Origin of the sequence: Bacillus sp. MUM 13 (assembly GCF_001866725.1) — a bacterium.
GTDB lineage: Bacteria > Bacillota > Bacilli > Bacillales > DSM-1321 > Peribacillus.
Genome location: NZ_MLYQ01000033.1, coordinates 1 through 56,245 on the forward strand (window position 1 = coordinate 1; position 56,245 = coordinate 56,245).

The window sequence follows — 56,245 nt, forward strand, 5'->3', positions numbered from 1 at the left end:
TTGAACCTGTGCTTTTATTTTGCCCGGTGTTTTTCTTTGCCAGATTGTTCTGAAGTTTCCGCTCGCGGCAATCCCCTTTTAGCAGCTAACTCCTTTTGTGACGCTTCAATCATGCTGTTTAAAATAAGCAGCTGATAGGTGTTGCACACCAGAAGAGTTATCAGCATAAAATAAAGCCATCCCTGGTCATTCGTTTTAAGTACCGGCACCCATTCAATGATGGTAATGCCCGCCATAAAAAATAAAGCAGGTATGAATGCTGATTTATTGGTTTGCTTCATTTTCAAGTACGCCACGATGAATGCAATAACGACAATAAGAGAAACAAGTATTAAATCATGAAGCAAACTGCCTTTAGTTTCTGCATTAGAATGGCGAAGATAAATAAAATCGAAAAGGACAAACACCATCAAAACAACTTGTACTGAATTCCATAAAGACACGCTCTTAAACAGGCCAAGCCCAAATCTGTGAACAGTAAGATATGCAAAAAAGCCTGCCTGGCTGATTACACTGAAGATAAAGCCCACGCCAACAAGCCATATAAAACTTGTAAGGATTCCCTTTAAATCTGCAGAAGTAAAGAGATGTGCAAACTCACTCCAGCGTGCCAAATATCCCACAATCCCCCCGGTTAAACCGCCCAAAATTAATGTTGTTACAAATAAGCGAACTATATTCCTGCTGTTCATTATTTTCCCCCAACACTATTCTCTTTTTCCTTGATTGTACCAATCAGCATATCAAAATGCCACATTTTCTATGCGGCGAATAAATTTCCGGCACTGACCCATATTAAAAATATGATGTTAAGAAAGGGGCTCTGATATGAGATTTGGGGTTACTTTACTTCTTTTTTCCATGCTTTGCTTAGCTTGTGCCGGCTGCGGCCAAAGCGGTGCAGGTGCTGAAAAAATGGATTATGAAGCAACAAAAAAAATGGTTGTCGATATATTAAAGACCGATGAAGGAAAAAAGGCTATACAAGATGTTATGAATGATGATTCAGTGAAAAGCCAGCTGATTATGGATCAAAAAGTAGTGACAGATTCCATTGAGAAAACCGTTACTTCCGATAAAGGAAAACAATTCTGGGAAAAAGCTTTTAAAGATCCGAAATTTGCTGCCGCCTATGCTAAGGGATTGAAAACTGAACATGAGCGTTTACTGAAGGATATGACCAAAGATCCCCAATACCGCGGGATGATTATCGAAGTGATGAAGGATCCAGAATTACAAAAGGAATTTAATGATTTGTTAAAAACCAAAGAAATGCGGGAGTTTTCAAAGCAAACTCTCATTGAAACGATGGACAGCCCTCTTGTCAGGGCAAAGATACAAGACATTCTTTTAAATGCTGCCGCGCAAATCGAAAAGTCTCAAGCTGCATCAGGCAGTAAAGGCACAAGCGGGGACAAGCAAGCACAGCCTGGAGATAACAGCAAAAAACAATGAAAGAAAAGTGGGATGGCCAACGCGGCCATCCCACTTTTCACTTACCTCTTTATGGACAATCTAAAGACTTGGTTTCAAAGGCAGCTAAAGCCTTATATTCACGTTTAGGATTCCAGAACGCAATCTGATACTGCTTTTTAATTCTGCAGTTTATTGATCACTTTTTCGGCAATGTCGGTATAAATTCTGCCTAAACGATGTTCTGGAGCATATATGGACGGAGCAAAGTCTTTTTCGTTCCAGTCAGGCTGCTGCAGCGGCAGCTGTCCCAATACTTCTGTGCGAAGCTCTTCTGCCAGCTTTTCTCCTCCGCCTTGACCGAATACGTATTCCTTCTCGCCAGTCGTCTTGCTTTCAAAAAAGGACATATTTTCGATAACACCAATTACTTCATGTTCTGTTTTGATAGCCATGGCACCCGCTCTGGCTGCTACAAAGGCTGCTGTCGGATGCGGGGTAGTGACGATGATTTCCTTGCATGAAGGAAGCATGGTATGTACATCCAGCGCTACATCTCCAGTTCCAGGAGGCAAGTCAAGTACGAGGTAATCAAGGTCTCCCCATTCCACTTCATTGAAGAAGCTGTTAAGCATCTTTCCAAGCATTGGTCCTCTCCAGATAATTGGAGCATTGTCTTCCACAAAGAAGCCCATTGAAATGACTTTTACTCCAAAGCGCTCAACCGGAATGATTTTCTTGTCCCTTACAACAGGACGGGTAGAGATCCCCATCATATCCGGGACACTGAATCCATAGATATCAGCATCCACTAATCCAACTTTTTTGCCTAGGCGGGCTAAAGCAGTTGCAAAGTTAACTGAAATGGTAGATTTCCCCACTCCTCCCTTTCCGCTCGCAATGGCAATAAAGGCCGTTTTGCTGTTAGGGCTAAGTAACCCGGGAGCTTCTTCCGGTGTGTTCACGCGATGCTTTGCCAATTCTTCTTCTGGCAAGCCAGTAAAGCGGATTCCAACTGAATCAGCTCCATTGCTTTTAAGCAATTCCACAATTTTCGTCTGCAGCTGTAACTGTTCTCCAGTGCCTGTCTTAGCAATTGCAATTTTCACGCTTACATGATTTTTTTCTGCCTTGATCTTTACTTCTTGAATCCCGTTTGTTTCATTTAATGTTTTATGCAGAAAAGGGTCATTTAAGCCCTTAAGTAAGTCGAATACTTTTTCTTCAGTAATCAAAACAGACACCCACCTTTAGTGAATTCATTTTTCAAATAATAGTATACCACACACCTTAAATGTTTCTGAAACCTCAAACATTGGCAGGAGGCTAATTTAGTTGAAAGCCCCATTAAATCAACATGGTTATTAGAATGGAGAGCAGCCTGACATGGGCTAAGAACCTACCGAAAGCGAAAAGCTGACGCAGAAATCAGAGGCAATTTTTGCAGAACTAAAAAAGGCAGTGCTTTTTCCGATTTTCATGCCTGCACATGAAAGACGGTTATGCACTGCCTTTTTCACCTACTGCTGATCTTTTGACGGAACCTTGTCTTCCGTAAAATACCTCAGCACTCCCTTATAGATAGAAGCCGCAATTTTTTCCTGATAAGAATCTTTAATCAGGTTTCCACGCTCTTCAGGATTCGACAGAAACCCGATTTCAACTAGAGCTCCCGGTTTTTTTGCATTTCTCATCAGATAGATATTGTTGATGATTTTCGCACTTCTTGAGGTGTTCTCCAAATTTCTCTTTATCTCTGCCTGAATAAACTGGGCCACCCTCTCATTTTCCTCATAACGGGCGGTGTAAAAAGTTTGCGCCCCTTTCCACTTTGAGGACGGAAAAGCATTTAAATGGATGCTCAGGAAGAGATCTGCATTAGATTGATTAATCATCTTCACACGATTCCGAAGATCTTGCTGTTTCCTCATCCGAATGCCTTTGGTCTCCTTATCAGCCAGGTCTTTATCATTTTTTCTTGTCAGTACAACAAAAGCCCCTTGTTCCTGCAGAAAATCCCTCAGCTTTAAAGTGACAGCTAACGAGACTTCCTTTTCAACAATAGAACTAACATTTGCTCCGCCGTCCGGCCCTCCATGCCCCGCATCCAGCACAATTACTTTGCCTGTAAGCGGCAGGTTCCAAGACTTCCAGGAGTCATCATCCATAAATTTTATGCCAATCATTAAAAACAAGGCAATACAACCAACTGCAATCCCCGTATATATTAGCTTTCTTTTCATACAGTTCTCCTTCCGGCTAGTCCTCCATATTTAAAAATATGGGACAACATCGGAAAATAGAACTGCCTATATGCTTGCAGATATCTGCATGAATTAATGAAGACGCATTTTATATCTTTTTTCTCCTTTGCCAAAGCCGTCCTTCCACCACACCTCTACATAAGCTGTGCAGCGATAATAAAGATCTTCGCTGTACAAATCGATATCACCGACTTTCCCCCAATATAAAATGAAATTAAAAAGCGTATCAATCAGATGTTTTTCTTCCTGAGCACATCGCGACCGGGCCATTTCCTCCGACTCGCCGTAATAGCCAAACTTGCTGAAACGGGCACCAAGCAAAAAAGCCTCTATTGCAATATCGAAGCAGCCCTCTTCTAAAACATCCGAAAAATAAATGCCAATCGACTTATCCGAACCAAAATGCTCAAACACTCTCTTCTTCATATTTTCAATCGACAAATCCCGAAGCAGCCTTCTCTCATACTTAACCTGCTTCTCCCTCTGCCGTTCCTTTAAAGTTGTAATTACATTCATCCTAGCACCTCACTGATGGGGTCAGACCCCATTTCCCGGAGTATTTCCCGGTTTATTGTTAGTGTTTGCATGCTGAGTAGTGTAATTCTTTTTTTGATGATTTTGCGGATGGCAATTATTTATCAGGATGATTAGGCTATTTTGCTGGGATGCTTTATGTATGGAGCTGGAGTGCTGCGGTCACCCCGAATTCAGGTTTACTATAGAGAAACCTGTTTAATATACAGGACATAATATACAGATAAAAACAAAAAAGACCCCCAACCAAAATGGTTGAGAGCCTCCCGAGCGCCAAAAATTAACGCTTTGAGAACTGAGGTGCACGACGAGCGCCTTTAAGACCGTATTTTTTACGTTCTTTCATACGTGCGTCACGAGTTAATAGTCCTGCAGATTTCAATGAAGGACGGTATTCAGGATCAACTTGCAGCAATGCACGGGCGATGCCGTGACGGATTGCTCCAGCTTGTCCAGTGTATCCACCGCCATTAACATTTACAAGGATATCGTATGTGCCAGTAGTTTCAGTAGCAACTAGGGGCTGCTTCACTACTTCACGCAATGCTTCGAATGGGATATATTCATCAATTCCACGTCCGTTGATAACAACGCGACCTTCGCCTGGTACTAAACGTACACGAGCTACAGAGCTCTTACGGCGACCAGTACCATAATATTGAACTTGTGCCAAGATAGTAACCTCCTTATTAATTATCCGCGTAATTCATATACTTCAGGCTGTTGAGCTTCGTGCTTATGCTCGCTGCCAGCGTATACGTGCAATTTTTTAAAGATTTGACGACCAAGAGAGTTCTTTGGAAGCATGCCTTTGATAGCAAGCTCAAGCATTCTCTCAGGGTAGTTTGTTCTCATCTCAAGAGCAGTTCTTGTTTTAAGACCGCCTGGGTGCATAGTGTGACGGTAGTAGATTTTGTCAGTAAGTTTCTTACCAGTTAGTTCGATTTTTTCTGCATTGATCAAGATAACATGATCACCAGTGTCAACGTTCGGTGTAAATGTAGGTTTGTTTTTGCCGCGTAAGATGGCTGCTACTTCACTAGCAAGACGACCTAAAGTTTGACCTTCAGCATCGATTACATACCATTTACGATCAACTTCGCTAGCTTTCGCCATAAATGTTGTACGCATGATTACCCTCCTAAAAAATGTTCATCCATTTTGTTATATTTATTTTCAATCACAATAAACTTCCGGGGCTTATCGCGGGATTAAAATACATACCATATTATATTATATTCTCAAGATGACATTGTCAAGAGAATGTTACACCAGGTTTAGTTGTCATGAAGATTTTTTTTCACGATTATTCATAATGGACTTTCCACAGGTACAAACCATGGCCTGGAGCTGTTTTTCCCGCCAGAGCCCGATCCTTCCCCTCTAAAATCCGCGGAATATCCCCTGGTGCCAATTTCCCGCTGCCTGCTTCAAGGATAGTGCCAGACAGGATCCGGACCATATTATATAAAAATCCATTTCCTCTAAAAGAAAAAACTAAAGTGTCTACTTCATTTGCCAATTCAATTTCTTGAATGGTCCTCACTTTATCGGATACTTCCGTTTTTGCAGAACAAAAGCTAGTAAAGTCATGGGTCCCCTTTAAATATGCCATCGCTTCCTTCATGCGGGATTCATCCAGCGGGTAAGGATAATGATGGGCATAATTCCTTCTAAATGGGTCCCGCTGGGAGGAGCGGGATATCACGTACCTGTATTCTTTTCCCTTAGCATCAAACCTTGCATGAAAGTCAGCTGGTGCAGGCTGAAGCTGCAGGATGGCTATATCATCCGGCAATAAGGCATTCAGCGCCTTAATCCAATTGACTTCAGGGAACTCATAGGGAGAATCAAAATGCACAACCTGTCCGCGTGCATGGACTCCTGCATCGGTTCTCCCTGAGGCGGTAATTTTAACTTCCTGCCCTTTATGCATCTTTCTAAGAGCCTGCTCAATCTCACTCTGCACGGTCCTTTTAGAAGGCTGAACCTGATAGCCTGCAAAATAGGTTCCATCATAGGAAACAACAGCTTTATATCTCATATGAACCGTCCTTACGCCCAATATCGTAAATAAAATAAAATGATAGTCAGCACAAAAAGAGCAAGCAGCAGCAAAGAATCTATGGCCTGCCATTTCAGCTGGCGGTATTTCGTTCTGCCTTCACCGCCGCGATATCCCCTGGCTTCCATGGCAATGGCCAATTCCTCTGCCCTTTTAAACGAGCTGACGAATAACGGAACAAGCAAAGGGACAATTGCCTTGATCCGATTTTTAATAGGCCCGGATGAAAAATCGACGCCTCTTGCGGTCTGTGCTTTCATAATTTTATCTGTCTCTTCCATAAGAGTCGGAATAAATCTAAGAGAGATCGACATCATAAGAGCCAGTTCATGTACAGGGAGCTTCCATCTCTTTAAAGGATTCAGAAGCTCCTCCATTCCGTCGGTTATTGATATAGGTGTAGTAGTCAACGTTAATAGAGAAGTAACCAGAATCAAAAAGGTAAACCGGAGAGAGATAAATATCCCTTGTCTAAGGCCTTCTTCATGGATTTCAATCCAGCTGAATTTGTAAAGAATGGCTCCTTCCTTATTGAAAAAGATTTGAAGCAGGAAGGTAAATATGATCAGGAAAAAGATAGGCTTAAGTCCGTTATAAAGAAAACCGAATGGGATTTTTGAAAGGATGATTAAAGAAATAGTGAAAATCCCCACAACTGTGTACGCTTTCCAATTATCCGCAAGGAAGATGATGCATACAAAAAAGAAGACCAGAATTAACTTTGCCCTTGGATCCATTTTGTGAAGCAGGGAATTCATTGGAACATAACGCCCTAATATCATCTTATCAAGCATGATCTCCCCTCCGTTCCAAAACCTTTTTAACCTCACTGGCAAGGTCACCAATTGTTAAACAAGGCCTCTCAAAGGCTATCCCCAGCTTTTCCTGAAGCTTCAGCTGAAAACGGACTGTATCAGGCACATCAAGTCCCAGTTCCATCAATTGTTTCGGCTGCGAAAAAATTTCAAGCGGAGCCCCTTTTTGAAAGACTGTCCCCTGGTGCATGATAATGATTTCATCAGCATAACGTGCTGCGTCCTCCATACTATGGGTAACCAGGATGGTAGAAATGCCTCTTTCCTTATGAAGGCTATAAAACATATCCATAATTTCCTTGCGTCCTCTTGGATCTAATCCTGCTGTAGGTTCATCCAATACGATTACTTCCGGCTCCATGGCAAGGACACCGGCAATGGCTACTCTTCTCATTTGCCCTCCTGATAAATCAAAAGGAGATTTGTATAGAATTTCCTCGCCCATGCCCACCTGCTTAAGAGCTTTTCTGGCCAGGATTTTCGCTTTTTCCTCCGAAATCCCGAAATTCATGGGTCCAAAAATTAAATCCTTTTCTACGGTTTCTTCAAACAGCTGATGCTCAGGAAACTGGAAGACAATACCCACTTTCTGCCGTATCGGCCGAAGTTCCTTCTCTTTCCTGCCAGACTCTATGGTCCGCTCACCGATGGTAACCTTCCCTTTTGTGGGCTTAAGCAAGGCATTTAGGTGCTGTAAAAGTGTGGACTTTCCAGACCCTGTATGCCCAATAATAGCAACGTAAGATCCTGATTGAATGTCAATGTTGACATCATGCAGGGCACGATGCTCAAAGGGGGTCGAAACCTGGTAACGATATTCTACATCTTGAAGTGTGATTCGCATAAATCGTTCACCAGCTCTTCCTCTATCAGATGGCCACTTTCAACATCAATCCCCTGCTTGAGCAATGCTTTGCTCAGCTTTACAGTAAAAGGGATATCCAGCCCTAATTCCAATAGTTCATTTTCTAATTTAAAAATCTCAGCAGGGGTCCCTTCACGGTATACCTTTCCCTGGTTCATGACAATAATCCGGTCGGCTCGTGATGCTTCTTCCAGGTCATGTGTAATAGAAATAACAGTTAAGATATTTTCATCTTTCAATTGCCTGACCGTTTCCAGTACTTCTTCACGCCCGCGCGGGTCAAGCATGGACGTCGCTTCATCCAGAATAATGATATCCGGGCGAAGAGCCAGGACGCCTGCAATAGCCACACGCTGCTTTTGGCCTCCTGAGAGATGGTGCGGCTCTTGATCGAGAAATGTGTCCATTTTGACCTTTTTCAGGGCATTATGTACACGCTCAACCATAACCTTTTGCGGAACACCTGAATTTTCTAAACCAAAAGCCACATCATCTTGAACAGTGGTTCCTACAAATTGATTGTCGGGGTTTTGAAACACCATCCCTATCCTTTTGCGGGCATCCCAAACTGTTTCCTCTGTCAGGGGACTGCCATTAATGAGTATTTTCCCTGATTCTGCAAAATGAAGCCCGTTTAGCAATTTTGCCATTGTTGATTTTCCTGAACCATTATGGCCCACGATTGCCAGCCACTCACCTTTATATATATCAAAAGAAACACCATCTACGGCATTCCTCTCCTGATCTTCATATTTAAAAATAACATCCTCTAAAGAAACCAGCTTCTCTTTCATGTGGCCCTCCCTGTACTCAGCTATTTCTCTATCATATCTCAGCTCTGCTCACTTATAAAATGAATAACTTCTATTTTTGGATATAAAAAAACGCTGCACCCCTTCCGCCGAACATGATCGGCAAATTAAGAGCAGCTTACATGGTCCTGATTCGTTAACCAGGAATATCTTATTAACGCTTACTAAAAAAGCGGGAAGGGGTGCGAGAGCTAGACGTGAAGGCTCCCTGGTTTTGGGCTGCCAGCCATCGTATCACTCAAGCGTATTCTTGTATGGTTCAAAGGTAAAATAAAGATAGAGAAAAAGGGCAGAAGACAGGGTAATGTTCAACTGTCCCGCCCTTTTATCCCACCATTATTAAACTAGTTCGATAACCACGATTGGTGCAGCGTCACCGCGGCGTGGTCCCACTTTCATGATGCGTGTGTAACCGCCTTGACGTTCTTCGTAACGTGAAGCAATGTCACTGAACAATTTTTGAACGGCATCTTGACCTTTTTCAGCATCAGCCACTTCATTGCGCACGTAAGCAGAAGCTTGACGGCGTGCATGCAAGTCACCGCGTTTGCCAAGAGTGATCATTTTTTCAACAACAGAACGTAATTCTTTAGCACGTGCTTCTGTAGTTTCAATGCGCTCATGGATAATTAGATCAGTAGCTAAATCACGAAGTAATGCTTTACGTTGGGCGCTAGTGCGTCCTAACTTTCTGTAACCCATTGAGGATTCCCTCCTTTGTTGAAGTGTTATATTCTTTATTTAAGGTTCAAACCAAAATCCTAGCGTAGCTCTAGGCTATCTAGAAGTCAGTCATCTTTACGCAGACCAAGGCCTAATTCTTCAAGTTTCGCTTTCACTTCTTCAAGTGATTTGCGTCCCAAGTTACGCACTTTCATCATATCTTCTTCCGTTTTATGAGCAAGCTCTTGAACGGTGTTGATTCCGGCACGTTTCAGGCAGTTGTAAGAACGGACTGAAAGATCAAGCTCTTCGATGGTCATCTCCAAGACTTTTTCTTTTTGATCTTCTTCTTTTTCTACCATGATTTCAGCATTTTGTGCTTCATCCGTTAAACCAACAAAGATATTCAAATGCTCTGTTAAAATCTTGGCTCCTAGTGCTACAGCTTCTTGCGGAGCATTGCTTCCATCTGTCCATACATCAAGAGTTAACTTGTCGAAATTGGACAACTGGCCTACACGTGTATTTTCTACCTGGTAGGAAACACGAGAGACAGGAGTGTAGATAGAATCGATCGGAATCACGCCAATTGGCTGATCTTCTCTTTTATTCTGATCTGCAGGAGTATAGCCGCGGCCTCTGCGTGCTGTTAAACGCATGCGCATATGGCCATTTTTGCCGATGGTAGCAATGTACAATTCAGGATTTAGAATTTCAACATCGCTATCATGGGTAATATCGGCTGCTGTAATGACTCCATCTCCCTGCACATCAATTTCAAGCGTCTTTTCTTCATCGGAATAAATCTTAAGAGCTAGCTTTTTCACATTTAGAATGATAGAAGTTACATCTTCTACGACGCCTTCAATTGTTGAGAACTCATGCAGCACTCCATCAATTTGTATAGATGTGACAGCAGCACCTGGAAGTGAGGATAAAAGAATACGACGCAGGGAATTACCCAAGGTAGTACCATACCCACGCTCTAGTGGCTCTACGACGAACTTGCCATACTTGGCGTCATCGTTGATTTCAACCGTTTCGATTTTTGGTTTTTCTATTTCGATCATTCATTAAACCCTCCTTCAAAACGTCAAAACCCCGGCTAGTGAATAATCATTCACATATAACCGAAATTCCCCATGTATACGTTCCCGCTTGTGCGCAACAACTGAAATAATCCTTCTGTAAGAACGCAAACCTAGTATTATATCCCATTATAGACAGGGATACAAAATTCTATACAGAAAAATTAAACACGGCGACGTTTTGGCGGACGGCATCCGTTATGTGGAACTGGAGTTACATCTTTAATAGCAGTTACTTCAAGACCAGCAGCTTGAAGAGCACGGATAGCTGCTTCACGACCAGCACCAGGGCCTTTAACTGTTACTTCAAGAGTTTTCATACCATGTTCGATAGATGTTTTAGCAGCAGTTTCTGCAGCCATTTGTGCAGCGAATGGAGTAGATTTACGTGAACCTCTGAAACCTAAAGCTCCTGCACTTGACCAAGAAATAGCGTTACCATGAGCATCTGTGATCGTAACAATAGTGTTGTTAAATGTAGAACGAATGTGTGCAATACCAGTTTCTATATTCTTTTTCACACGACGTTTACGTGTATTAGTTTTACGTGCCATGAAAAGTAACCTCCTTTACTGATTATTTTTTCTTGTTAGCTACTGTACGACGAGGTCCTTTACGCGTACGAGCATTGTTTTTAGTATTTTGTCCACGAACAGGTAATCCACGACGGTGACGAAGACCGCGGAAGCTGCCGATTTCCATTAGACGTTTGATGTTAAGGGAGATTTCACGGCGAAGGTCGCCTTCTACCTTTAACTTGTCAATGATATCACGGATTTTATTTAATTCATCTTCTGTTAAGTCCCGTACACGTGTGTTTTCAGAAACACCAGCTTCAGCAAGAACTTTGATAGCTGTTTGTTTACCAATACCATAAATGTATGTTAAAGAAATGACAATACGTTTGTCACGGGGAATATCTACACCAGCAATACGTGCCATGCTTTAGTGCACCTCCTTCTAATTAGCCTTGTTTTTGTTTATGTTTAGGGTTTTCGCAAATAACCATAACTTTACCTTTTCTGCGGATAACTTTACACTTTTCGCAGATTGGCTTTACAGATGGTCTGACTTTCATTGCTATCTAACCTCCTTATACAGATCGGAGCGTAACCGATTTATTTAAATCGGTATGTGATTCTGCCGCGAGTTAGATCATACGGGGAAAGCTCAACTGTTACTTTATCACCAGGCAAAATGCGAATAAAGTGCATACGAATTTTACCGGATACATGAGCTAAAACAGTATGACCATTTTCTAATTCTACCTTAAACATTGCATTTGGCAAAGTTTCTAAGACCTTACCTTCTACTTCAATTACATCATCTTTCGCCATTAAATGATTCTCCCTTCTCTATGCGTGGACTCAAATCATCAGCATGCAGTGCAGCCACTTCAAAGTATAGTAAGAATATCAAACCCTTTGTCTGTGATTGCAATTGTATGCTCAAAATGAGAACACATCATTCCGTCAACCGTTACTACAGTCCAGTTATCCTCTAAAGTCTTCACATATCTGCTACCGGCATTCACCATTGGTTCAACAGCGAGCACCATACCAGGCATTAACCGAGGACCTTTTTCAGGTGGACCGAAATGAGGAATTGTTGGATCCTCATGTAAGTCTTGACCGATTCCGTGGCCTGCATACTCTCTCACAATTGAGAAATTATTAGCCTCGACATAGGTTTGAATAGCATGGGAGATGTTTGAAAGGCGCACGCCTGGCTTAGCTTCTTTCAACCCTCTATATAATGACTCTTCGGTAACTTCTAAGAGTCGCTGCATTTCTACATCAATTTTGCCGACCGGATATGTCCAAGCGGAGTCTCCATGATAGCCTTTATATTCAGCACCGATATCGATACTGATCAAATCGCCTTCATGCAAAACCCGATCCCCTGGAATACCATGGACAAGTTCATTGTTAACAGATGTGCAAATACTGCCGCGAAATCCATTATACCCTTTAAATGAAGGGAATGCACCATGTTTATCTATAAAGCTTTCAGCAATTCTATCCAGCTCTTTAGTCGTAATGCCTGGAGCAATATGTTTCTTTAGCTCTTGATGAGTTAAAGCGACAATTCTTCCGGCTTCACGCATGATGTTTATTTCGCGAGGAGTTTTACAAATGATCATTAACGCAATCCTTTGAGGAGCACATCAACGTCTTCAAAAACTTTGTTAATATCCTGCTGTCCGTTAATGTTGCGCACATACCCTTTAGATTCATAGAAATCAAGAAGCGGCTGTGTCTGCTTAAGATTTACATCCAAGCGATTCTGAACGGTTTCTTCATTATCGTCAGCACGCTGATAAAGTTCACCGCCGCAGCGATCGCATACTCCCTCTTTTGCAGGAGGATTGAAAACAAGATGATACGTAGCACCGCATGATTTACATATACGGCGGCCAGTTAATCTTTCCATGAGTATAGCTTTATCAACATCGATATTAATAACAAAATCAATTTTACGATTTAAATCTCCAAGAATGTTTTCAAGTGCATCTGCCTGGGCAACCGTACGAGGAAAGCCATCAAGCAAGAAGCCATGTTCACAATCTTGTTTGCCTAGCCGTTCACGAACAATGCCAATTGTAACTTCATCAGGTACAAGTTCGCCTTTATCCATGAATGATTTAGCCTGTAAGCCAAGCTCCGTGCTGTCTTTAATAGCTGCCCGGAACATATCTCCAGTTGAAATATGAGGGATGTTATACTTTTCTACGATTCTTTCCGCCTGGGTACCTTTACCAGCACCTGGCAGTCCCATCAACACAAGATTCACAATTAGTTCCCCCTCAAACTCCATAATGGGTTTAAGGGAACACAAACCTGTTCCCAAAACTCATTACTTTATAAAACCTTTATAGTGGCGCTTCACTAATTGCGCTTCAAGCTGTTTCATCGTATCAAGGGCAACCCCGACAACGATAAGCAGGCTTGTTCCGCCGATTTGGGCTGATTGCGGCAAATTAGCAAGCTGGATGAAGATGACCGGCAGTATGGCTACTATCGCTAAGAATATAGAGCCTACAAACGTCAAACGGTATAACACACGAGTCAAATAGTCTTGAGTGCTTTTACCAGGACGTATTCCCGGGACGTAACCGCCTTGTTTCTTTAAATTGTCCGCCATTTGTTCAGGATTGACCTGAATGAAAGCATAAAAATAAGAGAAGGCAATGATCAGGGCAACATAGACAATCATGCCGATCGGCTTGGTATAGTCAAATGTAGCTTCTATCCATTGTGTTACGTTATTAGAACCAAAGAACGAGGCAATCGTCCTAGGGGTGATGATAAACGCCATTGAAAAGATGACGGGAATAACTCCCGCAGCATTCACTTTCAAAGGCAAGTGAGTGGACTGGCCTCCCACCTGTGTGCGTCCGACTGCAGCACGTTTTGCATATTGGATCGGGATTTTACGAAGCGCCTGCTGAATGAAGATAACAGCAACCACAACGGCTAATATTGCAATAATGATAAGGGCAACAGTAACGATTTTCAAGAAAAGCTGATCTCCTGCATTTTCAAACTGCTGAGCATAGATCTGGTTAACCGTAGTAGGTATACCAGCGACAATCCCAGCAAAGATAATAATGGAGATACCATTGCCGACACCTTTAGCAGTAATAAGCTCGCCAAGCCATAATAGAAAAGCTGTACCGGCTGTCAGGACAGTTGCTATAAGCAAGTAAGTTCCTACACCAGGATTTTGAATCAGTTGACCGCCAGCTAGATTATTAAAGCCATATGACATACCAAAAGCTTGGATAAATCCAAGTATGATAGTGCCATAACGGGTAAACTGAGCTAACTTTCGGCGCCCTGCTTCTCCTTGCTTAGACCATTCAGTGAACTTAGGAACAACGTCCATCTGGAGCAGCTGAATGATGATTGAGGCAGTAATGTAAGGCATGATCCCCATAGCTAGTATGGAAAATTTCTTAAGAGCACCGCCGCCAAAGGTATTAAGAATACCAAAGACGCTTAGCTGATCCTGTGAAGCTAATAAGTCGGCATTCACATTCGGTACAGGTATAAATGTACCGATGCGATAGACGACTAGCATTAACAGGGTAAAGATAATTTTGTTTCTTATTTCACCCACGCGCATAAAATTGGAGATCGTACGAAACATTAGATCACCTCAGTTTGACCGCCGGCAGCTTCGATAGCTTCTTTAGCGGCAGAGGAGAATTTGTGAGCTTTAACAGTAAGCTTTTTCTCAACGTTTCCTTTTGCAAGAATCTTGATTCCTGCTTTTTCTTTGCTGACGATACCTGTCTCGATCAATAGAGCAGGTGTTACTTCAGTACCGTCTTCGAAGCGGTTAAGTACATCAAGATTAACGATCGCGTAATCTTTACGGTTGATGTTTGTAAATCCGCGTTTCGGTAAACGTCTGAATAATGGAGTTTGACCTCCTTCAAAACCTAGACGGACACCGCCGCCTGAACGAGCGTTTTGACCTTTATGACCTTTACCTGCTGTTTTACCGTTTCCAGACCCGATACCGCGTCCTTTACGTTTACGTTCTTTACGAGAACCTTCTGCAGCTTTTAACTCATGAAGTTTCATGTTGGCACCTCCTTGTTAAGAGAAAATATATTTTATTGTTCTTTTACAGTAACAAGATGAGCAACTTTGGTAATCATACCGCGAATCGCAGGGTTATCATCATGAACAACTGTTTGATGCATTTTGCGTAGACCCAGTGTGTTAACTGTAACGCGTTGGTCTTCAGGACGACCTATTAAGCTGCGAGTGAGGGTAATTTCTAATTTATTAGCCATTTGATTTCCCTCCTTATCCTAATAGTTCTTCTACTGATTTACCACGTAATTTTGCTACGTCTTCAGCACGTTTTAATTGCTTAATTCCTTCTAATGTTGCACGAACCATGTTAATTGGTGTGTTTGAACCCAAAGATTTAGAAAGGATATCACTGACTCCGCCTAATTCTAGTACCGCACGAACCGGACCGCCAGCAATAACTCCAGTACCTTCAGAAGCAGGTTTTAATAAGATATGGCCTGCACCAAAACGACCGTTCACAAGATGTGGAATTGTTGTACCAACCATAGGTACAGTAACAAGGTTTTTCTTAGCATCCTCAATAGCCTTACGGATTGCATCTGGAACCTCTTGAGCTTTTCCAGTACCAAATCCAACGTGGCCATTCTTATCGCCTACAACTACAAGTGCAGTGAAACGGAAACGACGTCCGCCTTTTACAACTTTAGCTACGCGATTAATAGTAACTACACGTTCTTCAAGCTCTAATTTATTAGGATCAATACGAAGCATCTGCTTTGTCCCTCCTTTGACTATTAAAATTGTAATCCATTTTCACGAGCAGCGTCAGCTAGTGCTTTTACACGTCCGTGGAAAAGGTATCCTCCGCGGTCAAATACCACAGCAGAAACTCCTTTTTCTACAGCGCGTTTCGCAATAAGTTCGCCAACTTTTTGAGCTGCTTCAGCATTTCCAGTTGCTTCAATGCCGATCTCTTTATCAAGAGTAGAAGCACTTGCAAGAGTTATGCCTTTTGCATCGTCAATTAATTGTGCGTAAATGTGTTTGTTAGAACGGTACACATTTAAACGAGGACGAGCTTCAGTTCCAGAAATCTTAGCACGGACACGTGCGTGTCTTTTCTGACGAACAGAATTTTTATCAAGCTTCGTAATCATTTACGTCACTCCTTTCGTTTACCTATGCGGCATTACTTACCAGTTTTTCCTTCTTTGCGGCGAACGAATTCACCTTCGTAACGGATACCTTTGCCTTTATAAGGCTCAGGAGGGCGTACATCGCGAATGTTAGCAGCAAGTGCTCCTACACGTTCTTTGTTAGCGCCTCTTACGATGATTTTTGTATTGGAAGGAACTTCAACTTCAAGTCCTGTTTCAGGTTCGATTTCTACCGGGTGAGAGTATCCTACGTTAAGGATAAGCTTAGTACCTTGCTTTTGTGCACGGTAACCAACACCGATAAGTTCAAGTGATTTTTCAAATCCCTTTGAAACACCCTCAACCATGTTTGAGATAACTGCGCGAGTGGTACCGTGTAAAGCACGGTGTTCCTTCGCGTCAGAAGGACGAGCTACAGTTAGAACGTTCTCCTCAACAGTGATTGAAAGATCAGGATTAAAAGATCTTGTTAATTCACCTTTAGGGCCTTTAACAGTTACAGCATTTTCGTTAAGTGTAACTGTTACGCCGTTAGGGATTTCAACAGGTTTTTTACCTATACGTGACATCTAGTGCACCTCCATTCTTGTGAAAATGTATTACCAAACGTATCCTAGAACTTCTCCGCCAACTTGTTTAGCGCGAGCTTCCTTGTCTGTTAAAACTCCTTGAGAAGTAGAAACAATTGCGATACCTAAACCATTAAGAACGCGTGGAACCTCACCAGTTTTTGCATAAACACGTAGACCAGGCTTGCTGATACGCTTTAATCCAGTGATTACACGCTCATTGTTAGCACCGTATTTCAAGAAGATACGGATAATACCTTGTTTATTGTCTTCGATAAATTCAACGTCACGTACGAAGCCTTCACGCTTTAAGATCTCAGCAATGTCTCTTTTGATCTTAGAAGCAGGAACCTCTAGTTTTTCGTGACGAACCATATTCGCATTACGGATGCGAGTAAGCATATCTGCAATAGGATCTGTCATGACCATTTTAATTTACCTCCTTCCCAAACTCGGGTTTTACCAGCTGGCTTTCTTAACACCAGGAATTTGTCCTTTATATGCAAGTTCGCGGAAACAAATACGACAAAGCTTAAATTTACGGTATACAGAATGTGGACGTCCGCAACGTTCGCAGCGTGTATATTCTTGCACTTTAAACTTTGATCCGCGCTTTTGCTTTAAGATCATAGATTTTTTAGCCACGTTTTCGCCTCCCTTTATTTAGAGATTACTTTTGGAACGGCATTCCGAATTGAGTAAGTAATTCGCGAGCTTCTTCGTCTGTGTTAGCAGTCGTTACGATAACGATATCCATACCACGGACTTTGCTCACTTTATCATAGTCAATTTCAGGGAAAATAAGTTGTTCTTTAATACCTAATGTGTAGTTACCGCGACCATCAAATGACTTCTTGGAAACACCGCGGAAGTCACGTACACGCGGTAAAGAAACAGATACTAGTTTATCAAAAAATTCATACATACGCTCGCCGCGCAATGTGATTTTCGCTCCGATAGGCATACCTTCACGCAAACGGAAACCAGCGATTGATTTCTTCGCTTTTGTAACTACAGGTTTTTGACCAGTGATCAATGTTAATTCTTCAACAGCATTATCTAAAGCTTTTGAATTAGAAACTGCATCACCGACACCCATGTTTACCACAATTTTATCAAGCTGTGGCACTTGCATTACTGACTTATAGTTAAACTTGCTCATAAGAGCTGGAGAAACTTCTTTTTGGAATTTTTCCTTTAGGCGGTTCATTATTTCGTGTACCTCCCTTCTTTAATGACTTATTTATCTAAAGATTCACCTGATTTTGTAGCTACGCGTACTTTTTTGCCGTCTACCATCTTGTAACCAACACGAGTCGGATTACCTGATTTCGGATCAAGCGGCATAACGTTGGATACGTGAATAGCAGCTTCTCGGCTGTTAATTCCGCCTTGCGGATTAACTTGAGATGGCTTTGAATGCTTTTTCACGATGTTAACTCCTTCTACAAGCACTCGATTTTTCTTAGGGAATGCTTCAAGGATAACACCTTGTTTACCTTTGTCCTTACCAGAGATGACCACGACTTTGTCACCTTTTTTAACATGCATTAGCTTCGCACCTCCTTGAAAGGCTTTTTACAAATATTTATCATTACAGAACTTCTGGAGCTAGAGAAACAATCTTCATGAAGCTGTTGTCGCGCAATTCACGAGCAACTGGTCCAAAGATACGTGTTCCACGCGGGCTCTTATCGTCACGGATAATTACACAAGCATTCTCATCGAAACGAATGTAAGAACCGTCAGGACGACGTACACCGCGTTTTGTACGGACAACAACTGCTTTAACTACGTCACCCTTTTTAACAACGCCACCTGGTGTTGCTTGTTTTACTGTACATACGATTATATCACCGATGTTAGCAGTTTTACGGCCAGAGCCACCAAGTACTTTAATTGTAAGAACCTCACGGGCACCAGAGTTGTCAGCGACTTTTAAACGTGATTCCTGTTGGATCATGTACGAAACCTCCCTTCGGATTTACTTAATCCGAACTGATTAAATAATAACAGCTTTTTCTACTACTTCTACAAGACGGAAGCGTTTTGTAGCTGAAAGTGGACGAGTTTCCATAATACGTACTACATCGCCAATTTTAGCTTCGTTTTGCTCGTCATGAGCTTTAAACTTTTTAGAATATTTCACGCGCTTACCGTATAAAGAATGCTTTTTATAGGTCTCTACAACAACGGTTACCGTCTTATCCATTTTGTCGGATACTACGCGTCCAGTGTAGACTTTGCGTTGGTTGCGTTCGCTCATTCTGCAAACCTCCATTCATTATCGATTGTTGACACCGATCTCTCTTTCACGAACAACTGTTTTCATACGAGCGATCGATTTGCGCACTTCACGGATGCGTGCTGTATTTTCAAGTTGTCCAGTAGCTAACTGGAAACGAAGATTAAATAATTCTTCTTTAAGAGATTTTACTTTTTGTTCAATTTCGGCAGTGGTAAGGTCTTTTATTTCATTAGCTTTCATTTGATTCACCACCAATTTCTTCTCTTTTTACAAACTTACATTTAATAGGAAGTTTGTGTGCTGCAAGGCGCAATGCTTCTCGTGCCACCTCTTCAGATACACCGGAGATTTCAAACATAACTTTTCCTGGTTTTACTACTGCTACCCAGCCTTCAGGAGCACCTTTACCAGAACCCATCCGTACTTCAAGAGGTTTTGCAGTGAACGGCTTGCTTGGGAAGATTTTAATCCAAACTTTACCGCCACGTTTCATGTAACGAGTCATTGCAATACGGGCAGCTTCGATTTGGCGGTTAGTGATCCATGATGCTTCAAGAGCCTGCAAACCGAATTCACCAAAATGAACTTCAGTGCCGCCTTTAGCATTACCTCTCATCTTACCGCGATGTTCGCGACGGTATTTAACGCGTTTAGGCAATAACATATTATTTTCCTCCTTCCTCGGATTTCTTCTTAGTAGGAAGAACTTCTCCACGATAGATCCATACTTTCACGCCAAGCTTACCATAAGTAGTATCAGCTTCAGCATGTGCATAGTCGATATCAGCGCGAAGTGTGTGAAGTGGAACAGTTCCTTCGCTATAATGTTCAGCACGAGCGATATCAGCGCCGCCTAAGCGTCCAGATACCATAGTTTTGATTCCTTGTGCGCCAGAACGCATAGTGCGTTGGATAGCCTGTTTTTGTGCACGACGGAAAGATACACGGTTTTCAAGCTGGCGAGCGATGTTTTCTGCAACTAATTTTGCATCAAGATCAGCTCTTTTGATTTCAATAATATTGATGTGTACACGCTTGCCAGTTAACTGGTTAAGTGCTTTACGAAGTGCTTCCACTTCAGTACCGCCTTTACCAATAACCATTCCTGGTTTAGCAGTGTGTACAGAAATGTTAATGCGGTTAGCCGCACGTTCGATTTCTACTTTAGATACAGAAGCATCACTTAAACGCTTCGTGATGTATTCACGAACTTTAAGGTCTTCATGCAAAAGTGCTGCGTAGTCTTTATCAGCGTACCATTTTGATTCCCAATCACGAATGATCCCGATACGCAAACCGACTGGATTTACCTTTTGACCCACAGGTTATCCCTCCTTCTTTTCTGATACAACGATTGTAATATGACTAGTACGTTTGTTGATCGCACTCGCACGTCCCATTGCGCGAGGACGGAAACGTTTTAAAGTTGGTCCTTCGTTAACGTATGCTTCTGAAACAACCAGGTTATTAATATCCATTTCGTAGTTGTGTTCTGCGTTTGCAACAGCAGACTTAAGAACTTTTTCTACGACTGGAGAAGCGCCTTTTGGAGTTAAGCGTAAAATCGCTACCGCTTCACCTACTTGTTTTCCTCGAATTAAATCTGCTACTAAACGGACTTTACGAGGAGCAATACGGACTGTTTTTGCAACAGCTTTTGCTTCCATGAGATGCCCTCCTCTCATTAACGTCTTGTTTTCTTATCGTCACTTGCGTGACCTTTGTAAGTACGTGTAGGCGCGAATTCGCCAAGCTTGTGGCCTACCATATCTTCAGTTACATAAACCGGCACGTGTTTGCGGCCATCATAAACAGCGATTGTGTGGCCGATGAATTGCGGGAAGATTGTTGAACGACGAGACCAAGTTTTTACTACCTGTTTCTTGTCAGCTTCATTTAACTTTTCAACCTTAACGATTAAATGCTCATCAACAAAAGGCCCTTTTTTAGTGCTGCGTCCCATATGTGTACCTCCCTTCGTGATTGTTCTACGGTTCTATATATGAACCGTAGTGCAACCCCGTTATTTTTTGCGACGACGAACGATAAATTTATCGGACTTGTTTTTCTTCTTACGAGTTTTATATCCAAGAGTCGGTTTGCCCCATGGAGACATTGGAGACTTACGTCCGATTGGAGAACGACCTTCACCACCACCGTGAGGGTGATCATTAGGGTTCATTACAGATCCGCGGACTGTCGGGCGCTTGCCTAACCAGCGAGAACGTCCTGCTTTACCAATGTTGATTAGTTCATGCTGCTCGTTGCCGACTTGGCCGATTGTTGCACGGCAAGTAGCTAGGATCATGCGAACTTCACCAGAGTTTAAACGTACAAGAACATAACGGCCTTCTTTACCAAGAACCTGTGCAGAAGTACCTGCTGAACGAACTAATTGTCCGCCTTTTCCTGGTTTAAGCTCGATGTTATGAATAACTGTACCAACTGGAATGTTTGATAATGGAAGAGTGTTACCCACTTTGATGTCGGCTTCAATACCTGACATTACCTCCATACCTACTTCTAGGTTTTTCGGAGCAAGGATATAACGTTTTTCTCCATCCACATAATTAATTAATGCAATATTTGCTGAACGATTCGGATCGTATTCAATAGTAGCAACGCGTCCTGGTATACCATCTTTTTGACGTTTGAAGTCAATGATACGGTATTGACGCTTATGGCCGCCACCTTGATGACGAACTGTCAACTTACCTTGGTTGTTACGGCCGCCTTTATTTTTTAAAGGAGCAAGCAATGATTTTTCCGGTTTGTCAGTTGTGATTTCTGCGAAATCAGACACCGTCATGCCGCGTCGACCGTTAGAGGTAGGTTTATACTTTTTAATCGCCATGTGTATTTCCCTCCTTCTCTAATGAATTAAGCTTCAAATAGCTCGATTTCTTTGCTGTCAGCAGTTAATTTAATAATTGCTTTACGGCGCTTGTTTGTGTAGCCGGCATGTTTACCCATGCGCTTGAATTTACCTTTGTAGTTCATGATGTTAACTTTTTCAACTTCAACGCCGAAGATTTCTTGAACAGCATCTTTAACTTGAGTTTTATTAGCTCTAACATCGACTTCAAAAGTGTATTTTTTCTCAGCCATTAAGTCTGAAGAACGTTCAGTAATTACGGGGCGCTTAATGATATCGCGTGCATCCATTATGCAAGCACCTCCTCTACTTTTTCAACAGCTGATTTAGTCAAGATCAGTTTGCTGTGGGACACAACATCAAGAACGTTAAGACCGTTAGCTTCTACTACTGTAACACCAGGAAGGTTACGTGCAGATAAAGCAACTTTCTCATCTACTCCATCAGTTATAATTAGTGCTTTAGTGTCTACAGAAAGACCTTTCAGTACAGCTGCAAATTCTTTTGTTTTCGGAGTTTCGAAAGACAAGCTTTCAAGAACTAGTACGTTCTCTTCCAAAACTTTAGCAGATAAAGCAGATTTAATAGCTAGACGACGTACCTTTTTAGGCAGTTTGTAGCTATAAGTTCTTGGTGTAGGACCGAATACAGTACCGCCTCCACGCCATTGTGGTGAACGGATAGATCCTTGACGAGCGCGTCCAGTACCTTTTTGTTTCCAAGGTTTACGTCCGCCGCCTGCCACTTCAGAACGGTTTTTAACTTTATGGTTTCCTTGTCGCAAGGAAGCCCTTTGCATGATGATTGCTTCAAATAAAACACTATTGTTAGGCTCAATTCCAAAAATAGACTCATTTAGCTCGATATCGCCAACTTGAGAACCAGCTTGGTTGAACATTGTAACTTTTGGCATTCTAATGCTCCTCCTTTCTCGAAAAATTACTTAGCTTTAACTGCAGTTTTAACTTTAATTAAAGCTTTTCTAGGTCCAGGCACATTACCTTTGATTAATAGAAGGTTGCGCTCAAGATCAACTTTAACGATAGTTAGGTTTTGTACAGTGATTTGTTCTCCACCCATACGTCCAGGCAATAATTTACCTTTGAATACACGGTTTGGAGCAACAGGACCCATTGAACCCGGGCGGCGGTGGTAACGAGATCCGTGAGCCATTGGTCCGCGTGATTGTCCGTGGCGTTTAATAGCACCCTGGAAACCTTTACCCTTTGAGATTCCTGTAACATCAACTACATCGCCTTCGGCGAAAATATCAACTTTGACTTCTTGACCCATCTCATAATCAGTGAGATTTGTATCGCGGAATTCGCGAATGAAGCGCTTAGGTGCCGTGTTTGCCTTCGCAACGTGTCCTTGTTCAGGTTTGTTGGAAAGTTTTTCACGTTTATTTTCGTAACCGATCTGAACAGCTTCATAGCCATCAACTTCAACTGTTTTCTTTTGAAGTACAACGTTATTAGCTGCTTCAATAACAGTTACAGGGATAAGCTCGCCGTTTTCAGCAAATACTTGCGTCATACCGATTTTTCTTCCTAAGATTCCTTTGGTCATTAGTCACACCTCCTGAATATTAATTGTTTTTATATATTAAAGTTTAATTTCAATGTCAACACCGGATGGTAAATCCAAACGCATAAGTGAATCAACTGTTTGCGGAGTTGGATTAACGATATCGATTAGACGTTTGTGTGTACGCATCTCGAATTGTTCACGAGAATCTTTGTACTTATGAACCGCACGAAGGATCGTATATACAGATCTTTCTGTCGGTAATGGAATCGGGCCAGATACAGCCGCACCAGAACGTTTTGCAGTTTCTACAATCTTCTCAGCAGATTGATCCAGAATTCTGTGATCATATGCTTTCAAACGAATACGAATTTTTTGTTTTGCCATTATTTTCCCTCCTTTTCGCCTATTTTAGAAATAGACCTTCTCAATGGAAATTTCCCACACACCCGCCATGGCAAAGCGGCCGGGTGTGTCAGCAACCTTCCATATCATCGCAGTCAAAGACCAACATTGTCTATTATACATAAAGCACTATGAATTAGCAAGTAAAAACTTTAACCGATTCAATGTGCAACACACTTCTACTATTATACATACGCTAATGCATTTTATCAAGTAAATCTTTGCGTTTAATTAGATTTGTCCATTAGCTTCTATTATATAGAAAATATTAAGGCTGCATCTAAAAAATATGCATGCTATGTTTACAGACAAGAGCCATTAACACTGCACGAAGTGAATATCATTATTGTTTTTATGTATATGCCAGCTGATTTTTTAAATAGGATAAACTTTGAGGAATTTTGAATTGCGCCTTCCCCAAGGATCAACGCACATAAACACTTATATTAGAAAGTAACAGTCTGGCACATTCGTTCCAATTGAATTAATAATTCTCTTTAGCCGAACCTATTTAATATATTTGAACAAAACAAAAAGAGCAGATGGCGTCCCATCTGCTCTTTTTGTGAAAGGCGTCCCCTTCGATATAGGAATGTTTAAAATTACTCTTGGATTGTAGCTACTACTCCAGCACCTACAGTACGTCCACCCTCACGGATAGAGAACTTTGTACCTTCTTCGATAGCAACAGAAGCAATAAGTTCAACAGTCATTTCAATGTTATCGCCAGGCATAACCATTTCTACGCCTTCAGGAAGGTTGCAGATACCAGTTACATCAGTTGTACGGAAGTAGAACTGTGGGCGGTAGTTTGTGAAGAAAGGAGTATGACGTCCGCCTTCTTCTTTTGAAAGAACATAAACTTCAGCTTTGAACTTTGTGTGTGGGTTGATTGTACCCGGCTTAGCAAGTACTTGTCCACGTTGGATGTCTTCACGTGCAACACCACGAAGAAGGGCACCAATGTTATCGCCAGCTTCTGCATAATCAAGAAGCTTACGGAACATTTCAACACCAGTTACAGTTGTAGATTTTGCTTCTTCAGCTAAACCAACGATTTCAATTACATCGCCGACTTTAACTTGTCCACGCTCAACACGGCCAGTAGCAACTGTTCCGCGTCCAGTGATTGAGAAAACATCCTCAACAGGCATCATGAATGGTTTTTCAGTATCACGAGTTGGAGTTGGGATATACTCATCAACAGCTGACATTAATTCAACGATTTTTTCTTCCCATGCTGCATCGCCTTCAAGAGCTCTAAGAGCAGAACCTTTGATTACTGGGATATCATCGCCAGGGAATTCATATTCAGAAAGAAGATCACGAATTTCCATTTCAACTAGTTCAAGTAGTTCTTCGTCATCAACCATGTCGCATTTGTTCATGAATACTACTAGGTAAGGAACACCTACTTGACGAGAAAGAAGGATGTGCTCACGAGTTTGTGGCATTGGGCCATCAGCTGCAGAAACAACTAGGATACCGCCGTCCATTTGAGCTGCACCAGTGATCATGTTCTTAACATAGTCAGCATGTCCAGGGCAGTCAACGTGTGCATAGTGGCGAGTTTCAGTTTCGTACTCAACGTGTGCAGTAGAGATTGTGATACCACGCTCTCTTTCTTCTGGAGCTGCGTCGATTTGATCGTATCCACGTGCTTCAGCTCCACCAGCTTTAGCAAGAACAGTAGTGATAGCTGCTGTTAAAGTTGTTTTACCATGGTCAACGTGACCAATTGTACCGATATTAACGTGCGGTTTTGAGCGATCGTATTTAGCTTTTCCCATTAGGATATTCCTCCTTAAATTATATAAAAGTTTAAGTATATTACGGCTATGAAAACTGGGCAATCCCGTTTTCATAGCTTATATAAGTAGTTATACTTGATTAAAAGGCGAAAATCAATTATTCACCTTTATTTTTTTTGATAATTTCTTCAGAAATGCTCTTTGGTACTTCTTCATAATGGTCGAAGTGCATAGAGAATGTTCCGCGTCCTTGAGTGTTAGAACGTAGAGATGTTGCATAACCGAACATTTCAGATAGTGGAACCATTGCACGGACAGCTTGAGTGTTTCCGCGTGCTTCCATACCTTCTACACGTCCGCGTCTGGAAGTAATATCTCCCATGATGTCGCCCATGTATTCTTCAGGAATGACAACTTCTACTTTCATGATTGGCTCAAGAATAACTGGTTTACATTTAGAAGCCGCATTTTTAAGTGCCATTGAAGCTGCAATTTTGAAGGCCATTTCGTTGGAGTCAACGTCATGGTAAGATCCATCAAATAATTTAGCTTTAATGTCAACAAGCGGGAATCCTGCAAGAACACCATTGTCAAGGGAATCTTCTAGACCCGCTTGAACTGCAGGGATGTATTCACGAGGAACAACACCACCGACGATAGCATTCTCGAATTCGAATCCTTTTCCTTCTTCATTTGGAGAAAACTCAATCCATACATGTCCGAATTGTCCGCGTCCGCCTGATTGACGTACAAACTTACCTTCGACTTGCGCAGAGCCGCGGAAAGTTTCACGATATGCAACCTGTGGTGCACCAACATTAGCTTCAACTTTGAATTCACGGCGCATACGGTCAACAATGATGTCAAGGTGAAGCTCACCCATACCAGCAATGATGGTTTGTCCAGTTTCCTGGTCTGTATGTGCACGGAAAGTAGGATCTTCTTCTTGCAGCTTTTGAAGAGCGTTAGACATTTTGTCTTGGTCCGCTTTGGACTTAGGCTCAACAGAAAGTGAGATAACCGGTTCAGGGAACTCCATAGACTCAAGAATAACAAGATTCTTGTCGTCACATAGTGTATCACCAGTAGTAGTATCTTTCAAGCCTACTGCAGCTGCAATGTCTCCTGCGTGTACTTCAGAGATCTCTTGGCGACTGTTAGCATGCATTTGAAGGATACGTCCGATACGCTCACGTTTTCCTTTAGTAGAGTTGATAACATAAGAACCAGACTGCAAAGTTCCGGAATAAACGCGGAAGAATGTCAGTTTACCAACATAAGGGTCAGTCATAACTTTGAAAGCTAGAGCTGAGAATGGTTCGTTATCGTCTGAATGACGTTCCACTTCTTCATCTGTATCAGGGATAGTACCTTTGATAGCAGGTACATCTAATGGAGATGGAAGGAAGTCGATAACGTTATCCAGCATAAGCTGAACACCTTTGTTTTTAAATGCTGATCCACAGATTACAGGGAAAAACTCAACATTAACAGTACCTTTACGAATGCCTGCTTTAAGCTCTTCGTTAGTGATTTCTTCACCGCCAAGGTATTTTTCCATTAAGTCTTCGTCTAATTCTGCAACTGCTTCAATTAGCTTTTCACGGTATTCTTCAGCAAGTTCTTTATGCTCTTCAGGAATATCGCGCACTTCAATATCAGTGCCTAAATCGTTGCTGTAGAAAGTAGCTTTCATTTCAATTAAGTCAATGATTGCTTCGAAATCATCTTCAGCGCCGATTGGCAATTGGATAGGATGTGCATTTGCTTGAAGACGGTCATGAATGGTTTTAACTGAATATAAGAAATCAGCACCAATTTTGTCCATCTTGTTTACAAATACTATACGCGGTACACCGTAAGTAGTAGCCTGGCGCCAAACTGTTTCAGTTTGAGGCTCAACACCTGATTGTGCATCAAGTACTGCTACTGCACCATCAAGTACACGCAGGGAACGTTCAACTTCAACTGTGAAGTCTACGTGTCCCGGTGTATCGATAATGTTAACACGGTGGCCTTTCCATTGTGCAGTTGTTGCTGCAGAAGTGATTGTAATTCCGCGTTCTTGTTCCTGCTCCATCCAGTCCATCTGAGATGCACCTTCATGAGTTTCACCGATCTTGTGGATACGGCCTGTATAATAAAGAACACGTTCTGTCGTAGTCGTTTTACCAGCATCGATGTGAGCCATGATACCGATATTACGAGTATTTGCTAAGGAGAACTCTCTTGCCATTTGGTCTTTCTCCTTCCTAGTATTAGAGTATTTTTAAAAGCAGAGCCGATCTTACCAGCGGTAGTGAGCAAATGCTTTGTTAGCTTCAGCCATTTTGTGTGTATCTTCACGTTTCTTTACAGAAGCTCCAGTGTTGTTTGCAGCATCCATAATTTCGTTAGCCAAACGCTCTTCCATCGTTTTTTCTCCACGAAGGCGAGAGTAGTTTACTAACCAGCGAAGTCCTAGAGTAGAGCGGCGGTCAGGGCGTACCTCAACTGGTACTTGGTAGTTTGCACCACCCACACGGCGAGCTCTAACTTCTAATACAGGCATGATGTTTTTTAGTGCTTGATCAAACACTTCAATCGGTTCATTACCAGTACGTTCCTTAATAAGGTCAAGTGCTGAGTAAAGAATCTTTTGTGATTTACCTCTTTGTCCATCAACCATCATTTTGTTGATTAAACGAGTTACAAGCTTTGAATTATAAATCGGATCTGGCAATACATCTCTTTTTGTTACTGGTCCTTTACGAGGCATTACATTTCCTCCTTTCGAGAAAGTTCATATTTTTAGTTGTAATTATTTTTTCGGTGCTTTTGGACGCTTTGTTCCATACTTAGAACGTCCTTGCATACGGTTGTTTACACCAGCAGTATCAAGCGCACCACGAACGATGTGGTAACGTACCCCCGGTAAATCCTTTACACGTCCGCCGCGGATAAGTACCACGCTGTGTTCTTGCAGGTTGTGTCCGATACCTGGGATATAAGCTGTTACCTCGATACCGTTTGTCAAACGTACACGTGCATATTTACGCAACGCGGAGTTTGGTTTCTTTGGAGTCATTGTACCAACACGAGTACAAACACCACGCTTTTGTGGAGATGATACGTTAGTTTGTGCTTTCTTAAAGCTGTTGTAGCCTTTGTTTAGTGCTGGTGAATCTGATTTTTCGATCTTGGACTCGCGTCCTTTGCGCACTAATTGATTAATAGTAGGCATTTTTGTTTCCTCCCTTCACTTTTTCGTTCTAGTACCACACATCCAGGTGGTTCATAAATGAGCAAAAACAAAGTTCTTGCAAAAATATCTGCAAAAACAGTTTTACTTTTTAATGGCAACAGTTGCTGCTCCGACATCTATACCACATGCCTTACCCAGCATTCGCATCGAATCAACGTATGTGATTGGAACATTTAATTCTTTGGCTGTTTCTGCAACCCGGGCTGTCAAGAATATGTCAGCATCCTGAGCGATAAAAACTTCCTGAATCAAACTATTTTTAAGAGCTCTCACTGTTTGTTTTGTTCCTATAACCACTGACTTTGCCTGTAGCACTTTTTCATAAGACATGTTTCATATCCTCCAAAGTAACAGGGTTTTATAGGAGCACCTTTGCTATAGTATCACTACAACTAGTATACTGTCAACTTTCTTTTAGAAAAAAAACTCTAGCAAAAGATTTCCTTTTAATAAAAATAGCTAAAAGCAATGAATGGATCATAAAGAGAAAAGCTTCTCTTTATGATCATCATTTGCCATGTACCAGTTTTTATTTAATCTGCAGGCACTATTTCTTCGTCTGCAGTTTCTGTGAATACTGGCTGTGCTTTTCTATAACGCAGCATTCCTGTTCCTGCCGGTACTAATTTACCGATGATAACATTCTCTTTAAGACCAAGCAATTCATCACGCTTGCCTTTGATTGCTGCATCAGTCAAGACTCTTGTAGTTTCCTGGAAGGACGCTGCAGATAGGAATGAATCAGTTTCAAGTGATGCTTTCGTAATACCCAGTAATACAGGACGGCCAGTCGCAGGAATTTTACCTGTTAGAAGTGCCGCTGTATTCGCCTGTGTAAATTGGTGTACATCCAAAAGGGTTCCTGGAAGGACATCTGTATCTCCTGCATCAATGACCCTTACTTTGCGCAGCATCTGTCTTACCATTACCTCGATATGTTTGTCGCCAATTTCAACACCCTGCATACGGTATACCTTCTGTACTTCACGAAGCAGGTATTCTTGAACAGATAATACATCTGTTACTTTTAAGAGTTCCTTAGGATCGATGGAACCCTCAGTTAATTCATGACCGCGTCCGATATGCGAATCCACGGTAACTTTCAGGCGCGCTGTATATGGCGCTGTGTAAGTGCGGGATTCAACTGCACCTTGAACAACGATTTCCTGCTGTTTATCGCGAATTTCATTAATTGATACGATTGTACCCTCAATTTCAGAAATGATCGCTTGACCTTTAGGATTCCTTGCTTCGAATATCTCTTGAATACGAGGAAGACCTTGAGTGATATCATCACCGGCAACACCGCCAGTATGGAACGTACGCATTGTAAGCTGTGTTCCTGGTTCACCGATTGATTGAGCAGCAATGATTCCGACTGCTTCTCCAACTTCAACCTCTTGGCCAGTTGCCAGGTTGCGTCCGTAACATTTTTTACATACACCATGACTGGTGTTACATGTAAATGCAGAACGGATCCAAACTTGTTCAACGCCAACTTCTTCGATATAGATAGCAAGATCTTCAGTGATCAGGCCGTTTTCAGGTACGATTACTTCATTCGTTTCCGGATGCTTGATCGCTTTCCTTGCATGTCGGCCTATTAGACGTTCTTCAAGTTTTTCGATAACTTCTGTTCCATCTTTCAGGGCAGAAATCAGCAATCCGCGATCTGTACCACAGTCATCTTCACGGACGATGACATCTTGCGCCACGTCAACTAGACGGCGTGTAAGGTAACCTGAATCCGCCGTTTTAAGGGCTGTATCCGCAAGACCTTTACGCGCACCATGGGTGGAGATGAAGTACTCTAGAACTGTTAAGCCTTCACGGAAACTTGATTTAATCGGCAATTCAATAATTCGTCCAGCCGGGTTGGCCATCAATCCGCGCATACCAGCAAGCTGAGTGAAGTTTGATGCGTTACCACGCGCTCCGGAATCACTCATCATGAAGATCGGGTTGCGGCGGTGAAGGGAATTCATCAGTTTGGACTGAATGGTATCCTTGGCAGCGCTCCAAATTGAAATAACACGATCATAACGCTCATCTTCGGTGATTAGACCGCGTCTGAACTGTTTTAGAACATTATCTACTTTTTGCTGTGCTTCTTCGATGATCTGCTGCTTTTCGCCTAATACAACGATATCAGCCACACCAACCGTAATTCCAGCTTTGGTAGAATATTTAAATCCAAGGTCTTTCATACGGTCAAGCATTTTAGATGTTTCAGTAATTTTGAAACGTTTAAATACTTCCGCGATGATATTACCAAGTATCTTTTTCTTGAAAGGATCAATAATTTCCTGAGCCTTGATTACTTCCTTAATGTCTGCGCCTTTTTCAACAAAATATTTCTCAGGAGTTTTCACTTCCAAGTTTAATTTTGTCGGTTCATTAATGTATGGGAACGATTTAGGAAGAATTTCATTAAAGACAAGCTTTCCAACCGTAGTGATGAGAAGCTGCTTATTTTGTTCTTCTGTAAACGTCTCATTATTTAATGATGAAGCGTGTACGGCACAGCGGGAATGCAAATGAATATAGCCATTTTGATAAGCAAGCAGCGCTTCGCTTGTATCCTTGAAGACCATGCCTTCACCAATTGCATCTTCTCTTTCAAGGGTAAGGTAATAGTTGCCCAATACCATATCCTGTGAAGGAGTAACAACAGGTTTGCCGTCCTTAGGATTCAAGATGTTTTGAGCTGCCAGCATCAGCATGCGCGCTTCTGCCTGTGCCTCTGCAGATAAAGGAACGTGAACAGCCATTTGGTCACCGTCAAAGTCAGCATTGTATGCGGTACATACAAGAGGGTGAAGACGGATTGCCCGGCCTTCTACAAGTGTAGGTTCAAATGCCTGGATACCCAGTCTGTGAAGCGTTGGTGCACGGTTCAGCAATACCGGATGCTCCTTGATTACAGCTTCTAGTACATCCCAGATCTCAGGAGATAAACGCTCAATTTTGCGTTTGGCAGATTTAATGTTATGTGCCAAGCCTTTTTGTACCAATTCCTTCATAACGAAAGGTTTGAATAATTCAATTGCCATTTCCTTAGGAAGTCCGCATTGATACATTTTCAGGTTAGGGCCTACTACGATAACGGAACGGCCGGAATAGTCAACACGTTTACCAAGAAGGTTTTGACGGAAACGTCCTTGTTTACCCTTCAGCATATGTGACAGGGATTTCAATGGTCTGTTTCCTGGTCCTGTAACCGGACGTCCGCGGCGGCCATTATCAATTAAAGCATCTACAGCTTCTTGAAGCATACGCTTTTCATTTTGTACGATAATGCTAGGCGCGCCCAAATCCAAAAGTCTTTTTAGACGGTTGTTCCGGTTAATTACACGGCGGTACAGGTCATTTAGATCAGATGTAGCGAAACGCCCTCCATCCAATTGAACCATCGGACGAAGCTCTGGAGGAATGACAGGAAGCACATCAAGGATCATCCATGATGGCTCGTTACCGGAGTTACGGAAAGCTTCTAGGACTTCAAGGCGTTTAATAGCACGCGTTCTGCGCTGTCCTTGTGCGGTTTTAAGCTCTTCTTTAAGAGATTCGACCTCTTTTTCAGTATCGATGTCTTGAAGAAGCTTTTTAATAGCCTCGGCACCCATTGCAGCCTGGAATTTTTTTCCGTATTTTTCGCGGTATGCGCGGTATTCCTTCTCAGAAAGAAGCTGTTTCTTTTCAAGTGATGTGTCGCCTGTTTCAGTGACAACATACGATGCAAAGTAAATGACTTCCTCTAAAGCACGAGGAGACATATCAAGGACTAATCCCATTCGGCTAGGAATGCCTTTAAAGTACCAGATATGTGAAACAGGAGCAGCAAGCTCGATGTGCCCCATACGCTCACGGCGCACTTTTGCTCTAGTAACCTCAACTCCGCATCGGTCACAAACTACACCTTTATAACGTACACGCTTATATTTACCGCAATGACATTCCCAGTCTTTTTGCGGTCCAAAAATCCGTTCGCAGAACAAGCCGTCTTTCTCTGGCTTTAATGTACGGTAGTTGATTGTTTCAGGTTTTTTTACTTCACCATGTGACCAAGAACGAATCTTGTCAGGTGAAGCCAAACCAATCTTCATATATTCAAAATTATTAACGTCTAGCAAGGGGCCTACCTCCCTTTTGTTATCCAGGTTTTACCCTTATTGCTTGTATAGCCAAGCTCTGCCGAGATATTAGATGAGTGTCTATCAGACAAGATTGCTATTATCCTGTCAGACAGTATTTAAATTAAATGCTCCAACAGGCAGCCGGTGCCCCGGCAAAATGCAGGGATACCAGTAACTGCCCGTCAGTTCATATCATTAATTAGTTGTTGCCTGCGTTTTTAGCTCCTGCTTCAGAAGCAACCATATCTTTATCTTCGCCTTCAATGGACAAAGTATCCGATTGGTTAGGATCATCTTCATCTTCTAAATCACGCATTTCAATTTCACGGTCTTCTGCATTCATGATCTTGACATCCAATCCTAGACTTTGGAGTTCTTTTATCAATACTTTGAATGATTCAGGCACTCCAGGTTCAGGAACGTTTTCACCCTTGACGATGGCTTCATAAGTCTTAACACGTCCAACCACGTCATCAGATTTAACGGTAAGGATTTCTTGAAGAGTATAAGCAGCACCGTATGCTTCAAGAGCCCAAACTTCCATTTCTCCAAAACGCTGTCCGCCAAATTGCGCTTTACCGCCAAGAGGCTGCTGCGTAACAAGTGAGTAAGGTCCAGTTGAACGGGCATGAAGCTTATCGTCTACCATGTGGGCAAGCTTAATCATATACATGACGCCTACAGAAACACGGTTATCAAACGGTTCACCAGAACGTCCATCATAAAGAACAGTCTTGGCATCTCTCGCCATTCCAGCTTCTTCAATTGTAGACCATACATCTTCCTCACGCGCTCCGTCAAATACTGGTGAAGCTACGTGAATATTAAGTGCACGTGCTGCCATTCCAAGGTGAAGCTCAAGTACCTGGCCGATATTCATACGGGACGGAACACCAAGAGGATTCAACATGATATCAACCGGTGTGCCATCAGGCATGTAAGGCATATCTTCTTCAGGCAGTATACGGGAGATAACACCTTTGTTTCCGTGTCGTCCGGCCATTTTATCGCCTTCGTGAATTTTACGTTTCTGAACGATGTACACACGTGCCAGCTGGTTTACGCCTGGAGGAAGCTCATCTCCGTCTTCACGGTTGAATACTTTTACATCCAGTACGATACCGCCGCCGCCATGCGGAACCCGAAGTGATGTATCACGGACTTCACGTGCTTTTTCACCAAAGATTGCATGCAATAGACGTTCTTCAGCCGTAAGTTCCGTCACCCCTTTAGGAGTTACTTTACCTACTAGGAGGTCGCCGTCTTTTACTTCTGCACCCACACGTATGATTCCGCGCTCGTCAAGGTTGCGCAATGCGTCTTCACCGACGTTTGGAATATCACGGGTGATTTCTTCAGGTCCAAGCTTGGTATCACGTGACTCTGACTCATATTCTTCAATATGGATAGATGTATAAACATCGTCTTTTACAAGGCGTTCACTCATAATGATGGCATCTTCATAGTTATAGCCATCCCATGTCATGAAGGCAACGAGAACATTACGGCCAAGTGCCAGCTCTCCTTTTTCCATTGAAGGGCCATCAGCAAGGATTTCTCCTTTTACCACTTTGTCGCCGACACTGACAATCGGACGCTGGTTATAGCACGTTCCCTGATTGGAACGGATAAATTTAAGCATGCGGTATTTGTCAAGGTTTCCTTTAACTTCCTGTCCGTCAACCTCACTCACACGGCGCACCCATACTTCACGGGACTCTACATGTTCTACAATGCCTGGATGCTTGCATATTACAGCAGCTCCAGAATCCTTTGCAGAAACGTATTCCATACCGGTTCCGACACGCGGAGCTTCCGGCTGCATTAAAGGAACTGCTTGACGCTGCATGTTCGCTCCCATAAGCGCACGGTTGGAGTCATCATTTTCAAGGAAAGGAATACATGCTGTCGCAGCAGATACAACCTGTTTAGGGGATACATCCATGTAGTCAACGCGATCACGCGGAACTACAGTGTTTTCTCCCCTGAAACGGGCTACAACATCTTCATCAACAAATGAACCATCATCAGAAAGACGGACATTTGCCTGTGCTACAACATAGTTATCTTCTTCATCAGCTGTCAAATAGTCGATGCGGTTAGTGATTTTTCCTGTTTCCGGATCTACACGGCGATATGGAGTTTCAATAAATCCATAAGGGTTCACCTTTGCATAACTGGAAAGAGAGTTAATTAGACCGATATTCGGGCCCTCTGGTGTCTCAATCGGACACATGCGGCCATAGTGGGAGTAGTGAACGTCACGTACTTCAAAGCCGGCACGCTCACGTGTTAACCCGCCTGGTCCCAATGCAGAAAGACGGCGTTTATGAGTCAATTCTGCCAAAGGATTCGTCTGGTCCATGAATTGCGATAATTGAGAGCTTCCGAAGAACTCTTTAATAGAAGCAATGACAGGACGAATATTGATAAGCTGCTGTGGTGTAATTGTGTTCGTATCCTGAATCGACATTCTCTCGCGGACAACACGCTCCATACGGGATAAGCCGATGCGGAATTGGTTCTGAAGCAATTCACCGACAGAACGGAGACGGCGATTTCCCAAATGGTCAATATCATCCGTAATTCCGACCTGGTGCAGCAGGTTGAAGAAATAACTGATAGAAGAAATAATATCAGCAGGTGTAATGTTCTTCACCTGATCGGATACATAAGCATTGCCGATGACATTAATTACTTTTTCTCCTTCAGCATCATTTGGAGCATATATTTTAATAGGCTGAAGAAGAGTTTCCTCTTCTACTACCCCGCCTGTTGGATGATAGGTTTTAAAACCGATTCCCGCTTCGATATTTGGCAGGATTTTATCCAGATTACGGCGATCGAGCAATGTGCCTTTTTCAACGACAATTTCACCTGTTTCAGGATCAATTAACGTTTCAGCGATGCGCTGGCCAAACAAGCGGTTTTTAATATGAAGCTTTTTATTTATCTTATAACGCCCTACGTTAGCCAGATCATATCGTTTAGGATCAAAGAATCTGGACACCAAAAGACTCTTGGCGTTTTCTACAGTAGGCGGTTCACCCGGACGCAGACGCTCATAAATTTCGAGCAGCGCTTTTTCAACACTTTCAGTATTGTCTTTTTCAAGCGTGTTGCGGATATATTCATTATCACCGATTAAATCAATGATTTCCTGATCTGTACCAAAACCAAGCGCACGAAGCAATACCGTGATAGGCAGCTTTCTGGTGCGGTCAATCCTTACATAAACTACATCTTTGGCATCTGTTTCGTACTCCAGCCAAGCACCGCGGTTAGGAATGACAGTTGCGCTGTAACCGTGCTTGCCGTTTTTGTCCATTTTACCGTTGTAATATACACTTGGAGAACGCACAAGCTGTGATACGATAACACGCTCAGCACCGTTTATAATAAATGTGCCGGTTTCAGACATAAGAGGGAAATCGCCCATGAAAACATCCTGGTCTTTTACTTCCCCTGTTTCTTTATTTACAAGACGTACCTTTACACGAAGAGGAGCAGAGTATGTAACATCCCGCTCTTTTGTTTCTTCTACAGAGTATTTCGGGTCACCCAGGCTATAATCAATAAACTCAAGTGATAAATTACCTGTAAAATCTTCAATCGGAGAAATATCCTGAAACATTTCCCTAAGACCTTCGTCTAAAAACCATTGATAAGAAGCTGTTTGAATTTCAATAAGATTTGGTAATTCCAAAACCTCGCTAATTCTAGCATAGCTTCTGCGCTGGCGGTGTCGTCCATACTGAACAAGTTGACCTGTCAACAGATTCACCCCTTAAATCAAGCATTATAAGGATCTAATCATCTCTTGGACTTGTTAAATTCCAAAAGACAAAAAGAAAATGGTTTTTGTTTGAAAAAAACCACTATTACTCATAAAACGAACTATTATTTATATATTTTTTCCACATTATGCATATTTTATACTAAAAATGGTACAAAAATTGCATAGTTAAGGAATTATATATATGCATTATATAATACTAACATAGCCAAAAAACAGAGTCAAACTTTTTTAGATACAAGTATCCAATAGCCCTTTTTCTTTTCTGCTATCTCTGCATTACCAAAAAGCTGCTCCATTTTATCCATTGCTGATGGCGCACCCTGCTTTTTTTGAATGACAACCCGTAATTCGCCGCCAGTCACTAATTTCTTAAAACTTTCCTCGAAAATCTCATGAACAACCTTTTTTCCTGCCCTTATAGGGGGATTTGTTATTATAGCAGCAAACTGGGAGGATTGCACGTTTTCCAGCCTGTCACTTTCATAGATTTTCACATTGCTTATTCCGTTGGCTTTTGCGTTATCTTTAGCAAGTTCTAAAGCACGGTTATTGATATCTACCATTTCTACGGTTCTTTCCGGAAAAGAAGCTGCAATCGATAGCCCAATAGGACCGTATCCGCAGCCAACATCCAGGATATCCCCTTTCAGTTCGCTATCAAATTGAAAAGTTTCAATAAGAAGGCGCGAACCAAAATCAATATCATTTTTAGAGAATACGCCATTATCACTTTTAAAACGGAGTTTACGTCCTCTTAATGTATAATCCCAAAATTTCGGATTGCTTTCCACATCCGGATTTTGTGAATAGTAGTGGTCTGACAGAGTCATCTCCTCCTATCGGAAAGGAATAATTGAAGAAAATATGAGAGAAGATTTTTCAAGAAACGGAGGCGCGGATTCTTTATTTAACAAGAGAATTCCCTGTTGGCACCGCCTCAAGAATCCAGTTATTCAAACGGCCGCAATATCTAATCAGCCGTACAGACATGGAGAAAACAAGAAATGAAGCGAAAAAAAGCCCGCTAATATAAGCGAGCTTTTTTATCAAGCAACATTACTTAACTTCAACGTTTGCTCCAACTTCTTCAAGTTTACCTTTAACTTCTTCTGCTTCTTCTTTAGACACGCCTTCTTTGATAGCTTTAGGTGTGTTGTCAACAAGTTCTTTCGCTTCTTTAAGTCCAAGACCTGTGATTTCGCGAACAGCTTTGATAACTTTGATTTTTTGATCTCCAGCGCTAGCAAGGATAACATCAAATTCAGTTTGTTCTTCAGCAGCACCGCCAGCAGCAGCTCCGCCGCCCATTGCTACAGGAGCAGCAGCAGTTACGCCAAATTCTTCTTCGATTGCTTTTACAAGGTCATTTAATTCTAAAACAGTCATGTTTTTAACTGCTTCAATGATTTGATCTTTAGTCATTGTATAGTTCCTCCTAAAATGGTTGTTTTTTTAACATCAGCCGGTTCGGCTATTAGCTTACGCGCCTTGCTCTTCTTTTTGTTCTGCAACAGCTTTTGCTGCAAGAGCAAGATTGCGGATAGGTGCTTGAAGCACGCTTAGTAGCATAGACAGCAAGCCTTCACGTGATGGAAGATCTGCAAGTGCTTTAATTTCTTCAGCAGATGCAACATTTCCTTCGATAACTCCAGCTTTGATTTCTAATGCTTCATGTTTTTTCGCGAAATCGTTAAGGATTTTCGCTGGCGCAATAACATCTTCACTAGAGAACGCAATTGCATTTGGTCCTGTAAGAGATTCGTTCAAACCAGTAAGTTCAGCTGCTTCAACTGCACGGCGAGTCATTGAGTTTTTGTAAACCTTGAACTCAACGCCTGCATCACGAAGCTGTTTACGAAGTTCAGTAACTTCACTAACAGTCAGTCCGCGGTAGTCAACTACAACAGTTGATTGGCTTGCTTTAAATTTATCAGCAATCTCTTCAACGATTTGTTTCTTTTGTTCGATAACGCTGCTCATCCTTACACCTCCTATTGATTTGCTTGAAAACATTTATACCGTTTAAAGAAAAAGCCTTCATATCAAGCAGACATGAAGGCAGTAATTTCAAAAGTCATAGTCCTAAAACTATATTTATCGAATTACCTAGGCAGGATATTAAGCCAGAAGCCCCTGCTGTCTTCGGTACAAATGATATTCATTTATTAACACAAAACGTATTATATCAATAATCGTTTTGGATTGTCAAATTAATTTTTTACTGCTGTGAAAGAAGAAGGATCGACCTTCACGCCAGGGCCCATTGTAGTTGTTATAGAAACATTCTTCATGTAAGTTCCTTTTGCAGCTGCAGGCTTAACTTTCATCAATGTATCATAGATTGTTGTAAAGTTTTCAACCAATTTGCTGTCTTCGAAAGAAACTTTACCGATTGGAGCGTGGATATTACCAGCTTTATCAACGCGGTATTCTACTTTACCAGCTTTGATTTCGTTAACAGCTTTAGTAACATCAAATGTAACTGTTCCTGTTTTAGGGTTTGGCATTAAGCCTTTAGGTCCTAAAACACGTCCAAGTTTACCAACTTCACCCATCATATCAGGAGTAGCTACGATTACATCGAAGTCAAACCATCCTTGCTGGATTTTAGCGATGTAGTCTGTATCGCCTACGAAGTCAGCTCCGGCAGCTTCTGCTTCTTTAGCTTTTTCGCCTTTTGCAAAAACCAATACACGCTGAGTTTTACCAGTTCCGTTAGGAAGCACTACTGCTCCACGGATTTGCTGATCTGCTTTCTTAGGGTCTACGCCTAAACGGAAAGCCACTTCAACTGTTGCATCGAATTTTGAAAAACTAACTTTTTTAGCTAATTCAACAGCTTCAGCCGCTGAGTAAGCTTTTGAACTGTCAACTAGTTTAGCTGCTTCAAGATATTGTTTACCTTTTTTTGCCATGATATAAATCCTCCTAAATTGTGGTTTTAACGGAATGACCTCCCACGAATAAAGGTTGCGAGTATCAATCGCAACCTCGTAGAAACCAATAGCTTTTACATGGATTAGTCTTCGATGACAATACCCATGCTGCGTGCTGTACCTTCAACCATACGCATAGCAGATTCAACATTTGCTGCGTTTAGATCAGGCATTTTAGTTTCAGCAATCTCACGTACTTTATCACGCTTGACTGTAGCAACTTTGTTACGGTTAGGTTCACCAGAACCAGACTCAATTCCAGCCGCTTTTTTAAGCAATACTGCAGCCGGCGGAGTTTTTGTAATAAATGTAAATGAACGGTCTTCAAATACTGTGATCTCTACAGGGATGATAAGACCAGCTTGGTCTGCTGTACGAGCATTAAACTCCTTACAGAATCCCATGATATTAACACCAGCTTGACCCAATGCAGGACCAACCGGTGGAGCCGGATTAGCTTTACCAGCAGGAATTTGCAATTTAACCATTTTAATTACTTTTTTAGCCACGAGACACACCTCCTTATAAGTCCGTGATGTGGTAATAGGGTATTTACCCTCCCACTCATCGTAATTCTTTATATTGTGAATAAAGAATGTTTAGATCGTTAAGGTCTCATATGAAACATACTGACCTATGAAATTTTACCACTTTCCAAAAGTGATTTCAAGTTATTTCAAATTATAATTTTTCCACCTGGTTAAAATCAAGTTCAACTGGTGTATCCCGGCCAAACATGTTGACGAGCACCTTGACTTTGCTTTTATCTTTATCAAGCTCTTCGATCAATCCGGTAAAGTTCGCAAACGGACCTTCTTTCACCTGTACGGTTTCACCGATTTCGAAGTCAACTTCAATTCGTTTTTCATCTACTCCCATGCGCTTCAGAACAACTTCAATTTCTTCAGGCAATAATGGGGTCGGCTTGGATCCCGCTCCAGATGAGCCAACAAATCCTGTAACTCCCGGTGTGTTTCGCACAACATACCATGAATCATCAGTCATGATAATCTCTACAAGCACATAGCCCGGAAACACTTTCTTTTTCATTACCTTCTTTTTGCCGTCTTTGATTTCTGTTTCTTCCTCTTCCGGTACAACTACCCGGAATATCTTATCTTCCATACCCATTGTTTCTACACGTTTTTCAAGATTTGCTTTTACTTTATTTTCATATCCTGAATAAGTGTGCACAACATACCAGTTCTTTTCCATTCATTTGGACTTTTCGTCCATCCCTCCCCGTGTTAATTTCTATTTTCGCAAGGCAATACATGCCATTATTTATTAGTCTGACACAAGTGCTGCAGCCTGTTCGCGGGACAAAAGGATTTAAAAGGTTATATCCGTGCCTTCCCAATTTGCTCCAGTCCCGGGCGGCGGATCCGTTTTTCCGGAACACTGCCTTATGCCAGGCGGCAGCCGCGTGAACAAACTGACATACGAACAATAAATAGCGTTATTATTATAAATAAAAAAAGACAAATTAAAAAACCCGTTTCCGGGCTTTTCTTCTGACACTTATTATTCTATCACTATTATACCTTATTTTTAAATCTCTTATTCAAGAACAAAGCGAATTAATTTAGAAATCCCTAAATCCACAACTGTAAAAAACACAGCCATTACAGCTACAGTTGTTACAACAACGACTGTATATCTTGCAAGCTCTTTTCGTTTAGGCCAGCTTACTTTTCTCATCTCGCGGCCTACTCCGCGGAAAAACTCAGTTAAGCGATTCATGAATGTACCTCCAACAAATAGGGATAGCTTTTTTCAAATCTATTTAAACTGTTTATTTTGTTTCCTTGTGGACTGTATGGGCATTGCATGTACTGCAATATTTCTTGACCTCAAGCCGTTCAGTGCCAGACTCTTTATTGCTTTCAGAGCTGTAATTCCTGGAACCGCAATCGGTACAAGCCAGGATGATTTTTTTTCTCATAACATACACCTGTCCTATCTTTATGTCCATAAAACCTTATCACGGCTGTCTTTTATTGTCAATAATCAAAAAAAATGAGAAAAGGCAGGCTTTACACCTGCCCAATCATGTTCTATCTGTCTTGCACAATAGTAAAAGGGGGAGCTAAAGTGTAACTTCCCTTACCTCCAAATAGCGTTCCAGCTTCCGCTTCACACGCTGGAGCGCATTATCAATAGACTTAACGTGCCGATTCAGTTCTTCAGAAATCTCCTGATAGGATTGTCCATCCAAATAAAGAGACAATACTTTTCTTTCGAGATCACTGAGCAATTCAGCCATCTTTAATTCAATGTCATCGAATTCTTCCTGGCTGATGATCAGCTCTTCAGGATCCAGGGCTTTTGTCCCTGAAATCACATCCATGAGTGTCCGGTCAGATTCTTCATCATAAATCGGCTTATCCAGAGAAATATAGGAGTTCAGCGGGATATGCTTTTGTCGTGTGGCTGTCTTGATTGCTGTGATTATCTGCCTTGTAATGCAAAGTTCAGCAAAGGCTTTAAAAGATGAGAGCTTGTCCCCTTTAAAGTCACGGATTGCTTTATACAGGCCGATCATGCCTTCCTGAACGATATCTTCCTTGTCAGCACCGATTAGAAAATAAGTTCTTGCTTTGGCCCTGACAAAGTTTCTGTACTTATGGATTAAAAAATCCAAGGCTTCGCTGTCGCCTTTATGTACCAGGTCTATAAGTACATCATCATCAAATTGCAGATACTTTTCATCATGCCTCATTGAGAAATTGACACCCACATTTGCCCCCCCTGACCGTACACCGTAGTTAGCAATATTATACAGTAGGGAAATTTTGTACGTCAACAGCCTACAGCTGTCCCCGCCTCCATTTTTCGAATATTTCTGCAACTTCTTCCGAAAGCTGGATTTTTGTGGCTGGTTTTATTTTCACTGTCTTTTTCACGCTTTTTTCAATATCGGCATGTATCTGTGTTACTTCAATTAATAACTCGCGGGCTGACTTCCTTAGAGCACCTTGTCCGAAAATAACCCATTGTTCCGTGTAATCAGAAGTAGCTACATGAACCTGGGTCTTCACATTATTTAAGTCGATGGCCATTTTTTCAATCCGCTCGTCTGCCGTTTCATTTTCTCGGGTAAAAATGACTTCCACCTTATAATTATTATACTTTCTGGCAATTCCCTGGACGAATTGCGCATCAAAGATGATGATTACCCGATCGCCAGTAAATGCTTGGTATTCAGCCATTTGCTCAATCAGCCGGTCCCTGGCTGCCGCAAGATCTTTGTCTTTTAATTCTCTTAGTTCCGGCCAGGCTCCAATGATGTTATAACCGTCTACCAACAGAATATTCATGTTCTATTCCCCTAGAGGATTTCTTTTTCGATACACTTCATACATCAGCAGGCTTGCTGCTACAGAAGCATTTAAAGAGGTGACTCTGCCGGCCATCGGCAAATTAATCAGGAAATCACATTTATCCCTGACAAGCCTGCCCATACCCTTTCCTTCACTCCCAATGACAAGGCCAATCGCCATTTTTCCGTCCATGCTCCGGTAGTCATCGCTTCCCTTAGCATCTGTTCCGACAATCCAGACAGCCCGCTCCTTCAATTCGTCGATGGTTCTTGCCATATTTGTCACACGGGCCACAGGGATGTACTCTATTGCGCCTGTTGACGCTTTGGCAACCGTCGCAGTCAGACCTACTGCCCTGCGCTTTGGAATAATGATCCCATGTGCTCCCGCAGCATCAGCCGTACGCATGATGGAGCCAAGATTATGCGGGTCTTCAATTTCATCCAGGAGAATGAAAAAAGGTGCTTCATTCCGCTCTTGGGCAACGGCGAACAAATCATCCACCTCTGAATATTCATAAGCTGCCACCAGGGCGGCGACCCCCTGGTGATTTCCTTCTGCCAATTGGTCAATCTTTTTCTTTGGCACTATTTGCACAAGAACGCCATTTTCCTTCGCCAGAGAAAAAATTTGCTGCATTTGCCCTTTTTGAGATCCTTCTGCGATCCAAATTTTATTAATATCCCGTTCGGAACGGAGAGCTTCCAAAACGGGGTTTTTTCCAATGATGTATTCTTCGCTCATAGGTTCATCTCCCTTTTTCGTCTTCAATATAAGTAATGGCGGCTAAAACAAGCTCTTCCAGTCTTTCGTTTTGCCCGGATAAATATAAGAAGCCCATCAATGCTTCAAAGGCTGTTCCATATCGGTATGTTTGGACATCCGTATTTTTTGGAACGGTACCGGACTTTGCATTTCTCCCTCTCCGCACGACTGCCGTTTCTTCATCTGTCAGCCTTTGTGTTTCGATGAAAAAATGAATAATTTTACTTTGGGCTTTGGCAGATACAAAGGAAGTAGCTTCTCTATGCAGCAAATTGGGCTTTACCGCTCCCTTTTGAATAAGGTGATGCCGGATATACGTTTCATATACAGCATCACCCATATAAGCAAGGGCTAGACTATTCAGTGTCTTTTCATCAATTTTATTGTCATAGTGAAGCATGCTTACCCTCTTTTCCATCTTGTCCCCTGTGGTGTATCTTCAAGAATGATATCCATATCCTTCAATCGGTCCCTGATTTCATCAGAAAGTTTAAAATTGCGGTCTTTTCGTGCCTGTATTCTTTGCTGAATCAGCGCTTCGATCTCTTCATCCAATAAGGCTTCTTCCTCTAGGGTCAGTCCTAAAATACCGAATAAGGTTTCAAATTCGCTGATGAATGCCTCAATCACCTTTTTATCCGTGTTTTTTTCCATCAAGTAGTAATTAGCCTGTTTAGAAAGCTCAAAAAGAACAGAAATAGCATTGGCTGTATTGAAATCATCATCCATTTCTTTCAGGAATTGTTCATGAAACTCTGAAATATTCTGGAGCCATTCTTCGTTATTTGCCGTTAACCCGTCACTTGAATTCAATCGATGCTTCAGATTCTGGTAAGAGGTCTTTAAGCGATCCATTGCCGCATTCATATTTTCCAATAATTCTTCGCTATAATTAATCGGATGGCGATAATGAACGGAAAGCATGAAAAATCTGAGTACATTCGGGTCATGTTTTTTGATAATATCATGCACAAGCACAAAATTGCCAAGCGATTTAGACATTTTTTCATTATCAATATTTATATAACCGTTATGCATCCAATAATTCGCAAATGTCTTCCCTGTCATGGCTTCCGACTGGGCAATTTCGTTCTCATGATGCGGGAATGCCAAATCCTGTCCGCCAGCATGGATATCAATAGTGTCCCCAAGGTATTTCCGCACCATTGCCGAGCATTCGATATGCCATCCCGGGCGTCCCATGCCCCATGGACTTTTCCAGGAGATCTCACCTTCTTTGGCTGCTTTCCAAAGTGCAAAGTCAAGTGCATCTTGCTTCTTTTCGCCTACTTCAATCCTTGCTCCAACGCGCAGTTCATCAATGGATTGATGTGACAGCTTGCCATATCCTTCAAATTTCCGTGTCCTGTAATAGACATCTCCTTCAGATTCATATGCATAGCCTTTGTCAATTAATGCGGCAATGAAATCGATGATGCTGTCCATATTTTCCATGACGGTGGGGTGCGCATCCGCTCTTTTGCATCCGAGTGCTGATACGTCCTCAAAATAGGCATTAATAAATCTTTCCGAAATAGCCGGAACATCCTCTCCAAGCTCTTTGGCTGTCCGGATCAGTTTATCGTCTACATCCGTGAAATTAGAAACAAACTGAACATCATAGCCGCGGTAGGAAAGATGCCTTCTTACTGTATCAAATACGATAGCTGGCCTTGCATTTCCTATATGGATATAATTATATACGGTAGGACCGCATACATACATTTTTACTTTTCCTTCTTCTAACGGTTTAAAATCCTCTTTTTTCCTAGTGACGGTATTATAAATTTTAATCGCCATTTTTGATTGCTCCTTTTTCCTGCCAAAGCTTTAATTCAGCTTTTAATTCATGTATTTGTCTTTCCAGATCTTTAAATCTGTCTCCAGTCGGATCAGGCAGATCTGAATGATTAAGGTCTTTATTGATTTTCATCCCGTCTCTTTTAACCACTTTCCCCGGAATGCCTACAACTGTCGAGTTTGGCGGTACTTCTTTCAGTACGACGGAACCTGCCCCGATTTTTGAGTTTTCTCCTATGATAATGGATCCTAGAACCTTTGCTCCTGTTGCGATTAACACATTATCCCTGATAGTGGGGTGGCGCTTGCCTTTTTCTTTTCCTGTACCACCCAGCGTTACCCCTTGAAACACAGAAACATTATTGCCAATCTCACAGGTTTCCCCAATGACTACTCCCATTCCATGGTCAATGAAAAAACGTTTTCCAATCTTTGCGCCTGGATGAATTTCAATTCCTGTGAAAAATCGGCTGATTTGTGAAATTATCCGCGCCAGAAAGTAAAGCTTTCTTTTAAACAAAGCATGTGCAAGCCGGTGGCTCCAAATGGCATGGAGGCCTGCATAAGTCAATATGACTTCTAAATAGCTGCGTGCTGCAGGGTCCTGGTCAAAGACCACATCTAAGTCTTCTTTAAAAACTTTAAACACCGTGTTTCCTCCTGACTCTCCATCTTTTTTGCCCTGTTTATTTCTCTTCTATTTTTCAGAAAACAAAAAAGCGCCTCTGCCATAATGACAGAGACGCTTTTCAAGCGCGGTTCCACTCTGTTTGAAATGTCATAGTATTTTTGCCATCATGTGCAAAAACAGATCATCCCCAACTTATATCCTTTAACGGAGGAAATACCGTCTTTGCCTACTGCAATATGTTCAGCAAAGAACTCAAGGGTGCATTTCAGAAACAAGAGGCTTAAACCACTTTCAGCAGGCTGTGGTTCTCTCTAATAAGCTTTGTTTACTTACTTCTCCCTATCGGCGCTTTTATCGTATAAGATTTTATTTATTACTATATTATATTTTCGCCAAATTGTTAACTTAAAATGCTTTCTAGACGCTGTTTAATTTTTTCTTTGCCTAAAAGAGCGATTGCCTTAGGCAGGTCGGGGCCATGGGTCTGGCCGGTAACAGCGGAACGGATCGGCATAAATAGCTTCTTCCCTTTATGGCCTGTGCTTTTTTGCACATTTTTAATCGCCTTTTTAACGGCCTCAGCAGTAAAGTCCTCAATTGAGTTAACTTCCTCAAGAAATGCTTTCATCACTTCAGGAACTTGTTCCTCAGCAAGAACTTCCTTTGCTTCTTCTTCAAAGTCAATGGTGTCTTTAAAGAACAGACCGGAAAGCGGCACAATTTCTGCTCCGCAGCTCATTTGCTCCTGATACAGTGAAACTAAGTCCTTCACCCATTCAGTTTCCTGTTCACTCAAATCAGCAGATACCCTGCCTGCTTTAATTAAGTGAGGAAGCGATATCTCCATGGCTCTTTCTGCAGAAATCTCTTTCACATACTGGTTATTCATCCATGCCAGCTTTTGCTGATCAAAAAGAGCAGGTGACTTGGACAGGCGTTCTGCCTCGAATTTCTCGATGAATTCCTCTTTTGTGAAGATTTCTTCTTCCCCGCTCGGAGACCACCCAAGTAAGGCGATAAAGTTGAAGAGGGCTTCGGGCAGATAACCTAAATCTTCATATTGCTCGATAAACTGAATGATTGATTCATCCCGCTTGCTTAGTTTTTTTCTGCTTTCATTTACGATTAACGTCATATGGCCAAAAACAGGAGGTTCCCAGCCAAATGCTTCATAAATCATCAGCTGTTTCGGTGTATTCGAGATATGGTCATCCCCGCGCAGCACGTGGGAAATTTCCATCAAATGATCATCTGCAGCTACCGCGAAATTATAAGTTGGGATTCCGTCTTTTTTTACAATAACAAAGTCACCAATGCCATCAGACTCAAAAGAAACCTCATCCTTCACCATATCATTGAATGTGTAAACCTTGCCCGCAGGAACAGCAAAACGAATGCTCGGTTTTCTTCCTTCAGCTTCTAATTTTGCCCGGTCTTCATCAGTGAGGTGGCGGCATTTTCCGGAATACTTCGGTGTTTCGTTGCGTGCAACCTGTTCTTCCCTTTCCGCTTCAATTTCTTCCTCCGTACAGTAGCACTTATAGGCAAGCCCTTGATCGAGCAGCTTCGTATAAAGACCTCTATAAATTTCGTTTCTTTCAGACTGGCGGTAAGGACCGTATTCTCCACCGGCATCCACACCTTCATCCCAGTCCATGCCCAGCCAATCCAAGTACTTCAGCTGGCTTTCTTCTCCGCCTTCAATGTTGCGTTTTTGATCTGTATCTTCAATGCGGATGATGAATTTTCCGCCTTGGTGTCTTGCAAACAGGTAATTAAATAAAGCAGTACGCGCATTACCAATGTGCAGGTGCCCAGTCGGGCTTGGTGCATAACGTACTCGAACTTCGCTAGTCATTTTGTGACGCCTCCTAAGGTATTACTGATACTCTATCATTCCATCTTATCATTTTAGGATTACATTTTAAAGCATCCCAATTACTGCTTCAATCCGCTTTGACCAAAAGAACAACCGCCTGTGCAGCAATCCCTTCACTTCTGCCGGTAAATCCAAGCTTTTCCGTGGTTGTTGCCTTCACGTTAATTTGGTCTGGAGCTGCTTCAAGCAATTCAGCAATTCTTTCCTTCATTTGCTCAATATAAGGAGCCATTTTAGGGCTTTGGGCAATAATCGTACAATCGGCATTTCCCAGCACATATCCTTCTTTTTTTACTATTGTCCAAATATGCTGAAGAAGCTTGGCTGAATCAGCATCCTTAAACTCCGGATCTGTATCCGGAAAATGCTTTCCGATATCTCCCGCACCAATTGCACCCAAGCACGCGTCAGCAACAGTATGCAGCAAAACATCTGCATCCGAGTGGCCAAGCAATCCCTTTTCATAAGGAATATCGATTCCTCCGATAATTAGCGGCCTTCCTTCTACAAGCTGGTGCACATCATATCCCTGTCCAATTCTAAACATACAGCCCTCTCCTTTTTTCACATGTAATCTGTTTTTTTAGTTAAGAAAGCAGCGACCCGCCTTTCTTATGCTAGTCGAGGCTGTTCAAGGTGCTTCCGCTTTTTTAGTCCAGCTGCAGCACCTAGCCTCTCGAGGTCATAAACCGCCTAAGAAATGAAGCCAAAGTGCGCCTTCTTTTCTTAGGCGTCTTATGCTAGTCGAGGCTGTTCAAGGTGCTTCCGCTTTTTTTATGTAAAATTGCTTCGGCAAAGTATAAGTCTTCTTGTGTAGTTATTTTAATGTTATCATAGTTTCCCTCTATAATGACAACAGGCTGGCCTGATCTTTCAAGCAGGCTTGCGTCATCTGTTCCCAGGTAACCTTCCTCTTCCGCTCTTTTATGTGCTTCAAGCAGGGCTGAAACACGAAAAGCCTGTGGTGTCTGAACCGCCCACAAGCCAGATCGTTCAACGGTTTCCAGTACAGCTCCGTCTTTTGCTTTTTTTATGGTATCTTTCACGGGAACAGCCGCTACCGCTCCTCCATGTACGGATGCAGCATCTGCCAGCTCGCCAATCAATCCTGAATCGATAAATGGCCGTGCTCCGTCGTGAACCAGCACAATATCACTAGTCGATAACTCCCTGATTCCATTGAATACACTTTGCTGGCGTTCACTGCCGCCTGCCGTTAATTTACTTATCTTTTTAAAACCATAAAGGGAAACAAGGCCTGAGAATATCGCTTCCTCAGCAGGATTAATGGAAAGGATGATTCCCCTGCAGTTGGGATCATCTTCAAAAACCCTGAGAGTATGAACGATAATAGGTATTTGTGCCAGCTCAATGAATAACTTATTTTTACCCGCATTCATTCTCTTTCCCTGGCCGGCTGCAGGTATTACTACTTCATAAAACATATCTCTTCCCCTAACCTGTTTTATAATGCTTTTTCCAGCAATTTAGGCTTGGCAAAAATCATGCGGCCGGCAGATGTCTGCAGAACACTAGTCACAAGAACATCTATGCGTTTGCCGATATGATCCCTTCCGCCTTCCACCACGATCATTGTCCCGTCATCCAAATATGCAATTCCCTGATTCTGTTCTTTTCCGTCCTTAATGACTTGTACATTCATCTCTTCACCCGGAAGAACTACAGGTTTTACGGCATTAGCCAAATCATTGATATTCAGCACCTGAACATTCTGAAACTCGCAAACTTTATTCAGGTTAAAGTCGTTTGTAACAACGATTCCGTTTGAAATCTTCGCAAGCTTAACAAGCTTGCTGTCGACTTCCTGGATATCTTCAAAATCGCCTTCATACATTTCTACTTTTATCGGCACTTCTTTTTGGATACGATTCAATATATCCAGTCCGCGCCTGCCACGATTTCTCTTTAGTGCATCAGATGAATCTGCGATATGCTGCAGTTCATGCAGCACAAATTGGGGAATGACTATGGTTCCTTCCAGGAACCCGGTCTGGCAGATATCAGCGATTCTTCCATCAATAATAACACTTGTATCAAGAATCTTCAGCTTGCTTCTATCATCCTCACCATCTTCTGAATGGCCGTCCAAACCCTTTCTTTTCGTGCTTTTTGAAAATAAATGCAGCAATTCATCACGTTTTTTAAATCCAACCTGAAAGCCTAAATAGCCGAATAACAGTGTTAAGAGAATTGGCGCCACCGTATTAATGACCGGAACCTGGATTAAATTAAGAGCAGATCCTATTAAAAAGGCTGCAAACAGTCCTACAATAAGTCCAAGGCTCCCGAATATAATATCTGTTATTGGGGCTTTAACGAGCGTTTCTTCAAACCACTTCATAAAGTTGACTACATACTCCACTGCCCAAAAAGTAAAAAGATAGAATATAATTGCGCCTAAAATCACACTAACATAAGGATTGTTTATAAAAGCAATATCATCTGCATGTAACAACGTTAATAGTTCAGGAATCAGGAAACTGCCTAGAGTTCCGCCTAAAATCAAAAAGCATGCTTGAATAATGCGTTTTAACATCCTCTCACCTCCTTTTAATCATTATTGACACTTTAAAAAAATTGAAACCCTGTTTTCAAAATTGTTGCTTTTATTCTGCAAAATGATTATTTTTCACTAGCTTTCATGAAGCGGGATTGATTGTACCATTAGCCTAGCATCAGGGGAAAGGGGTGTCAAAAATAAGAAACTGATAAAAAGCATCTGCAAAAGGAGGCTGTCATAAATTTTTCACACTTTTTGACCTTACATTTTTCTTTCAGCAATAAGCTGGTTTCTTAATGTTTTCAAGCCCTCTTTTATTTTATTTGCCCTTACTTCCCCAATTCCTTCTACATCATCCAGCTGTTCGACAGTTGCTTTGCTTATATGGGTGAAATCATTAAATTGCTTTATCAAATTTTCAATAATCAAGGAGGGAAGCCGTGGAATTTTGTGCAGAAGCCGGTAACCCCTGGTTTTCACGCTTTCGTCCAGGTGTATATAACCATTGTATCCAAGCGCCTTGATCAACTGGCTGTCTTCCATTTTTTCCAGCTGCGCCATCTCCTCAAGACGCCCGATAATTCCTTCTGGCTTTTCCTCCTTATCATAGCTGTAATCTTTAATAAGCAGCCTTCCCTCCTGTTCAAGGTCATACAGAAGCTCATTCATCTGGAGACGGATCAGCCGCCCTTCAGTTCCCAGCTCATTCAGGTAAGCAAGAAGCTCCCCTTTAATCCTCAGCACCATTACATACCTGTGAAATACCCGAAGAAGGTCAGCATACGTAACCATTTCCTCAAATTCCAGCAAACCTAAGTCCGATATGCTTTGCTGCAGAACGGCTTTATATTTCTCTAGGGTTTGAATGGCCAGGTTGGCTTTTGCTAAAATGACTGCGATATCTTTGAGTGCATAGCGGAAATTGCCTTGATAAAGGGTAATGACATTCCGCCTTTGGGAAATTGCAATAACAAGAGTCTTTGTTTCCCTCGCAACCCGCTCAGCAGTCCGGTGCCTCATACCTGTTTCTGTAGAAGGGACAGAGGTATCCGGAGCAAGCTGTGCATTGGCAAGAATGATTTGATTGGCTTTTTCATTCAGGATGATCGCTCCATCCATCTTAGCCAGCTCATACATGGTACTTGAGGTACAGGGGCAGTTGATTAAAAATCCTCCATCAACGATAGAGCGTACACGGTCATTGCATCCTACTACAATCAATCCCCCTGTATTGGCCCGTAATACATTATCAATTCCTTCTCTCAGGGGAGTACCGGGAGCAACCACTTGAAGGATATCCAATTTCATTTTCTCAAATGCCTTTTTATCTGTCATCGTCACCCTCCTAAAGCATATTTAAGAGCCTCCGCTACAGTTGATACTCCTACGATTTCTATTCCTTTTGGAACACTCCATCCGCCTATGTTATTCGACGGGATAATAATGCGTTCAAAGCCAAGCTTAGCAGCTTCCTGCACCCGCTGTTCAATGCGCGAAACCCTTCTGACTTCCCCTGTAAGCCCCACTTCGCCAATCAGGCAGTCAGATGGCTTTGTCGGTTTATCACGGAAACTGGAGGCAATACTGACCGATACAGCCAGGTCAATGGCCGGTTCATCCAGCTTTACTCCGCCAGCGACCTTTAAGTAAGCATCCTGGTTCTGCAGAAGCAGTCCAACCCTTTTCTCCAAAACAGCCATTAACAGAGAAACCCGGTTATGGTCAATGCCTGTTGCCATCCTCCTTGGATTCCCGAAGCTGGTAGGTGAAATTAGCGCCTGAATTTCTACGAGTACCGGACGGGTTCCTTCCATGGAAGCAACAACCGTGGAGCCGGATGTACCTTGTGAGCGCTCCTCCAAAAATATTTCCGACGGATTTCCGACTTCTTCAAGCCCGTTTTCCTTCATTTCAAAAATACCCATTTCATTAGTGGAACCGAATCTGTTTTTAACTGCCCTGATGATCCGGTAGGTATGATGCCGCTCTCCTTCAAAATACAGGACAGTATCCACCATATGCTCTAATAGCCGGGGACCCGCAATTGCTCCCTCTTTCGTCACATGGCCGACAATAAAAATGGCAACACCTGTAGTCTTGGCAATCCGCATCAGCGTGGAAGTGCACTCGCGGACCTGAGAAACGCTGCCAGGGGCAGATGTTACTTCAGATTGAAAGACTGTCTGAATCGAATCTATTATGACAAGGTCAGGCTGAACATCGCTGATGGCCTGCTGAATATAATCCATATCTGTTTCCGAATAAACAAATAAATTTTCTGAAGCGGCCCCGAGACGATCCGCTCTAAGCTTGGTCTGTTTAACGGATTCTTCTCCCGATATATAAAGAACCTTTTTTTGTTTTCTCGCCAATTGTGAAGACACCTGCAGCAGCAGAGTGGACTTTCCGATTCCAGGGTCCCCTCCTATAAGCACTAGCGAACCTTGGACAATTCCTCCGCCAAGCGCCCTGTTCAACTCTCCCAAGTCAGTCGCAATCCGGGGCTCCTGTGATGTTTCAATGGTGGTTATAGGTGCAGCCTTTTGGCGGCCAGCGCCCAATCCGGCAGGGTCGGAATGCGAAAAAGCGCCTCTTCTGGCGGGTTTGACAATTTCAACTTCTTCCACCATCTGATTCCATTCACCGCACCCCGGGCATTTGCCCATCCATTTTGCAGACTCATAACCGCAGGATTGGCACATAAATTTTGTCTTCTTTTTTGCAGCCATAATTAACTCCTTTTCACTTGCAATCTTATAAGAATTACAGCCACCACTACTAACATATTAAATGTCCTGGCGGTTTAATCCTTCTATTTTTTATTAAGCTTTGTTAATGAGTGATAATTTCCGCTCCAGGCTCTGATTTTCCGCTTCAATCATCATTTCCAATTATGAAGCACTAGCCAGAAAACAGCCAAAAAATAGAGGTACACTGCAAATATGCGTGTACCTCCTTGCTGTTCAAAGTCAGTCAGCGTTAACAGTTGCTCCCTGCTTAATTGTAAATTCTCCGTTTTGAACATCCAGGACCACTGTATGCCCTTTTTGGACGTTGCCTTTTAGCAATTCTTCAGAAAGGTAATCTTCTACATGCTTCTGGATCGCCCTGCGGATTGGCCTTGCCCCATATTCAGGGTCAAAACCTTCATCTGCCACTTTTTCTTTTGCTGCATCAGTAAGTTCCAGTAAGACATCCTGCTCTTTCAGGCGTGTAATTAATTGATCTGCCATAAGAGTGACAATTTCCTTCAAATGCTTTTTCTCCAAGGAGTGGAAAACAATCGTTTCATCGATACGGTTCAGGAACTCTGGACGGAAGGCACGTTTTAGCTCTTCCATCACTTTCCCTTTCATATCTTTATAATCCTGTCCTTCATCCTGGATATTAAAGCCTACATATTTATTGCTTTTTAGTGCAGATGCACCGACATTTGAAGTCATGATCAGGATGGTATTCCTGAAATCTACTGTGCGTCCTTTAGAATCTGTCAATCTTCCGTCTTCAAGAACTTGCAGAAGAATATTAAACACGTCAGGATGCGCTTTTTCAATCTCATCCAGCAGCACTACTGAATATGGTTTTCTGCGGACCTTTTCTGTTAATTGTCCGCCTTCTTCATATCCTACATATCCTGGAGGCGATCCGACAAGACGTGATGTCGAATGTTTTTCCATATACTCGGACATATCAATTCGGATCATGGATTCTTCATCGCCGAAGATGGATTCTGCAAGAGCTCTTGCAAGCTCCGTTTTACCTACACCAGTCGGTCCAAGGAAAATGAATGAACCAATCGGGCGTTTCGGATCCTTCAGCCCTGCTCTTGCACGGCGGACTGCTTTCGATACTGCTTTAACCGCTTCTTCCTGTCCTATAACCCTGGAGTGAAGGATCTCCTCCATATTAAGAAGTTTGTCAGACTCAGTCTGGGCAAGGCGCGTTACCGGAACTCCAGTCCAGCTTGATACTACATGGGCAATATCGTCCACGGTTACTTCGCTGTTTTCCTGTCCCTGCTTTTCCTTCCAGGTCTTTTTAGTTTCTTCAAGCTGCTCCCTTAACCGCTGCTCTGTGTCCCTTAAAGAAGCAGCCTTTTCAAATTCCTGGCTCTGGACCGATGCATCTTTTTCTTTGCGCACTTCATCTAACTTATGCTCAAGTTCCTTTAAGTTCGGCGGTGTTGTGTAAGAACGAAGCCTAACCTTTGAACCCGCTTCATCTATTAAATCAATCGCCTTATCAGGAAGGAATCTGTCTGAAATGTAGCGGTCTGACAATTTAACTGCTGCATCAATGGCTTCATCTGTAATGGAAACACGGTGATGTGCTTCATAGCGGTCACGAAGGCCCTGCAAAATCTGAATGGATTCACTGATAGTCGGCTCATCGACCTGAATCGGCTGGAACCGCCGTTCTAGTGCAGCATCCTTTTCGATATATTTGCGGTATTCATCCAAAGTGGTTGCACCGATACACTGCAATTCACCGCGGGCCAGTGAAGGCTTTAAAATATTTGAAGCATCGATTGCGCCTTCTGCTCCGCCTGCTCCAATCAGTGTATGAAGCTCATCAATAAACAGAATAATGTTTCCTGCCTGGCGTATTTCATCCATGACCTTTTTCAAGCGGTCTTCAAATTCACCGCGGTATTTGGTTCCCGCTACAACAGTGCCCATATCAAGGGTCATAACACGCTTATCACGAAGGATTTCCGGCACTTCATTATTAATGATCTGCTGGGCAAGACCTTCAGCAATCGCTGTCTTGCCGACACCCGGCTCCCCGATAAGTACTGGGTTATTTTTTGTCCGGCGGCTCAGCACTTCAATTACACGCTGAATTTCCTTGCTGCGGCCAATAACTGGATCAAGGCTGCCTTCACGGGCAATAGCCGTTAAATCGCGGGCAAGGCTATCAAGAGTCGGAGTGCTCGCATTTGCAGAAGCATTCCCCTGGTGGCCGCCTGATTCATTGCTTCCCAATAGCTGCAGCACTTGCTGGCGTGCCTTGTTAAGGCTTACTCCCAAGTTATTGAGCACACGTGCCGCTACACCTTCACCCTCACGGATAAGCCCTAAAAGCACATGCTCGGTTCCAACATAGGAATGGCCTAACTTTCTCGCTTCGTCCATGGATAGTTCAATCACCTTTTTTGCACGAGGAGTGTAATGGATAGTTTGTGCAGTCTCCTGTCCTCGGCCAATAAGATTTTCCACTTCTTTCTGGATCTTTTCAGCACCTAGACCAAGAGCATGCAAAGCCTTAGCTGCTATGCCTTCCCCTTCTCTGACCAAACCCAGCAATATATGTTCTGTTCCAATATTGTTATGTCCTAAACGAATTGCTTCTTCCTGTGCCAAGGCCAAGACCTTTTGGGCTCTCTCAGTAAAACGACCAAACATCATAGGGTAATTCCTCCTTCAGAATTTTCGTTTTTCTCTTCATTTAATCGTTCTCTTATCAATGAAGCACGCCGTATATCTCTTTCCCGGGCTCTCAGTGGACCCCCGGCATATTTTTGCAGGAAACCCGGCTGAGTCAAAATGATCAGCTCGCTTAAAATATTTTTGGAAACGTTGGTGATATAGCCCAAATCTATCCCCATTC

The 56,245-nt window shown here is 42.3% G+C and carries 70 protein-coding genes and 2 other annotated features (1 of these 72 cut by a window edge); of the genes, 1 reads left to right on the forward strand and 69 read right to left on the reverse strand.

What is annotated here, in order from left to right:
* Window positions 1-14: 14 nt before the first annotated feature.
* Entirely contained in the window at window positions 15-692 is a 678-nt protein-coding gene (locus tag BIV59_RS10080) for a KinB-signaling pathway activation protein (protein WP_071351358.1), read from the reverse strand.
* A 136-nt stretch (window positions 693-828) separates the two neighbouring features.
* Between BIV59_RS10080 and gerD the strand changes: the two genes are divergently transcribed.
* Window positions 829-1,455: a spore germination lipoprotein GerD gene (gene gerD / locus BIV59_RS10085; RefSeq protein ID WP_071351359.1), complete on the forward strand. Its 627-nt coding sequence runs from the start codon at window positions 829-831 to the stop codon at window positions 1,453-1,455.
* Between the two features lie 137 nt (window positions 1,456-1,592).
* On the opposite strand, the gene BIV59_RS10090 is transcribed toward gerD, so the two are convergent.
* The 68 genes from BIV59_RS10090 to mcsB form a co-directional block, all read right to left on the reverse strand.
* On the reverse strand, window positions 1,593-2,648 hold the full coding sequence (locus BIV59_RS10090; protein ID WP_071351360.1) for an Mrp/NBP35 family ATP-binding protein: 1,056 nt from the start codon (window positions 2,646-2,648) through the stop codon (window positions 1,593-1,595).
* A 285-nt stretch (window positions 2,649-2,933) separates the two neighbouring features.
* Complete coding sequence (gene cwlD, locus BIV59_RS10095; protein ID WP_071351361.1) at window positions 2,934-3,656, reverse strand: N-acetylmuramoyl-L-alanine amidase CwlD; 723 nt, start codon at window positions 3,654-3,656, stop codon at window positions 2,934-2,936.
* Window positions 3,657-3,749: 93 nt separating this feature from the next.
* Window positions 3,750-4,193 (reverse strand): YbaK family protein, encoded by a 444-nt coding sequence (locus tag BIV59_RS10100; protein WP_071351362.1) that lies wholly within the window; start codon window positions 4,191-4,193, stop codon window positions 3,750-3,752.
* Window positions 4,194-4,491: 298 nt separating this feature from the next.
* Entirely contained in the window at window positions 4,492-4,884 is a 393-nt protein-coding gene (rpsI, locus tag BIV59_RS10105; protein WP_071351363.1) for a 30S ribosomal protein S9, read from the reverse strand.
* Window positions 4,885-4,904: 20 nt separating this feature from the next.
* Window positions 4,905-5,342, reverse strand: a complete 438-nt coding sequence (gene rplM / locus BIV59_RS10110; RefSeq protein ID WP_071351364.1) for a 50S ribosomal protein L13 — start codon at window positions 5,340-5,342, stop codon at window positions 4,905-4,907.
* Between the two features lie 175 nt (window positions 5,343-5,517).
* Complete coding sequence (truA, locus tag BIV59_RS10115; RefSeq protein ID WP_071351365.1) at window positions 5,518-6,255, reverse strand: tRNA pseudouridine(38-40) synthase TruA; 738 nt, start codon at window positions 6,253-6,255, stop codon at window positions 5,518-5,520.
* An 11-nt stretch (window positions 6,256-6,266) separates the two neighbouring features.
* A complete protein-coding gene (locus BIV59_RS10120) occupies window positions 6,267-7,070 on the reverse strand; it encodes an energy-coupling factor transporter transmembrane component T family protein (RefSeq protein ID WP_071351366.1) in 804 nt (267 codons plus the stop codon).
* Complete coding sequence (locus tag BIV59_RS10125; protein WP_071351367.1) at window positions 7,063-7,935, reverse strand: energy-coupling factor ABC transporter ATP-binding protein; 873 nt, start codon at window positions 7,933-7,935, stop codon at window positions 7,063-7,065. The genes BIV59_RS10120 and BIV59_RS10125 overlap by 8 nt, the downstream gene beginning before the upstream one ends.
* A complete protein-coding gene (locus BIV59_RS10130; protein ID WP_071351368.1) occupies window positions 7,911-8,750 on the reverse strand; it encodes an energy-coupling factor ABC transporter ATP-binding protein in 840 nt (279 codons plus the stop codon). Before BIV59_RS10130 ends, BIV59_RS10125 begins: the two co-directional genes overlap by 25 nt.
* Before the next feature lie 357 nt (window positions 8,751-9,107).
* Entirely contained in the window at window positions 9,108-9,470 is a 363-nt protein-coding gene (rplQ, locus tag BIV59_RS10135) for a 50S ribosomal protein L17 (protein WP_071351369.1), read from the reverse strand.
* Window positions 9,471-9,556: 86 nt separating this feature from the next.
* Entirely contained in the window at window positions 9,557-10,501 is a 945-nt protein-coding gene (locus BIV59_RS10140; protein ID WP_071351370.1) for a DNA-directed RNA polymerase subunit alpha, read from the reverse strand.
* A 182-nt stretch (window positions 10,502-10,683) separates the two neighbouring features.
* Window positions 10,684-11,073, reverse strand: coding sequence for a 30S ribosomal protein S11 (gene rpsK, locus BIV59_RS10145; RefSeq protein WP_040372575.1), 390 nt, complete (start codon window positions 11,071-11,073; stop codon window positions 10,684-10,686).
* Window positions 11,074-11,095: 22 nt separating this feature from the next.
* Window positions 11,096-11,461: a 30S ribosomal protein S13 gene (gene rpsM / locus BIV59_RS10150; protein ID WP_071351371.1), complete on the reverse strand. Its 366-nt coding sequence runs from the start codon at window positions 11,459-11,461 to the stop codon at window positions 11,096-11,098.
* Window positions 11,462-11,483: 22 nt separating this feature from the next.
* The gene (gene rpmJ / locus BIV59_RS10155; protein WP_003156543.1) at window positions 11,484-11,597 is read right to left on the reverse strand and encodes a 50S ribosomal protein L36; all 114 of its coding nucleotides are present in this window, start codon (window positions 11,595-11,597) and stop codon (window positions 11,484-11,486) included.
* A 40-nt stretch (window positions 11,598-11,637) separates the two neighbouring features.
* Window positions 11,638-11,856, reverse strand: coding sequence for a translation initiation factor IF-1 (gene infA, locus BIV59_RS10160; RefSeq protein ID WP_071351372.1), 219 nt, complete (start codon window positions 11,854-11,856; stop codon window positions 11,638-11,640).
* Window positions 11,857-11,915: 59 nt separating this feature from the next.
* On the reverse strand, window positions 11,916-12,662 hold the full coding sequence (map, locus tag BIV59_RS10165; RefSeq protein WP_071351373.1) for a type I methionyl aminopeptidase: 747 nt from the start codon (window positions 12,660-12,662) through the stop codon (window positions 11,916-11,918).
* Window positions 12,662-13,312 (reverse strand): adenylate kinase, encoded by a 651-nt coding sequence (locus BIV59_RS10170; protein WP_071351374.1) that lies wholly within the window; start codon window positions 13,310-13,312, stop codon window positions 12,662-12,664. The genes map and BIV59_RS10170 overlap by 1 nt, the downstream gene beginning before the upstream one ends.
* Window positions 13,313-13,375: 63 nt before the next feature.
* Window positions 13,376-14,671: a preprotein translocase subunit SecY gene (gene secY / locus BIV59_RS10175; RefSeq protein ID WP_071351375.1), complete on the reverse strand. Its 1,296-nt coding sequence runs from the start codon at window positions 14,669-14,671 to the stop codon at window positions 13,376-13,378.
* A complete protein-coding gene (gene rplO, locus BIV59_RS10180; protein ID WP_071351376.1) occupies window positions 14,671-15,111 on the reverse strand; it encodes a 50S ribosomal protein L15 in 441 nt (146 codons plus the stop codon). The genes secY and rplO overlap by 1 nt, the downstream gene beginning before the upstream one ends.
* 32 nt (window positions 15,112-15,143) lie before the next feature.
* Complete coding sequence (rpmD, locus tag BIV59_RS10185) at window positions 15,144-15,326, reverse strand: 50S ribosomal protein L30 (protein WP_053349054.1); 183 nt, start codon at window positions 15,324-15,326, stop codon at window positions 15,144-15,146.
* A gap of 13 nt (window positions 15,327-15,339) precedes the next feature.
* Complete coding sequence (gene rpsE / locus BIV59_RS10190; protein WP_071351377.1) at window positions 15,340-15,840, reverse strand: 30S ribosomal protein S5; 501 nt, start codon at window positions 15,838-15,840, stop codon at window positions 15,340-15,342.
* Between the two features lie 23 nt (window positions 15,841-15,863).
* Complete coding sequence (gene rplR, locus BIV59_RS10195; protein ID WP_071351378.1) at window positions 15,864-16,226, reverse strand: 50S ribosomal protein L18; 363 nt, start codon at window positions 16,224-16,226, stop codon at window positions 15,864-15,866.
* Window positions 16,227-16,258: 32 nt separating this feature from the next.
* Entirely contained in the window at window positions 16,259-16,795 is a 537-nt protein-coding gene (gene rplF / locus BIV59_RS10200; protein ID WP_071351379.1) for a 50S ribosomal protein L6, read from the reverse strand.
* A gap of 30 nt (window positions 16,796-16,825) precedes the next feature.
* Window positions 16,826-17,224 (reverse strand): 30S ribosomal protein S8, encoded by a 399-nt coding sequence (gene rpsH, locus BIV59_RS10205; RefSeq protein ID WP_071351380.1) that lies wholly within the window; start codon window positions 17,222-17,224, stop codon window positions 16,826-16,828.
* A gap of 30 nt (window positions 17,225-17,254) precedes the next feature.
* The gene (locus BIV59_RS10210) at window positions 17,255-17,440 is read right to left on the reverse strand and encodes a type Z 30S ribosomal protein S14 (RefSeq protein WP_071351381.1); all 186 of its coding nucleotides are present in this window, start codon (window positions 17,438-17,440) and stop codon (window positions 17,255-17,257) included.
* A 25-nt stretch (window positions 17,441-17,465) separates the two neighbouring features.
* Window positions 17,466-18,005 (reverse strand): 50S ribosomal protein L5, encoded by a 540-nt coding sequence (rplE, locus tag BIV59_RS10215; RefSeq protein ID WP_071351382.1) that lies wholly within the window; start codon window positions 18,003-18,005, stop codon window positions 17,466-17,468.
* Window positions 18,006-18,034: 29 nt separating this feature from the next.
* On the reverse strand, window positions 18,035-18,346 hold the full coding sequence (rplX, locus tag BIV59_RS10220) for a 50S ribosomal protein L24 (RefSeq protein ID WP_071351383.1): 312 nt from the start codon (window positions 18,344-18,346) through the stop codon (window positions 18,035-18,037).
* Window positions 18,347-18,389: 43 nt separating this feature from the next.
* The gene (gene rplN, locus BIV59_RS10225) at window positions 18,390-18,758 is read right to left on the reverse strand and encodes a 50S ribosomal protein L14 (protein ID WP_071351384.1); all 369 of its coding nucleotides are present in this window, start codon (window positions 18,756-18,758) and stop codon (window positions 18,390-18,392) included.
* A 39-nt stretch (window positions 18,759-18,797) separates the two neighbouring features.
* Window positions 18,798-19,061, reverse strand: a complete 264-nt coding sequence (gene rpsQ, locus BIV59_RS10230) for a 30S ribosomal protein S17 (RefSeq protein ID WP_071351385.1) — start codon at window positions 19,059-19,061, stop codon at window positions 18,798-18,800.
* Between the two features lie 18 nt (window positions 19,062-19,079).
* Window positions 19,080-19,283 (reverse strand): 50S ribosomal protein L29, encoded by a 204-nt coding sequence (gene rpmC / locus BIV59_RS10235; RefSeq protein WP_071351386.1) that lies wholly within the window; start codon window positions 19,281-19,283, stop codon window positions 19,080-19,082.
* The gene (gene rplP, locus BIV59_RS10240) at window positions 19,273-19,707 is read right to left on the reverse strand and encodes a 50S ribosomal protein L16 (RefSeq protein ID WP_071351387.1); all 435 of its coding nucleotides are present in this window, start codon (window positions 19,705-19,707) and stop codon (window positions 19,273-19,275) included. The genes rpmC and rplP overlap by 11 nt, the downstream gene beginning before the upstream one ends.
* A gap of 1 nt (window position 19,708) precedes the next feature.
* Window positions 19,709-20,365 carry a 30S ribosomal protein S3 gene (rpsC, locus tag BIV59_RS10245; protein ID WP_071351388.1) on the reverse strand — a complete coding sequence of 219 codons (657 nt, stop codon included), beginning with the start codon at window positions 20,363-20,365 and terminating at the stop codon, window positions 19,709-19,711.
* Between the two features lie 3 nt (window positions 20,366-20,368).
* Entirely contained in the window at window positions 20,369-20,710 is a 342-nt protein-coding gene (gene rplV / locus BIV59_RS10250; RefSeq protein ID WP_071351389.1) for a 50S ribosomal protein L22, read from the reverse strand.
* 17 nt (window positions 20,711-20,727) lie between these two features.
* Complete coding sequence (gene rpsS, locus BIV59_RS10255; RefSeq protein ID WP_071351390.1) at window positions 20,728-21,006, reverse strand: 30S ribosomal protein S19; 279 nt, start codon at window positions 21,004-21,006, stop codon at window positions 20,728-20,730.
* Between the two features lie 60 nt (window positions 21,007-21,066).
* Complete coding sequence (gene rplB, locus BIV59_RS10260) at window positions 21,067-21,897, reverse strand: 50S ribosomal protein L2 (RefSeq protein WP_071351391.1); 831 nt, start codon at window positions 21,895-21,897, stop codon at window positions 21,067-21,069.
* A gap of 26 nt (window positions 21,898-21,923) precedes the next feature.
* Window positions 21,924-22,211 carry a 50S ribosomal protein L23 gene (gene rplW, locus BIV59_RS10265; protein WP_170846124.1) on the reverse strand — a complete coding sequence of 96 codons (288 nt, stop codon included), beginning with the start codon at window positions 22,209-22,211 and terminating at the stop codon, window positions 21,924-21,926.
* Window positions 22,208-22,831 (reverse strand): 50S ribosomal protein L4, encoded by a 624-nt coding sequence (gene rplD, locus BIV59_RS10270; protein WP_071351393.1) that lies wholly within the window; start codon window positions 22,829-22,831, stop codon window positions 22,208-22,210. Before rplD ends, rplW begins: the two co-directional genes overlap by 4 nt.
* Window positions 22,832-22,857: 26 nt before the next feature.
* Complete coding sequence (rplC, locus tag BIV59_RS10275; protein WP_071351394.1) at window positions 22,858-23,487, reverse strand: 50S ribosomal protein L3; 630 nt, start codon at window positions 23,485-23,487, stop codon at window positions 22,858-22,860.
* A gap of 36 nt (window positions 23,488-23,523) precedes the next feature.
* Entirely contained in the window at window positions 23,524-23,832 is a 309-nt protein-coding gene (gene rpsJ / locus BIV59_RS10280) for a 30S ribosomal protein S10 (protein ID WP_019244375.1), read from the reverse strand.
* A gap of 620 nt (window positions 23,833-24,452) precedes the next feature.
* On the reverse strand, window positions 24,453-25,640 hold the full coding sequence (tuf, locus tag BIV59_RS10285) for an elongation factor Tu (protein ID WP_071351395.1): 1,188 nt from the start codon (window positions 25,638-25,640) through the stop codon (window positions 24,453-24,455).
* Window positions 25,641-25,758: 118 nt separating this feature from the next.
* The gene (fusA, locus tag BIV59_RS10290) at window positions 25,759-27,837 is read right to left on the reverse strand and encodes an elongation factor G (RefSeq protein WP_071351396.1); all 2,079 of its coding nucleotides are present in this window, start codon (window positions 27,835-27,837) and stop codon (window positions 25,759-25,761) included.
* A 51-nt stretch (window positions 27,838-27,888) separates the two neighbouring features.
* The gene (gene rpsG, locus BIV59_RS10295; RefSeq protein ID WP_071351397.1) at window positions 27,889-28,359 is read right to left on the reverse strand and encodes a 30S ribosomal protein S7; all 471 of its coding nucleotides are present in this window, start codon (window positions 28,357-28,359) and stop codon (window positions 27,889-27,891) included.
* A gap of 42 nt (window positions 28,360-28,401) precedes the next feature.
* Window positions 28,402-28,824, reverse strand: coding sequence for a 30S ribosomal protein S12 (rpsL, locus tag BIV59_RS10300; RefSeq protein WP_071351398.1), 423 nt, complete (start codon window positions 28,822-28,824; stop codon window positions 28,402-28,404).
* A 102-nt stretch (window positions 28,825-28,926) separates the two neighbouring features.
* Window positions 28,927-29,175: a 50S ribosomal protein L7ae-like protein gene (locus tag BIV59_RS10305; RefSeq protein WP_071351399.1), complete on the reverse strand. Its 249-nt coding sequence runs from the start codon at window positions 29,173-29,175 to the stop codon at window positions 28,927-28,929.
* A gap of 203 nt (window positions 29,176-29,378) precedes the next feature.
* The gene (gene rpoC, locus BIV59_RS10310; protein ID WP_071351400.1) at window positions 29,379-32,978 is read right to left on the reverse strand and encodes a DNA-directed RNA polymerase subunit beta'; all 3,600 of its coding nucleotides are present in this window, start codon (window positions 32,976-32,978) and stop codon (window positions 29,379-29,381) included.
* A 202-nt stretch (window positions 32,979-33,180) separates the two neighbouring features.
* Window positions 33,181-36,756, reverse strand: coding sequence for a DNA-directed RNA polymerase subunit beta (gene rpoB / locus BIV59_RS10315; RefSeq protein WP_071351401.1), 3,576 nt, complete (start codon window positions 36,754-36,756; stop codon window positions 33,181-33,183).
* 242 nt (window positions 36,757-36,998) lie between these two features.
* Entirely contained in the window at window positions 36,999-37,604 is a 606-nt protein-coding gene (locus tag BIV59_RS10320) for a class I SAM-dependent methyltransferase (RefSeq protein ID WP_071351423.1), read from the reverse strand.
* Window positions 37,605-37,836: 232 nt separating this feature from the next.
* Window positions 37,837-38,202 (reverse strand): 50S ribosomal protein L7/L12, encoded by a 366-nt coding sequence (rplL, locus tag BIV59_RS10325; RefSeq protein WP_071351402.1) that lies wholly within the window; start codon window positions 38,200-38,202, stop codon window positions 37,837-37,839.
* Window positions 38,203-38,259: 57 nt separating this feature from the next.
* On the reverse strand, window positions 38,260-38,760 hold the full coding sequence (rplJ, locus tag BIV59_RS10330; protein ID WP_071351403.1) for a 50S ribosomal protein L10: 501 nt from the start codon (window positions 38,758-38,760) through the stop codon (window positions 38,260-38,262).
* Between the two features lie 38 nt (window positions 38,761-38,798).
* Window positions 38,799-38,944, reverse strand: a sequence feature (ribosomal protein L10 leader region).
* A 46-nt stretch (window positions 38,945-38,990) separates the two neighbouring features.
* Complete coding sequence (gene rplA / locus BIV59_RS10335; protein ID WP_071351404.1) at window positions 38,991-39,695, reverse strand: 50S ribosomal protein L1; 705 nt, start codon at window positions 39,693-39,695, stop codon at window positions 38,991-38,993.
* 104 nt (window positions 39,696-39,799) lie between these two features.
* A complete protein-coding gene (rplK, locus tag BIV59_RS10340; RefSeq protein WP_029282857.1) occupies window positions 39,800-40,225 on the reverse strand; it encodes a 50S ribosomal protein L11 in 426 nt (141 codons plus the stop codon).
* Window positions 40,226-40,397: 172 nt separating this feature from the next.
* Entirely contained in the window at window positions 40,398-40,931 is a 534-nt protein-coding gene (gene nusG / locus BIV59_RS10345; RefSeq protein WP_071351405.1) for a transcription termination/antitermination protein NusG, read from the reverse strand.
* A 345-nt stretch (window positions 40,932-41,276) separates the two neighbouring features.
* A complete protein-coding gene (secE, locus tag BIV59_RS10350) occupies window positions 41,277-41,459 on the reverse strand; it encodes a preprotein translocase subunit SecE (protein WP_071351406.1) in 183 nt (60 codons plus the stop codon).
* A 52-nt stretch (window positions 41,460-41,511) separates the two neighbouring features.
* On the reverse strand, window positions 41,512-41,661 hold the full coding sequence (gene rpmG / locus BIV59_RS22780; protein ID WP_083392117.1) for a 50S ribosomal protein L33: 150 nt from the start codon (window positions 41,659-41,661) through the stop codon (window positions 41,512-41,514).
* 144 nt (window positions 41,662-41,805) lie between these two features.
* Window positions 41,806-42,438 (reverse strand): RNA polymerase sporulation sigma factor SigH, encoded by a 633-nt coding sequence (sigH, locus tag BIV59_RS10360; RefSeq protein WP_170846125.1) that lies wholly within the window; start codon window positions 42,436-42,438, stop codon window positions 41,806-41,808.
* 88 nt (window positions 42,439-42,526) lie between these two features.
* Window positions 42,527-43,036, reverse strand: a complete 510-nt coding sequence (locus BIV59_RS10365) for an NYN domain-containing protein (RefSeq protein ID WP_071351409.1) — start codon at window positions 43,034-43,036, stop codon at window positions 42,527-42,529.
* Between the two features lie 3 nt (window positions 43,037-43,039).
* Window positions 43,040-43,783, reverse strand: a complete 744-nt coding sequence (gene rlmB / locus BIV59_RS10370; protein ID WP_071351410.1) for a 23S rRNA (guanosine(2251)-2'-O)-methyltransferase RlmB — start codon at window positions 43,781-43,783, stop codon at window positions 43,040-43,042.
* 4 nt (window positions 43,784-43,787) lie between these two features.
* The gene (locus BIV59_RS10375; RefSeq protein ID WP_071351424.1) at window positions 43,788-44,204 is read right to left on the reverse strand and encodes a Mini-ribonuclease 3; all 417 of its coding nucleotides are present in this window, start codon (window positions 44,202-44,204) and stop codon (window positions 43,788-43,790) included.
* A gap of 2 nt (window positions 44,205-44,206) precedes the next feature.
* Window positions 44,207-45,604, reverse strand: a complete 1,398-nt coding sequence (cysS, locus tag BIV59_RS10380) for a cysteine--tRNA ligase (RefSeq protein WP_071351411.1) — start codon at window positions 45,602-45,604, stop codon at window positions 44,207-44,209.
* Window positions 45,594-46,253 (reverse strand): serine O-acetyltransferase, encoded by a 660-nt coding sequence (cysE, locus tag BIV59_RS10385; protein ID WP_071351412.1) that lies wholly within the window; start codon window positions 46,251-46,253, stop codon window positions 45,594-45,596. The genes cysS and cysE overlap by 11 nt, the downstream gene beginning before the upstream one ends.
* An 86-nt stretch (window positions 46,254-46,339) precedes the next feature.
* Window positions 46,340-46,590: a binding site (T-box leader), on the reverse strand.
* Between the two features lie 45 nt (window positions 46,591-46,635).
* Window positions 46,636-48,093, reverse strand: a complete 1,458-nt coding sequence (gltX, locus tag BIV59_RS10390) for a glutamate--tRNA ligase (RefSeq protein WP_071351413.1) — start codon at window positions 48,091-48,093, stop codon at window positions 46,636-46,638.
* Window positions 48,094-48,181: 88 nt separating this feature from the next.
* Window positions 48,182-48,661 carry a 2-C-methyl-D-erythritol 2,4-cyclodiphosphate synthase gene (gene ispF / locus BIV59_RS10395; protein ID WP_071351414.1) on the reverse strand — a complete coding sequence of 160 codons (480 nt, stop codon included), beginning with the start codon at window positions 48,659-48,661 and terminating at the stop codon, window positions 48,182-48,184.
* Window positions 48,662-48,854: 193 nt separating this feature from the next.
* The gene (ispD, locus tag BIV59_RS10400; protein WP_071351415.1) at window positions 48,855-49,559 is read right to left on the reverse strand and encodes a 2-C-methyl-D-erythritol 4-phosphate cytidylyltransferase; all 705 of its coding nucleotides are present in this window, start codon (window positions 49,557-49,559) and stop codon (window positions 48,855-48,857) included.
* A gap of 20 nt (window positions 49,560-49,579) precedes the next feature.
* A complete protein-coding gene (locus tag BIV59_RS10405; RefSeq protein WP_071351416.1) occupies window positions 49,580-50,671 on the reverse strand; it encodes a PIN/TRAM domain-containing protein in 1,092 nt (363 codons plus the stop codon).
* Between the two features lie 225 nt (window positions 50,672-50,896).
* Window positions 50,897-51,970, reverse strand: coding sequence for a DNA integrity scanning diadenylate cyclase DisA (disA, locus tag BIV59_RS10410; protein WP_071351417.1), 1,074 nt, complete (start codon window positions 51,968-51,970; stop codon window positions 50,897-50,899).
* A gap of 2 nt (window positions 51,971-51,972) precedes the next feature.
* A complete protein-coding gene (radA, locus tag BIV59_RS10415; RefSeq protein ID WP_071351418.1) occupies window positions 51,973-53,364 on the reverse strand; it encodes a DNA repair protein RadA in 1,392 nt (463 codons plus the stop codon).
* 240 nt (window positions 53,365-53,604) lie between these two features.
* Window positions 53,605-56,043: an ATP-dependent protease ATP-binding subunit ClpC gene (gene clpC, locus BIV59_RS10420; protein ID WP_071351419.1), complete on the reverse strand. Its 2,439-nt coding sequence runs from the start codon at window positions 56,041-56,043 to the stop codon at window positions 53,605-53,607.
* A protein-coding gene (mcsB, locus tag BIV59_RS10425; protein ID WP_071351420.1) for a protein-arginine kinase McsB crosses the window boundary here: on the reverse strand, window positions 56,040-56,245 show its 3' end. It continues 895 nt past the right edge of the window; 206 of the gene's 1,101 nt are visible here — the last part of the coding sequence; its start codon lies beyond the right edge, outside the window; it ends in the stop codon at window positions 56,040-56,042. Before mcsB ends, clpC begins: the two co-directional genes overlap by 4 nt.

Bases quoted from the DNA above. Each gene is read 5' to 3' on its own strand.
- BIV59_RS10080 (WP_071351358.1), bottom strand. From the start codon at position 692: ATGAACAGCAGGAATATAGTTCGCTTATTTGTAACAACATTAATTTTG.
- gerD (WP_071351359.1), top strand. From the start codon at position 829: ATGAGATTTGGGGTTACTTTACTTCTTTTTTCCATGCTTTGCTTAGCT.
- cwlD (WP_071351361.1), bottom strand. From the start codon at position 3,656: ATGAAAAGAAAGCTAATATATACGGGGATTGCAGTTGGTTGTATTGCC.
- BIV59_RS10100 (WP_071351362.1), bottom strand. From the start codon at position 4,193: ATGAATGTAATTACAACTTTAAAGGAACGGCAGAGGGAGAAGCAGGTT.
- rplM (WP_071351364.1), bottom strand. From the start codon at position 5,342: ATGCGTACAACATTTATGGCGAAAGCTAGCGAAGTTGATCGTAAATGG.
- truA (WP_071351365.1), bottom strand. From the start codon at position 6,255: ATGAGATATAAAGCTGTTGTTTCCTATGATGGAACCTATTTTGCAGGC.
- BIV59_RS10120 (WP_071351366.1), bottom strand. From the start codon at position 7,070: ATGCTTGATAAGATGATATTAGGGCGTTATGTTCCAATGAATTCCCTG.
- BIV59_RS10125 (WP_071351367.1), bottom strand. From the start codon at position 7,935: ATGCGAATCACACTTCAAGATGTAGAATATCGTTACCAGGTTTCGACC.
- BIV59_RS10130 (WP_071351368.1), bottom strand. From the start codon at position 8,750: ATGAAAGAGAAGCTGGTTTCTTTAGAGGATGTTATTTTTAAATATGAA.
- rplQ (WP_071351369.1), bottom strand. From the start codon at position 9,470: ATGGGTTACAGAAAGTTAGGACGCACTAGCGCCCAACGTAAAGCATTA.
- BIV59_RS10140 (WP_071351370.1), bottom strand. From the start codon at position 10,501: ATGATCGAAATAGAAAAACCAAAAATCGAAACGGTTGAAATCAACGAT.
- rpsK (WP_040372575.1), bottom strand. From the start codon at position 11,073: ATGGCACGTAAAACTAATACACGTAAACGTCGTGTGAAAAAGAATATA.
- rpsM (WP_071351371.1), bottom strand. From the start codon at position 11,461: ATGGCACGTATTGCTGGTGTAGATATTCCCCGTGACAAACGTATTGTC.
- rpmJ (WP_003156543.1), bottom strand. From the start codon at position 11,597: ATGAAAGTCAGACCATCTGTAAAGCCAATCTGCGAAAAGTGTAAAGTT.
- infA (WP_071351372.1), bottom strand. From the start codon at position 11,856: ATGGCGAAAGATGATGTAATTGAAGTAGAAGGTAAGGTCTTAGAAACT.
- map (WP_071351373.1), bottom strand. From the start codon at position 12,662: ATGATCATTTGTAAAACTCCTCGCGAAATAAACATCATGCGTGAAGCC.
- secY (WP_071351375.1), bottom strand. From the start codon at position 14,671: ATGTTTCGTACGATCTCCAATTTTATGCGCGTGGGTGAAATAAGAAAC.
- rplO (WP_071351376.1), bottom strand. From the start codon at position 15,111: ATGAAACTTCATGAGTTAAAAGCTGCAGAAGGTTCTCGTAAAGAACGT.
- rpmD (WP_053349054.1), bottom strand. From the start codon at position 15,326: ATGGCTAATAAATTAGAAATTACCCTCACTCGCAGCTTAATAGGTCGT.
- rpsE (WP_071351377.1), bottom strand. From the start codon at position 15,840: ATGCTTCGTATTGATCCTAATAAATTAGAGCTTGAAGAACGTGTAGTT.
- rplR (WP_071351378.1), bottom strand. From the start codon at position 16,226: ATGATTACGAAGCTTGATAAAAATTCTGTTCGTCAGAAAAGACACGCA.
- rplF (WP_071351379.1), bottom strand. From the start codon at position 16,795: ATGTCACGTATAGGTAAAAAACCTGTTGAAATCCCTAACGGCGTAACA.
- rpsH (WP_071351380.1), bottom strand. From the start codon at position 17,224: ATGGTCATGACAGATCCTATTGCAGATATGCTTACTCGCATCCGTAAT.
- rplE (WP_071351382.1), bottom strand. From the start codon at position 18,005: ATGAACCGCCTAAAGGAAAAATTCCAAAAAGAAGTTTCTCCAGCTCTT.
- rplX (WP_071351383.1), bottom strand. From the start codon at position 18,346: ATGCATGTTAAAAAAGGTGACAAAGTCGTGGTCATCTCTGGTAAGGAC.
- rplN (WP_071351384.1), bottom strand. From the start codon at position 18,758: ATGATCCAACAGGAATCACGTTTAAAAGTCGCTGACAACTCTGGTGCC.
- rpsQ (WP_071351385.1), bottom strand. From the start codon at position 19,061: ATGAGCGAACGCAACCAACGCAAAGTCTACACTGGACGCGTAGTATCC.
- rpmC (WP_071351386.1), bottom strand. From the start codon at position 19,283: ATGAAAGCTAATGAAATAAAAGACCTTACCACTGCCGAAATTGAACAA.
- rplP (WP_071351387.1), bottom strand. From the start codon at position 19,707: ATGTTATTGCCTAAACGCGTTAAATACCGTCGCGAACATCGCGGTAAG.
- rplV (WP_071351389.1), bottom strand. From the start codon at position 20,710: ATGGAAGCAAAAGCTGTTGCAAAAACAGTCCGTATTGCTCCTCGTAAA.
- rpsS (WP_071351390.1), bottom strand. From the start codon at position 21,006: ATGGGACGCAGCACTAAAAAAGGGCCTTTTGTTGATGAGCATTTAATC.
- rplB (WP_071351391.1), bottom strand. From the start codon at position 21,897: ATGGCGATTAAAAAGTATAAACCTACCTCTAACGGTCGACGCGGCATG.
- rplD (WP_071351393.1), bottom strand. From the start codon at position 22,831: ATGCCAAAAGTTACAATGTTCAACCAAGCTGGTTCTCAAGTTGGCGAT.
- rplC (WP_071351394.1), bottom strand. From the start codon at position 23,487: ATGACCAAAGGAATCTTAGGAAGAAAAATCGGTATGACGCAAGTATTT.
- rpsJ (WP_019244375.1), bottom strand. From the start codon at position 23,832: ATGGCAAAACAAAAAATTCGTATTCGTTTGAAAGCATATGATCACAGA.
- tuf (WP_071351395.1), bottom strand. From the start codon at position 25,640: ATGGGAAAAGCTAAATACGATCGCTCAAAACCGCACGTTAATATCGGT.
- fusA (WP_071351396.1), bottom strand. From the start codon at position 27,837: ATGGCAAGAGAGTTCTCCTTAGCAAATACTCGTAATATCGGTATCATG.
- rpsG (WP_071351397.1), bottom strand. From the start codon at position 28,359: ATGCCTCGTAAAGGACCAGTAACAAAAAGAGATGTATTGCCAGATCCG.
- rpsL (WP_071351398.1), bottom strand. From the start codon at position 28,824: ATGCCTACTATTAATCAATTAGTGCGCAAAGGACGCGAGTCCAAGATC.
- BIV59_RS10305 (WP_071351399.1), bottom strand. From the start codon at position 29,175: ATGTCTTATGAAAAAGTGCTACAGGCAAAGTCAGTGGTTATAGGAACA.
- rplL (WP_071351402.1), bottom strand. From the start codon at position 38,202: ATGACTAAAGATCAAATCATTGAAGCAGTTAAAAACATGACTGTTTTA.
- rplJ (WP_071351403.1), bottom strand. From the start codon at position 38,760: ATGAGCAGCGTTATCGAACAAAAGAAACAAATCGTTGAAGAGATTGCT.
- rplA (WP_071351404.1), bottom strand. From the start codon at position 39,695: ATGGCAAAAAAAGGTAAACAATATCTTGAAGCAGCTAAACTAGTTGAC.
- nusG (WP_071351405.1), bottom strand. From the start codon at position 40,931: ATGGAAAAGAACTGGTATGTTGTGCACACTTATTCAGGATATGAAAAT.
- secE (WP_071351406.1), bottom strand. From the start codon at position 41,459: ATGAATCGCTTAACTGAGTTTTTCCGCGGAGTAGGCCGCGAGATGAGA.
- rpmG (WP_083392117.1), bottom strand. From the start codon at position 41,661: ATGAGAAAAAAAATCATCCTGGCTTGTACCGATTGCGGTTCCAGGAAT.
- sigH (WP_170846125.1), bottom strand. From the start codon at position 42,438: ATGAGGCATGATGAAAAGTATCTGCAATTTGATGATGATGTACTTATA.
- BIV59_RS10365 (WP_071351409.1), bottom strand. From the start codon at position 43,036: ATGAATATTCTGTTGGTAGACGGTTATAACATCATTGGAGCCTGGCCG.
- rlmB (WP_071351410.1), bottom strand. From the start codon at position 43,783: ATGAGCGAAGAATACATCATTGGAAAAAACCCCGTTTTGGAAGCTCTC.
- BIV59_RS10375 (WP_071351424.1), bottom strand. From the start codon at position 44,204: ATGCTTCACTATGACAATAAAATTGATGAAAAGACACTGAATAGTCTA.
- cysS (WP_071351411.1), bottom strand. From the start codon at position 45,604: ATGGCGATTAAAATTTATAATACCGTCACTAGGAAAAAAGAGGATTTT.
- gltX (WP_071351413.1), bottom strand. From the start codon at position 48,093: ATGACTAGCGAAGTTCGAGTACGTTATGCACCAAGCCCGACTGGGCAC.
- ispF (WP_071351414.1), bottom strand. From the start codon at position 48,661: ATGTTTAGAATTGGACAGGGATATGATGTGCACCAGCTTGTAGAAGGA.
- ispD (WP_071351415.1), bottom strand. From the start codon at position 49,559: ATGTTTTATGAAGTAGTAATACCTGCAGCCGGCCAGGGAAAGAGAATG.
- BIV59_RS10405 (WP_071351416.1), bottom strand. From the start codon at position 50,671: ATGTTAAAACGCATTATTCAAGCATGCTTTTTGATTTTAGGCGGAACT.
- disA (WP_071351417.1), bottom strand. From the start codon at position 51,970: ATGACAGATAAAAAGGCATTTGAGAAAATGAAATTGGATATCCTTCAA.
- radA (WP_071351418.1), bottom strand. From the start codon at position 53,364: ATGGCTGCAAAAAAGAAGACAAAATTTATGTGCCAATCCTGCGGTTAT.
- clpC (WP_071351419.1), bottom strand. From the start codon at position 56,043: ATGATGTTTGGTCGTTTTACTGAGAGAGCCCAAAAGGTCTTGGCCTTG.